We start from the raw sequence: 57,671 nt of genomic DNA, 5'->3' as shown, positions 1-57,671 counted from the left end.
CGCGGTGACCACGACCTCCGCGAAGATCGGCTCGAACGCCTCCAGAACGCCCCGGACGTCCTTGTCCGCGCTGGTGCCGACCACGCCGATCAGGCGGCTGAAGCCGAAGGACTCGGTGACCGCCTCGGCGGTGGCGGCCGCGCCGGCCGGGTTGTGCGCCGCGTCCAGGACCACGGTGGGGCTGCGGCGCACGACCTCCATCCGGCCCGGGGAGGTGACCGTGGCGAACGCCCGGCGCACCGTCTCCACGTCGAGCGGGCGGGCGTGTTCCGCGCCGATGCCGAAGAACGCCTCCACCGCGGCCAGCGCCACCGCCGCGTTGTGGGCCATGTGCGCGCCGTACAGCGGGAGGAAGACGTCCTCGTACTCGCCGCCCAGGCCGCGCAGCGTCAGGTGCTGGCCGCCGACCGCGACCTCGCGGGACACGACGCCGAACTCCATGCCCTCGCGGGCCACGGTGGCGTCCACCTCGACGGCCTTCTTCAGCAGCACCTGCGCCGCGTCCGCCGGCTGCTGGGCCAGGATGACGGTGGCGCCGGGCTTGATGATGCCGCCCTTCTCCTCCGCGATCTCGCCGGGCGTGGTGCCGAGGCGGTCGGTGTGGTCCAGGCTGATCGGGGTGACGACGGCGACCGAGCCGTCGATCACGTTGGTGGCGTCCCAGCTGCCGCCCATGCCGACCTCGACCACGGCGGCGTCGACGGGCGCGTCCGCGAAGGCCGCGTAGGCCATACCGGTGAGCACCTCGAAGAAGGACAGCCGGTACTCCTGCGCCGCGTCGACCATCTCGACGTACGGCTTGACGTCCCGGTAGGTCTCGACGAAGCGTTCCGCCTCGATCGGGGCGCCGTCCAGGCTGATCCGCTCGGTGATCGACTGCACGTGGGGGCTGGTGTAGCGGCCGGTGCGCAGGTCGAAGGCGTTCAGCAGGGCCTCGATCATGCGGGCGGTGCTGGTCTTGCCGTTGGTGCCGGTGACGTGGACGGAGGGGTAGGCGCGCTGCGGTTCGCCGAGTACGTCCATCAGGGCGGCGATGCGGGCGACCGACGGCTCCAGCTTCGTCTCGCCCCAGCGGGTGGACAGCTCCTGCTCGACCTCGCGCAGTGCCTGCGCCACCTCGGGGTCGAGCGGCCGGGCGGGTACGGGGTCGCCCTGCGGCGGGCCGGCCTGCGTGCGCAGGGTGCGGCTGCCGGCCTCGATCACCGCCAGGTCCGGGTCGCGGTGGGTCTCTTCGGCCACGATCTCTTCGAACTCGTCGAACGACTCGGACCGGGGGTCGCTGGGCTGCTGCTCACTCACGCCCCCAGTCTACGGAGCGGGGCCGCCGGGACCGCCGGGACCTTCGGCCCGGCCGGTTCGGGACTTTCGGCGCGAATCGCGGCCTGATCGTTATGCAAGCCTTGCGGCTGGGAGATAGGGGTACGAATGCCGCAGACCAGCAGCAGTACGACGGCGTCCAGCCGCGACATCGGGATGGACCTGGGGACGGCGAACACCCTGGTCTACGCACGGGGGCACGGCATCGTCCTGAACGAGCCGTCCGTGGTCGCGGTGAAGGCGGGTACGACGACGGCCCTGGCGGTCGGCGACGAGGCCAAGGCGACCCTGGGCCGGACGCCCGGTTCGATCACGGCGATACGGCCGCTGCGGGGCGGGGTGATCTGCGACTACGAGGCGGCGGAGGAGATGATCCGGCACTTCGTGCGCAAGGCCGTGCCGGGACGCCGGGCGCGCACCCGGATGGTGGTGTGCGTGCCGTCCGGGGTGACGCCGGTGGAGCGGCGGGCGATCGTGCACGCGTCCACCAGGGCCGGGGCCCGGTCGGTGCACCTGATCGAGGAGCCGATGGCGGCGGCGATCGGGGCGGGGCTGCCGGTGGCCGAGCCGCGCGGCTCCATGGTGGTGGACATCGGGGGCGGCACCACCGAGGTCGCGGTGATCTCGCTGGGCGGGATCGTCACGGCGCGGTCGCTGCGGGTGGGCGGGGACCGGCTGGACGCGGCGATCACGGACTTCGTGCGCGGGGAGCACGGGCTGCTGGTCGGCGAGCGCACGGCGGAGGACGTGAAGGTGGCCGTCGGCTCGGCCTGGCCGGTGCCGGACCGGCCCGAGCTGGAGACGCGGACCCACACCGTGCGCGGCCGGGAGCGGGTCGGCGGCATGCCGAGGACGCTGGAGCTGTCGGCGCCGGCCGTGCGGGCGGCGTTGGAGGAGCCGGTGGAGGCGGTGATCGCGGCGGTGCGGGCCACGCTGGAGGAGTGCCCGCCGGAGCTGTCCGGGGACGTGATGGAGCACGGCATCGTGCTGACGGGCGGCGGGGCGCTGCTGCCCGGGCTGGACCTGCGGATGGCGTCGGCGACGGGCATCCCGGTGTTCGTGGCGGACGCCCCGCTGGACTGCGTGGCACTGGGCTCGGGCAGGTGCGTCGAGGACCTCGACACGATGAGCCGCCTCCTGACCCCGGCCCGACCGTAGCCCCGCCCGGCGGACCGGGGCGGGGTGCCGGGGTCGAACGTCGGCGGGGCTAGTGGCGGGGCAGGGTTGCCTCGACGCGGTAGGCGGAGGCAGTCCGCGTGGTGGTCAGCGTGCCGCCGAGGCTGCGGACGCGTTCGGACATGCTGGCCGTCCCCGACCCCGCCGAGACCGGTGTCCGCGCCGTGCCGGAGGCGGACAGGCCGTTGCTGACGGCGATCCGCAGCCGTGGCCCCTCCGCGGCGATGCGGACGTCGACGGTCTGCCCCCGCGCGTGCTTGGCCGCGTTCGTGAGGCATTCCTGGACCACCCGGTACACCGCTGCCTGCCGCAGCGGCGACAGTTCGTGGACGTCGGGGTCCATGGCCAGCCGGACCGGCGAGCCGGCCCGGCCGCTCTCCTCGGCGAGTGCGGGCAGCCCGTCCACGCCGGGGGTGGCGGCCCGTTCGCCGCGCTGCACGATGATCTCGTTGAGCACCAGGTGGGCCCGGCGAGCGGTGTCGGCGAGTTCCTCGAAGTCCTTGGCGTGGGCGGTCTCGCGGGACCGGACGGACAGCACTTCGGAGCGGACGGTCAGCAGCGTCAGTTCGCGGCCGACGAAGTCGTGGACGTCGCGCGCGACGGCGGTGCGTTCCTGCTGGACGGCCTGGAGGACGGCGGACTCGGCGCGGCGGGCGTCGAGTTCCCGGACCAGGTCCTGGCGGTACGCGGCGATGCCGACGGCGGAGGCGAGGACGCCGATGGGAACGACCAGGCTGAGGAAGGAACTCAGGCTCTCGGCGCCGCCGGCCGCCCCGGGGCGTTCCAGCGGCCACCCCGGCACGGCGAACAGCAGCAGCGCGAAGAGGACGTAGCCGATGGTGGCGAGGACGCCGGCCGTCCGGCCCCGGTAGCGGCCGACCGAGTAGAGGGCGAACTGGACGAGGGTCAGTTCGTGCAGCCAGCCGATGAAGAGGAGGGCCACCGCGAGCGACAGCCACGGCAGCCGGCGGCGCAGGACCAGGGTGGCCGCGCCGGCGGCGAGGACGGCGGCGGCCAGCGGACCGTTGAGGGAGTTGTCGGCGGCGGCGAGGCCCGGCAGGTCCAGGGCCATCAGCGCGAGGCAGCTCAGCGCGGTCAGCACGTCGAGTGCGCGGGGCGACCCGGTCCAGCTGCCGGTGAGCCGGCGGCCGAGTGCCACGGCCCGCCGGTACGCCGGGGCGAGGGGCTGGGTGCGCATGCCCTCCATCATCCGTGGTCGGGGGCACGGACCGGGATCAAACGGGCACCGGGGGGTAGTGAGATTCGGCACTCGCAGTAGGGGCCGGAAGTCCCGGCCGGCCGGGACCTCCGTGCCCGGCCGACCGCGCCTGCCGCGCCTGCCGCGTGCTCCCCTCGGCTCCGGCGCCGCCGGTCAGCCGCTCGCCCGCTCCGCGCCGCGGAGCCCGCCCCTGCCCCACCGCGAACGCGGTGTTCGGCTCTCGCGAGACCCTCGTACCCGCTGCGCCGGATTCCGCACTGGCCGGCACCTTTGTCGATCTTTGCGGCTGTGTCCGTGCTCTCCCTGTGGAAGTTCGGTAATCGAACGTTCTGACAAATTCCTTAGGATGGTCACAGCCGACGGCCCTTGATCTGGCCGGCCGGGGGGAATTCACCGTCAAGGGCTCAAGGACTTCCACAGCATGACGACCGCTTCGACCACGCCTGCCTCGGCGCGCCCCGACACGGGCCGCCGACCCGCCGACACCGGGGCGGCCGCCCCGGCTCCGGGACGGCTCGGGGCGGTGGCCGCCCTGGCCTCCGCGGTGCTCTCGATGGCCGCGTACTGCGCCGGGCTCGCGGCGCACGGCACCTATCCGTTCGGCCCGGCGCCGCGCGCGGTCAACGACCTGCGCCACCAGTACGTGCCGTTCCACACCCATATGTGGGACCTCCAGCACGGCACCGCGCAGGGCGACCTGTTCTTCAACTGGCAGAGCGGCTACGGGGTCGGCTTCCTCGCCGATTTCCTCACCTATCTGACGAATCCTTTCTCCTGGGTGGCCGGCGTACTCCCCCGCGAACACGCCGAGTTCTCCACATTCCTGGTGAGCCTGCTGAGCATGGGGCTGGCGGCCGCCCTGATGACCGTCTTCCTGGGCCGGCTCCGCCCCGGCTCCCCCTGGCTGCGCGCCCTGCTGTCCGCCGGCTACGCGGTCTGCGGCTGGGGCGTGGTCGAGGGAACGGTGGTCCCGATGTGGACCTGGGGCCTGGTCGCCCTCCCGCTGCTCTGCATAGCCGCCGACTGGGCCCTGACCGGGCGCCGCTGGGTGCTCGGCAGCCTGGCCGTCGCCGTCTGCTGGTTCGGCAACTTCTACACCGCGGCCATGGCCACCATGGCCGCCGCGCTCGTCCTCGTCCTGCGCCTGCTGCTCGCCCGGACCGACTGGCGCACCCGGTTCCGGGTCCTGGGGCGCGCGTCCGCGATGACCGCCGCGGGAATGCTGCTGGCCGCCCCCGCGATCCTGGTGTGCGGGCTGGCCAACGCCCAGTCCCAGCCCACCGACCGGTTCGTGGTCAGCGTCGCCACGGAGCCGCTCACCTACCTGGCGATGCTCATACCGGGCACCCTGCCCAAGCACCCCGCCCCCAACGTCTTCGCCGGCGTCCTGGCCCTGCTGCTGGTGCTGACCCTCCCGTTCCAGTCCCGGGTCCGGCGCCGGGAACGGATCGGCTGGAGCGCGCTGCTGCTGCTCACCGCCGTCTCCTTCGTGATCACGCCGACGGCCAAGCTGTGGCAGGGCCTGACGCTCCCCCACGGCGCCCCGTTCCGCGAGTCCTTCGTCCTCAGCGGCATGATGGTGATGGCCGCCTGGATCTGCCTGGCCCACGCCCCCAAGCCGCGCGCGCTGCTCGGCGGCACCGCCCTGTTCGGCCTGCTGGTGCTCCTGACGTACGGGGAGCAGCCGGTCAACCGCTACGCCGGGACCATCGCCGTGGCCGGCGGCGCCTCCGTGGCCGCCTTGCTGCTGCTGTACGCGCGGGGCCTGCGCCGTCCCGCGCGGGTCACGGTCGTCGGCCTGCTCGCCGGGTCCGTCCTCGCCACCACCGTCTACGCCGTGTACGGCATCGCCGTCCTGCACGACCCCCGGCACCGCGGCCCGGCCCGCGCCCAGACCACGACCGAGCTCGCGGACAACGCCCACCGGCAGCTCGCCGCGCACGGCACCTGGCCGGCCACCCGCACCGACCCGGGGCCCGACGTCTTCGTGACGAACAACGACACGATGCTGGTCGGCGGCCAGGGCGGCGCCTACTACAGCAGCTACGTCACCGTGGAGACGGCGACCGGGCTGCGCGGCCTCGGGCTCGGCTACGCGATGGGCGGCCGCCACCTGTGGCCCGCCCGCGGCCCGGTCCTCCAGGCCCTGCTCGGCATCGGCGCCGTACTGGAACCGGCCGGCAAGGACGACGTCCGCGTCCGCACCCTGGGCGCACCGCCGCTGGTCACCGTACGGGCGCAGGGCAGCGACCAGCCGTACGGCGCCCCGGCCGGCACGGTGTGGGCCCGGCAGCAGGCCGCGCTCGGAGCCAGGGTCTACACGGTGCCCGAACTCGCCCACGCGGGCGGGCTCCCCGCGGAGCGGACCGGCACCGGCTTCGGGCTCCGCAAGGCCGAGGGCGACGGCGCCGACCAGTGGACCCGGTTCACCGCCCGCTGCGCGCCGGGCACCCGCGCCTTCATGTACGCGTCCGACCTGTACGGCGTGGCGCGCGCCGAGCGCGGCCCCAAGCAGGGCTTCCTCGGCGACCCGCCCGTGGTCAGCGCGGCCATGAAGGAGCTGGGCCCGGTGGGCCCGGACGGGCTGTTCCGCTTCGAGGTCCGGGCCGGGAAGGACGGCCAGGTGCTGCCGGCCCACGCGGTGGGCTGCCTGGACGAGGGCGCGCTGGAGAAGCGGGTGGCCGAGCTGGAGGACACCGGAGCGGTCTCGGTGCGGACCGGCGGGCACACGGTCACCGCCGAACTGCCGAAGGGCTCGACCGGCACGGCGGTCGTCGCCACGACCGCCCCGCAGGGCTGGCGGTGCTCCGTCGACGGCGGGCCGTCGCGGGAGCCGGTCTCCTACCAGGGGCTGCTGGGCGTCCCCCTCGGCGAGCGGGGCGCGGACGGCGTGTCCTGCACGTACACCCCGCCGGGGCTGAACGCGGGCCTGGCCGGGACCGGTCTGGGCGTAGTCCTGCTGGGCCTGGTCATGTTCTGGCCCTCGGCACGGCGCCGCGTGGCCGCCACCCGCAGCCTCCGCACCCGCTGACCCTCGGGCGCCCCGGGAACGGGCAGTGGCCCGGCGCCCGTGAACGGGTGCCGGGCCACTGGCCTGGAGCGGGGGTGTCCGGTTACGCGGACGGCAGGGCGCTCAGCTGGGACTGGATGCGGGCGATGTCCGCCTCCGCCTTGGCCAGCCGCCCCTTGATCTTGTCGACCACGTTGTCCGGCGCCTTCGCCAGGAACGCCTCGTTGCCGAGCTTGGCCTCCGCCTGCTGCTTCTCCTTCTCGGCCGCGCCGAGGTCCTTCGCCAGCCGCTTCCGCTCCGCCTCGACGTCGATCGTGCCGGACAGGTCCAGCGCGACCGTCGCCCCGGCCACCGGCAGGGTGGCGGTGGCGCTGAAGCCCTCGCCCTCCGGCTGGAGTCGGAGCAGCTGACGGATCGCGGCCTCGTGCGCGGCCAGCGGGGTGCCAGCCAGGTCGAGGCGGGCCGGGACCTTCTGGCCCGGCTGCAGGCCCTGGTCCGCGCGGAAGCGGCGGACCTCGGTGACGACGGCCTGCAGGTTCTCGATCTCGGCCTCGGCGGCGTCGTCCCGGAAACCGGAGTCCGTCGGCCACTCGGCGATCACGATGGACTCGCGCCCGGTGAGGGTGGTCCACAGCGTCTCGGTGACGAACGGGACGACCGGGTGCAGCAGCCGCATCAGCACGTCCAGGACCTCGCCGAGGACCCGGCCGGAGACCCTGGCGCCCTCGCCGCCCGCGAAGAACGTGGTCTTCGACAGCTCGACGTACCAGTCGAAGACCTCGTCCCACGCGAAGTGGTACAGCGCCTCGCTGAGCTTCGCGAACTGGAAGTCCTCGTAGTACGCGTCGACCTGCGCGACCGTCTTGTTCAGGCGGGACAGGATCCACCGGTCCGTGGCCGACAGCTGCTCGGCCGGCGGCAGCTCGCCCTCGACCGTGGCACCGTTCATCAGCGCGAAGCGCGTCGCGTTCCAGATCTTGTTGGCGAAGTTCCGGGACGCCTGGACCCAGTCCTCGCCGATCGGGACGTCCGTGCCCGGGTTGGCGCCCTTGGCCAGGGTGAAGCGGACGGCGTCGGAGCCGTACTTGTCCATCCAGTCCAGCGGGTCGACGACGTTGCCGAAGGACTTCGACATCTTCTTGCCGCGCTCGTCGCGGACCAGGCCGGTCAGGGCGATGGTCCGGAACGGAACCTCGCCGTCCATCGCGTACAGGCCGAACATCATCATCCGGGCGACCCAGAAGAAGATGATGTCGTGGCCGGTCAGCAGGACGTCGGTGGAGTAGAACTTCGCCAGGTCCGGGGTCTTCTCCGGCCAGCCGAGCGTGGAGAACGGCCACAGGCCGGAGGAGAACCAGGTGTCCAGGACGTCGGTGTCCTGGTGCCAGCCCTCACCCGCCGGCGGCTGCTCGTCGGGGCCGACGCAGACGATCTCGCCGTTCGGGCCGTACCAGATCGGGATCCGGTGGCCCCACCACAGCTGGCGCGAGATGCACCAGTCGTTCATGTTGTCGACCCAGTCGAAGTAGCGCTTCGACATGTCGGCCGGGTGGATCGCGACGCGGCCGTCGCGGACGGCGTCACCGGCGGCCTGCGCCAGCGGGCCGACCTTGACCCACCACTGCATCGACAGGCGCGGCTCGACGGTGGTCTTGCAGCGCGAGCAGTGGCCGACCGAGTGGAGGTACGGGCGCTTCTCGGCGACGATCCGGCCCTGCGAGCGCAGGGCGCCGACGACCGCCGAACGGGCCTCGTAACGGTCCAGGCCGAGGAAGGGGCCGTGGACGGTGATGACGCCGTGCTCGTCCATGATCGTCATGGAGGGCAGGTCGTGGCGCTGGCCGATGGCGAAGTCGTTCGGGTCGTGCGCCGGGGTCACCTTGACGGCACCGGTGCCGAACTCGGGGTCGACGTGCGTGTCGGCGACGACCGGGATGGTGCGGTCGGTCAGCGGCAGCTTGATCTGCTTGCCGATGAGGTGGCGGTACCGCTCGTCGTCCGGGTGGACGGCGACGGCGGTGTCACCGAGCATCGTCTCGGCCCGGGTCGTGGCGACGACCAGGGAGTCCTCGCCCTCGCCGTACTTGATGGAGACGAGCTCGCCGGCGTCCTCCTGGTACTCCACCTCGATGTCAGAGATGGCGGTCAGGCAGCGCGGGCACCAGTTGATGATGCGCTCGGCGCGGTAGATCAGCTCGTCGTCGTAGAGCTTCTTGAAGATGGTCTGGACGGCCTTGGACAGGCCCTCGTCCATGGTGAAGCGCTCGCGGGACCAGTCGACGCCGTCGCCGAGACGGCGCATCTGGCCGAGGATCTTGCCGCCGTACTCTTCCTTCCACTGCCAGACGCGGTCGACGAACTCCTCGCGCCCCAGGTCGTGGCGGGACTTGCCCTCCTCGGCGAGCTGCTGCTCGACCTTGTTCTGGGTGGCGATACCGGCGTGGTCCATACCGGGCAGCCACAGGGCCTCGTGACCCTGCATGCGCTTGCGGCGGGTCAGGGCGTCCATCAGCGTGTGCTGGAAGGCGTGGCCCAGGTGGAGGGAGCCGGTGACGTTCGGCGGCGGGATGACGATGGTGTACGCCGGCTTGTCGCTCTTGGCGTCGGCCGTGAAGTAACCGCGCTCTACCCAGCGCTCGTAGAGCTTCCCCTCTACCTCGGCCGGCGCGTACTGGGTCGGCAGTTCGGAGTTCGGGGTGCTGGGTGTCTGCGTGTTCTCGGTCACGGGCACAGTTTAGAGGCGTAACGGTCCGGTACTGAAACCGGTAATGAGGGGGCCCGGAGCCCGGGCCGTCAGCGGCTTCCGACAGGATGTGTGGAACGAATAAGCATCCTCTAGGGGGACGTCGACATGAGCTACAACCAGCCCGGCCCGTACGGGGGCCAGCCGCAGCAGCCGAACCCGTACGGCCAGCCCCAGCCGCAGCAGCCCAACCCGTACGGCCAGCCCCAGCCGCCGCAGGGCCAGCCCGGCTACGGCTACCCGCAGCAGCCGGGGGTCCCCCCGCAGGGCTACCCGCAGCAGCCGCCCGCGCCCCCGATGGGCCAGCCGTCGTACGGCTACCCCCAGCAGCCGGGCGGCGCCCCCTACGGCGCCCCGCAGCCGCCGAAGAAGTCGAAGGCGGGCGTCATCGTCCTGGCGGCGGTCGTCGCGGTCGCGGCGATCGGCGGCGGCGCGTGGTTCCTCCTGGGCGGCAGCGGCGGCGGCAACGGCGACGTCTCCGACTCCACCAAGGGCTACAAGATCGTTCCGCCGGCGTCGGTCGGCGAGTACCAGAAGGGCAAGAACGGCGCGGACAGCTTCACCGACAAGGAGAAGCAGGAAGCCGAGAAGGTCGGCATCAAGGACCCCGGACAGGAGACCCAGTCCTACCAGTCCGGCGACAAGTCCAACCCGCTCGCGATGAAGCAGCTGATGTTCTCGGGCACCTACGGCGAGATCGCGGACCCCGAGAAGACGCTCGACGGCTCCTTCGAGATCATGAAGGCGAGCGCCGCGAAGGACGACGACAACGAGGTCAACTGGGTCGGCAGCGCGGAGACGATGAAGCCGGCCGGCTTCTCGGGCGCCCTGATGAAGTGTCAGGACCTTCAGCTCAAGAGCAAGAAGCCCTCGGACAACCCGATGGCTCCGAAGGAGCTGAACCTGACCATGTGCATCTGGACGGACTACAGCACCATGGGCATGGTGCTGCCGATGGACATGGGCGCGATCATGACCAACAAGCCGGGCTTCACCAAGGACCAGGTCGCGGAGCTGGCCGCCAAGCTCTACAACACGTCCCGCGTCAAGAAGTAACCGGCGCGCGGCCGGCCGGCGGCAGCGGCCGGAGCAGTCCCTGACATGCGGAAGGGGCACCCCCCGTGGGGGGTGCCCCTTCCGCATGACCGTGCGTCGGCTACGCCGACTTCTCGTGCGGGCCCTGGTCCTTCGGGACGATGCGGGGGACCAGCGTCGGGTTGACGTTGGAGCGGACCACGTCCGCGGTGATGACCACGCGGGCCACGTCCTTGCGGGACGGGACCTCGTACATCACCGACATCAGCACCTCTTCCATGATGGCGCGCAGGCCCCGCGCGCCGGTCTGGCGCAGGATGGCCTGGTCGGCGATGGCCTCCAGCGCCTCGCGCTCGAAGTCCAGCTCGACGCCGTCGAGTTCGAAGAGACGCTGGTACTGCTTCACCAGCGCGTTGCGCGGCTCCACCAGGATCTGCAGCAGCGCTTCGCGGTCCAGGTTGTGGACCGAGGTGATGACGGGGAGCCGGCCGATGAACTCGGGGATCATCCCGAACTTCACCAGGTCCTCCGGCATGACCTCCTGGAACTGGTCGCTCGCCTCGATCTCCCGCTTGGAGCGGATCGTCGCGCCGAAGCCGATGCCCTTGGCACCCGCCCGCGACTCGATGATCTTCTCCAGGCCGGCGAACGCGCCGCCCACGATGAACAGCACGTTCGTCGTGTCGATCTGGATGAACTCCTGGTGCGGGTGCTTGCGGCCGCCCTGGGGCGGGACCGAGGCCGTCGTGCCCTCCAGGATCTTCAGCAGGGCCTGCTGGACGCCCTCGCCCGAGACGTCGCGGGTGATCGACGGGTTCTCGCTCTTACGGGCGACCTTGTCGATCTCGTCGATGTAGATGATCCCGGTCTCGGCCTTCTTGACGTCGTAGTCGGCCGCCTGGATCAGCTTGAGCAGGATGTTCTCGACGTCCTCGCCGACGTAACCCGCCTCCGTCAGCGCCGTCGCGTCGGCGATGGCGAAGGGGACGTTCAGCATCCGGGCCAGGGTCTGCGCCAGCAGCGTCTTGCCGGAGCCGGTCGGGCCCAGCAGCAGGATGTTGGACTTGGCCAGCTCGATGGCGTCGTCACGGCCCTGCGCGCCGCCGTTCTCGCCGGCCTGGACCCGCTTGTAGTGGTTGTACACCGCGACGGAGAGCGCCTTCTTCGCCGGCTCCTGGCCGACGACGTAGCTCTCCAGGAACTCGTAGATCTCGCGGGGCTTGGGGAGTTCCTCCCACCGCACCTCGCTCGTCTCCGCGAGCTCCTCTTCGATGATCTCGTTGCAGAGGTCGATGCACTCGTCGCAGATGTACACACCGGGCCCTGCGATGAGCTTCTTCACCTGCTTCTGGCTCTTCCCGCAGAACGAGCACTTGAGCAGGTCGCCGCCGTCACCGATGCGTGCCACGAGGTGCTTCCCCTTCGCCTGGGAGACGCCTGGTTCAGCGCTCCTGGTGCCTCATATCCGACGGTACCTTGCCGGGGCCCCCGTTCGGGGCCCCGTGCAGGTATCAGGCCGCGTTCATCTTCCGGGTGGAGATGATCTGGTCGATCAGGCCGTAGGCCAGCGCGTCCTCGGCCGTGAGGATCTTGTCGCGCTCGATGTCCTCGCGGATCTTCTCGATCGGGGTCGAGGAGTGCTTGGCCAGCATGGACTCCAGCTGGTCACGCATGCGCAGGATCTCGTTGGCCGCGATCTCCAGGTCGGAGAGCTGCTCGCGGCCGGTCCCGCCGGACGGCTGGTGGATGAGCACGCGGGCGTTCGGCAGGGCCATGCGCTTGCCGGGGGTGCCGGCGGCCAGCAGGACGGCGGCGGCGGACGCGGCCTGGCCCATGCACACCGTCTGGATGTCCGGCTTCACGAACTGCATGGTGTCGTAGATCGCCGTCAGCGCGGTGAAGGAACCACCGGGGCTGTTGATGTAGATCGAGATGTCCCGGTCCGGGTCCATCGACTCCAGGCACAGCAGCTGCGCCATGACGTCGTTGGCGGAGGCGTCGTCGATCTGGACGCCGAGGAAGATCACGCGCTCCTCGAAGAGCTTCGCGTACGGGTCGTACTCGCGCACGCCCTGCGAGGTGCGCTCGACGAAGCGCGGGACGACGTAGCGGTTGTCGACCGGCGCTCCGGTGTAGAGGCCGCTCGCGGAGAAGTTGTTCAGCATCTGGGTGTTCACCATCCTGGTGGCGTTCTGCGGGCTGGGGCTGCGGGTGCTGTCCGGCGTTCCGGCCGGATGTCAGGCCCCGGTACCGCCGCCGCCCGGGACGAGGGACGCGGCAGAGATGATCTCGTCGATCAGGCCGTAGTCCTTGGCCTCCTCCGCCGTGAACCAGCGGTCGCGGTCGCCGTCGCGGATGATCGCCTCGACCGTCTGGCCCGAGTGGTGCGCGGTGATCTCGGCCATCCGCTGCTTGGTCCGCAGCAGGTACTGCGCCTGGATCTTGATGTCCGACGCGGTGCCGCCGATGCCGGCGGAACCCTGGTGCATCAGGATGTCGGTGTTCGGGAGCGCGAAGCGCTTGCCCGACGTGCCACCGGTCAGCAGGAACTGGCCCATCGAGGCCGCCATGCCCATGCCGATGGTCACGACGTCGTTCGGGATGTACTGCATGGTGTCGTAGATCGCCATGCCCGCCGTCACCGAACCACCGGGGCTGTTGATGTACAGGTAGACGTCCTTCTCCGGGTCGGCCGCCAGGAGGAGGAGCTGCGCCGTGATCTTGTTGGCGATCTCGTCGTCGACCTGCTGGCCGAGGAAGATGATGCGTTCGCCGAGCAGCCGGTTGTAGACATGGTCGCCGAGGCCGCCACCGATGGACGGCTCACCCGCGGCGTAAGGCTTCAGATTCGTCACGTATCCACCTGCTCGTCTCCGACGGCTCACCCGCCGTCTCAGCGTCTTGTCCGGAGGGCAGTGCCCTCATAGTCATGGACCCTAACGCGCAGGTCGGACAACGCCATCCCGGTTCCGGAACTGTTCGCTCGGAGCGCAAGCTCCGCCCGACGGCCGCCGGGGATGCCGAAGGGCCCGGACGCATGCGCGTCCGGGCCCTTGCGTCGCAGCTCAGAGGCTTACGGGGGCGTGAGGGGCCTTACTTGGCCTCGGCCTCGTCGTCACCCTCGACAGCGGCCTCGACGACGTCGGCGGCCTGCTCGACCTCGTCCTCGTCGTCGGACAGGTCGACGACCTCACCGTTGGTGTCGGTGACCTTGGCGGCCTCGACGACGAGCGCGAGGGCCTTGCCGCGGGCGACCTCGCCGACGAGCATCGGGACCTGGCCGCCCTCGACGACGGCCTGGGCGAACTGGTCGGGGGACATGCCGGAGGAGGCCGCACGACGCATGAGGTGCTCGGTGAGCTCCTCCTGGTTGACGTTCAGCTTCTCCTTGTTGACCAGGGCGTCCAGCAGGAACTGGGTCTTGATGCCCTTGACCGCCTGCTCCTTGGTCTCGGCCTCGAACTCCTCGACCGTCTTGCCCTGGAACTCCAGGTACTTCTCCAGCGTCAGGCCCATCTGGCCGAGCTGGTGGTGCTCCAGGTTGTGCTTGCGGGTGTTGACCTCGTCCTCGAGCAGCTTCTCGGGGACCGGGATCTCCGCGAGCTCCAGGAACTTCTCCAGCACGCGCTCCTGGGCCTGGGTGGCCTGGTCGTACTGCTTCATGTTCTCGAGGCGCTTGCGGCTGTCCGCCTTCAGCTCCTCCAGGGTGTCGAACTCGCTCGCCAGCTGCGCGAACTCGTCGTCCAGGGCCGGGAGCTCCTTGGCGGCGACCTTGGAGACCTTGACGGTGACCTCGGCGTCCTTGCCCTCGGCGGAGCCGCCCTTCAGCTGCGAGGTGAAGGTGGCCTCGCCGCCGGCCTCGAGGCCCTTGACGGCCTCGTCGATGCCGTCGAGCAGCTCGCCGGAGCCGATGGTGTAGGAGACGTCCGAGGCGACGCCGTCGGGCAGCACCTCGCCGTCGACCTTGGCCTCGAGGTCGATGGTGACGACGTCACCGTCCTGCGCGGCGCGCTCGACGGTGTTGGTGGACGCGAAGCGGTTGCGCAGCTGCTCGACCGACTTCTCGACGTCCTCGTCGGTGACCTCGACCGCGTCGACCTCGACCTCGATGCCGGAGAAGTCCGGGATCTCGATCTCGGGGCGGACGTCGACCTCGGCGGTGAAGGCCAGCAGCTCGCCGTCCTTCAGCTCGGTGATGTCGACCTCCGGCTGGCCCAGGGGGTTCAGCTCGGCCTCGTTGACGGCCTCCGTGTAGAACTTCGGGAGGGCGTCGTTGACGGCCTCCTCCAGCACCGCACCGCGGCCGAAGCGCTGGTCGATGACCCGGGCCGGGATCTTGCCCTTGCGGAAGCCCTTGACCGTGACCTGCTGGTTGATCTTCTTGTACGCCGCGTCGAGGCTGTCCTTGAGCTCCTCGAAGGGCACCTCGACAGTGAGCCGAACCCGAGTCGGGTTCAGGGTCTCCACGGCGCTCTTCACGGTTCGGTCTCCTTGTGGCTGACTTCTGGGGTTCTGCCGACGCTGCGAATTCAGCGGTCCGGCGGATCGGGCCCGGCACATCAGACACACGGGCACGCAGCTTGCATAGTAACCGCAAGCGGGAAGCAGCCCACAACGCGATCTTCGTGGTGGCGGTGCTGGTGGTCGGGGTGGCCGGATTCGAACCGACGACCTTCCGCTCCCAAAGCGGACGCGCTACCAAGCTGCGCCACACCCCGTCGGTGCGACACGTAGGGTACATGCCCGCGGACGGTCCGACACGCAGGGTTTCCGACCTCGTCCGCTCTCCCGGCCGCGCTCCGGCGGGCTTGCCCGGATAGTGGTGTGCGATCCGCGGACCGGACCCGCTAGGATGCTGTCCGTGCCGCGGTCCTCGCGACCTGCGGCGCGCGCTGTGCGGGCGTAGCTCAATGGTAGAGCACTAGTCTTCCAAACTAGCTACGCGGGTTCGATTCCCGTCGCCCGCTCTGCAGTACCGAGGGCCAGGTCGTCAGACCTGGCCCTCGGTCGTTTCCCTGGTGCCGCCCGGGGACGTGGGGGCGGGCCGGCGGGCTCAGAGCTTGATGTTGGCGATGGTGGTCGCCAGGGACTCCAGGAACCGGTTGACGTCGTCCGAGACCGAGCTGGAGGCGAGGAAGAAGCCGAAGAGCGCGGCGACTATGGCGGGGCCGGGTTTGATGCTCTTGCTCCGGATCATGACCACGAGGATGACCCCCAGCAGAACCACCACTGACAGCGAAATGGCCACAACTGATCACACCTTCGGTCGTCCCCTGGTCGGCCCCGGGGGCACGGCCCGCGTACCCCCGTACGGACCATCGTGCCACCAACGGGCCCCGGGTATCCGCCCCGTGGTGAGGATTTCTCCCAACTGGCGTGGTTTCAGAGGCCCAGGAGGGAGCGGGCGCGGGCGTACTTGGCGGTCAGGCGGTCACGGGTGGGGGCGTCGAGGACGGCGAGACGGGCGGGGTCGGCGTTGTGGGCGAGGTCGGCTTCCTTGACCAGCAGGGCGCCGGGGGTGGCCAGGATGCGGGCGGTGTACTCCTCGAGGGGTTCGCCCGGGCGTTTGGTGAGGGCGAGGACCATGGCCTTGACCTCGTCCGGGAGGGCGGCGGTTTCCAGCCAGTCGGCGGACAGGGCGTCGTCCTCGACGGCGTCGTGCAGCCAGGCCGCGGCCTGCTGTTCCGGGCTGCCGCCACGGGCGCGTACGCCCTCGGCCACGGCCGCGAGGTGTTCGGCGTAGGGCCGGCCGGCCTTGTCGGTCTGGCCCTCGTGTGCCGCGCGGGCCAGAGACTCGATCTCGGTGAGGGTGAGGTGTCCGGGCATTCACAGTCCCTTCGCGGCGTGCCGGAGGGCGTCGGCGGCCCGTCGGACATCGGCTGGTGTCGTACGCCAGTTGGAGAACGCGGCGCGCAGGGCCGGGGTTCCCGCCAGGACGGTCGGCGTGACGAACACCTCTTCGGCGACGGCCTCGCGCAGGGCGGTGAGGCGGTCCGCGTCGGGCCGGTCGGCGAGGGTGAAGCAGACGACGTTCAGCCGGACGGGGGCGAGCAGCCGGAAGGCGGGGTCGGCGTCGAGCAGTTCGCCGAGGGCACGGGCGCAGGCGATGTCGCGTTCGACGATCTCGCGGTGGCCCGCGCGGCCGTAGGCGGTGAGGGTGAACCAGGTGGCGAGGGCGCGCAGGCGGTGGGAGTTCTCGGGGGTGAGGTGGACCAGGTCAGGGTCGGGGCCGAGGGGGCCGAGGTAGGCGGCGGCGTTGGCGAAGACCCTGGCCTGGAGGTCCTGGCGGCGGGTGAACAGGACCGCGCTGTCGTAGGGCACGTTCAGCCATTTGTGCAGGTCGACGCAGACGGAGTCGGCCAGGCCGAGGCCCGCCGTGAGGTGGGCGTGGTCCGGGGAGAGTCCGGCGAACGCGCCGAAGGCGGCGTCGGTGTGGAGCCAGAAGTCGTGCCGGTCCTTGAGCGCGGCGAGGGCCCGGAGGTCGTCGAAGTCGACGGTGTTGACGGTGCCGGCGTTGGCGACGACGACGGCGGGTCCGGGGGTGTCGGCGAGGGCGCGGCCGAGGGCGGCGGGGTCGACGGCCTCCCGGCCGGGCAGGGTGGGGACGGGGACGAGCGAGTTGCGGCCGAGGCCGAGTACGGCGAGGGCCTTGGCGATGGAGGAGTGCGGGGCGCCGGAGAGCACGCGTACGGGGCCCAGGGCGGCGGCGCCGTCCTCGGCCGGGGAGACGCCGAGGCGTTCGCCGAGCCACTCGCGGGCGACGGCCAGGCCGGTGGTGTTGGACATGGTGGCGCCGCTGACGAAGACGCCGGAGTGCTCGGCGGGGAGCCCGAAGAGCTCGCGGAGCCAGGCGGTGGTCTCGCGTTCGAGGTCCTGGCCCGCGGCGTCGAGGGCGGAGTTGGAGTTCTGGTCGTGGACGGCGGTCAGCCAGTCCCCGGCGAGGGCGGCGGGGGTGGCGCCGCCGGTGACGAAGCCGAGGTAGCGGGGGCCGGCGGAGGCGGAGAAGCGGGGGGCCCGGTCCTCGGCGAAGGAGCGCAGCGCGGCGGCGAGCCCGGTACCGCGGTCGGGGAGCGGCGGCCGCCCGGGGGCGGGCCGGGCCGGTGGTACGACCGGGCGGGCGTCGAGGCCGCCGAGCGTGCCGGTGGCGTGGCGGAGGGTCTGCGCGAGGAGCTCGGGCAACTGGTCGAGGTCGGCGGCGAGGCGCGGGTGCATGGTGCGCAGGCTAGGCGTCCGGGGCGGTGGCGCGGCCCGGCCAATCGAACGGAAGTGGCCGGTGGCCTCGGGGTCAGGCGGAACGGCGGATGAGGAGGAGGGCGCGGTCGTCGTTGACGTCCTTGGCGACCTTCTCGATGAGGTGCCAGGCCGCGCCGTCCCAGCCGGCGGCTACGTAGCGGTCGGCCTCGCCGGTGAGCCGGTCGATGCCCTCGCCGATCTCCCGGTCGGAGGTCTCGACCAGGCCGTCGGTGAACAGCATGAGGACGTCGCCGGGCCGCAGGCTGCCGCGGGTGGGCTCGAACTCGGCGCCGTCGTAGACGCCGAGCAGCGGGCCGGAGCCGGCCTTCTCCTCCCAGCGGCCGGTGCCGGCGGACAGCTGGAGGGCGGGGAGGTGGCCGGCGGAGAGGAGTTCGTAGTCGCCGGTGTGCAGGTCGAGGACGAGGTGGACGGAGGTGGCGAAGCCCTCGTCCCAGTCCTGGCGGAGCAGGTAGCCGTTGGCGGCGGGCAGGAAGCCCTCCGGGGGCAGGGAGCCGAGGAGGCCGCCGAAGGCGCCGGAGAGGAGCAGGGCGCGGGATCCGGCGTCCATGCCCTTGCCGGAGACGTCGGTGAGCACGACTTCCAGGGTGCGGCCGCCGGGGCCGGTGCGGGCGGCGACGACGAAGTCGCCGGAGAAGGACTGGCCGCCGGCCGGGCGGAGGGCCATCTCGCGGTGCCAGCCGCGCGGCAGGGCGGGCAGTTTGCTCTGGACCCGGATGCGTTCGCGGAGGTCGAAGAGCATGGTGCCGCCGCGCCGCCAGGGCACGCCGACCCGGCTGCGGAACTGGGCGATGACCAGTCCGAAGAACCCGCAGGCGGCGACGACGAGCACGGTGCCGGGGGTGACCCGGGCGGGGCCCTGGGTGTACGGGCCGAGGACGAGGGCCTCGACGATCAGGGCGGATGCGGAGGCGGCGTACAGGGCGAGCAGGCTGGCGGGGCGCAGCAGCAGGCCGCCGGCGACGATGGGCAGGACGAGGGCGGCGGGCGAGAACCAGACCGGGAGCATCAGGGTGCCGAAGGTCATGGCGGGGACGGTCAGGAGGAGTCCGGCGAAGGCGAGCCAGTCGGAGGCGTCGCCGCGGAAGTAGTCCACGGCGGATTTGCGCAGGGCGGTGCGGGCCCGGTGCGAACTCTTCCGCATCCGGGCCGCGAGGGTCTCCATCCGAGCTCCGGCCATTGTTCCGGGACCCTATCCATCCTCCCTGTGCGCGCGCAGGGGTACCCCCTGACCGGGCGCCGGAAATCCGGTCGACCGGATGGGACCGCCCTGATAGGGATGGGCCCATGACGCTGGAGATGCGGGTTTTGCGACCTGATGAGTGGGATGTCTGGTACGAGCAACTCGAGCTCGCGTTCGGCGGGGTGGCGGAGTCCGCCGAGGAGCGGACGCTGTACCGGTCGCTGACCGAGCCCGAGCGCTCGCTGGGGGTCTGGGACGGCGAGGAGTGCGTCGGTTCGGCCGGCGCCTTCTCCTTCCGGGTGTCCGTGCCGGGCGGCGCCCTGGTGCCGGCGGCGGGGGTGACCATGGTGGGCGTCGCCCCCACGCACCGCCGCCGGGGCGTGCTGACCTCGCTGATGCGGCGCCAGCTGGACGACGTCCGGGCGGCGGGTGAGCCGCTCGCCGTGCTGACGGCTTCGGAGCCGGCGATCTACGGGCGGTTCGGCTACGGCATCGCCTGCCACGCCCTGCGGGTGGACGTCGACACCTCCCGGGTCGGCCTGCGGGTGCCGCCGGGCGCGGACGGGGTGCGGTTGCGGCTGGTCGACCCGGAGCGGGCGCTGGCCGCCTGCGAGAAGGTGTACGCCGAGCTGGTGCCGGCCCGGCCGGGGATGATCGCCCGGCAGCCGGGCTGGGAGCGGCTGGCGCTGCTGGACCCGGCCCAGGGCCGCGGCGGGGCCTCGCCGCTGAAGTGCGTGCTCGCGGAGGGGCCGGACGGGGAGCCGCGGGGTTACGTCCGCTACCGGTTCCGGCCCGAGTGGGACACCACGGGGTCGGACGGTGTGGTGGAGGTGCAGGACCTGGACGCGCTGGACCCCGCGGCGTACGGCGCGCTGTGGCGTTACGTCTTCGAGCTCGACCTGGCGCGGCACGTACGTGCGTACCGGCGGCCGGTGGACGACGCGCTGCTGCACCTGGTGACCGACGCCCGGCGGACGCGGCCGCAGACCCGGGACACGATGCACGTGCGGCTGGTGGACCTGCCGGCGGCGCTGACCGCGCGGGCGTACGGCTCGCCGGTGGACGTGGTGTTCGAGGTGGCGGACGCGTTCTGCCCCTGGAACGCGGGGCGTTGGCGGCTCACCGGCGGTGCGGCGGGCGCGGTGTGCGTCCGTACGGAGGACCCGGCGGAGCTGGAGCTGTCGGTGAAGGAGCTGGGCGCGGCCTATCCGGGGGGCGTCACGCTGACCTCGCTGGCGGCCGCGGGCCTGGTCACGGAGGTCCGGCCGGGCGCGCTGGCGGCGGCCTCCCGGGCCTTCGCGGGCGACGTGGCCCCGTGGCTGCCGCACGGCTTCTAGGCCGGGGCCGGGCGGGGCGCGCGAGCGGGGTCCCGTTCAGGAGGGCTGGCAGCCGGGGCACCAGAACAGGTTGCGGGCGGCGAGGTCCGCGGTGCGGATCGCGCTGCCGCAGACGTGGCACGGCAGGTTCGCGCGGCGGTAGACGTACACCTCGCCGCCGTGGTCGTCCACGCGGGGCGGCCGGCCCATGACCTCGGGCATGTGCTCGGGCCGGACGGTGTCGATCCGGTTGTTGCGGACGCCCTCGCGCATGAGCTCCGCCAGGTCGGTCCACATGGCGTCCCACTCGGCGCGGGTCAGGTCGCGGCCGAGCCGGTAGGGGTCGACGTGGTGCCGGAAGAGGACCTCGGCGCGGTAGACGTTGCCGACGCCGGCGACCACCTTCTGGTCCATGAGCAGGGCGGCGATGGTGGTGCGGCTGCGCGAGATCCGGGCCCAGGCCCGGTCGGGGTCGTCGCCGGCGCGCAGCGGGTCCGGGCCGAGCCGCCCGTGTATCAGCTTCTTCTCGGCGCCGGTGACCAGTTCGCAGGCGGTGGGGCCGCGCAGGTCGGCGTAGTGGCCTTCGTTGGCCAGCCGGAGCCGGACGGTGTCCGTGGCGGGCGGCGCGGGGGCGGGGCCGAACCCGTACTTCCCGAAGAGGCCGAGGTGGATGTGGATCCAGTCCTCGCCGGGGGTGTCGAAGCCGAGGAAGAGGTGCTTGCCGTGCGCCTCGGCTCCGGCGAGGTCGCGGCCGTCGAGCAGTGCCGCGCTCTCGGCGAACCGGCCCTGGGGGCTGCTCACCCGTACCGCGCGGGCGGCGAACCGCTCGGTGTGGTCCTGGGCGAGGCGGTGGATCGTATGCCCCTCGGGCACGGCACTGCTCCTGTACGTACGGGTCCGGGCGGCGGGGTCAGCCCTGCTGCGGGTGGTGCGCCGGGATCGGGGGCAGCTCGCCGGTGGTCTCGTAGGCGGAGAGCATGTCGATGCGGCGGGTGTGGCGCTCCTCGCCGGAGTAAGGGGTCGCCAGGAAGGCCTCGACGAAGGAGGTGGCGTCCTCGGTGCTGTGCATCCGGCCGCCGACGGAGATCACGTTGGCGTTGTTGTGCTCGCGGCCGAGCTTGGCGGTCTCCACGCTCCAGGCGAGGACGGCGCGGACGCCCTTGACCTTGTTGGCGGCGATCTGCTCGCCGTTGCCGGAGCCGCCGATCACGATGCCGAGGCCGTCCGGGTCGGCCGCGGTCTTCTCCGCGGCGCGCAGGCAGAACGGCGGGTAGTCGTCCACCGCGTCGTAGATGTGGGGCCCGCAGTCGACGGGCTCGTGGCCGTTGTTCTTGAGCCAGTCCACGAGGTGGTTCTTGAGCTCAAAGCCGGCATGGTCGGATCCGAGGTACACGCGCATGCCACGAGTGTGGCACGTGGGGTGCCGCGTACCCGTGAGGGGGTGTCGCGTAAGTCACGTCGGAAGCTCAAGTAATCCCAAAGTGTGCAGTTCAGGGCGGGATGCGGCTTCCGGGACCAAGGTCCCGGACGTTCGCCCCACGGCAACGATCCGGATTCGGGTCTTCCGCCCTCCGTTCATTCCGGGTTTGAATGCCGGAGCTCGAAACCCGAGAACCTAAGGATTCGTCCATGAGCTCCACGACGACCCTTCAGAAGGCAGGCGGCCCCACCGGTGACCCCGGTGCTCCCCAGTCTTCCGACGGTCTGAAGGCCGGTCTCAAGAACCGCCACCTGTCCATGATCGCCATCGGCGGTGTCATCGGGGCGGGACTCTTCGTCGGCTCCGGTGGCGGCATCGCCAAGGCCGGCCCCGCCATCCTGATCTCGTACGCCCTCGTCGGCGCGATGGTCGTCTTCGTGATGCGGATGCTGGGCGAGATGGCCGCCGCCAGCCCCAACTCCGGATCCTTCTCGGCCTACGCCGACCGGGCGCTGGGCCGCTGGGCCGGCTTCTCCATCGGCTGGCTGTACTGGTTCTTCTGGGTCGTCGTGCTGGCCGTGGAGGCCACCGCCGGTGCGGTCATCCTGGAGGGCTGGGTCCCGGCCGTCCCGCAGTGGGCCTGGGCCCTGATCGTGATGGCCGTCCTGACCGTCACCAACCTCGGCTCGGTCGCCTCGTACGGCGAGTTCGAGTTCTGGTTCGCCGGCATCAAGGTCGTCGCCATCGGCGCGTTCGTCGTGATCGGCATGCTGGCCGTGTTCGGCGTGCTGCCGGGCTCCGACAACCCGGGCGCGGGCTTCGCGCACCTGACCGACACCGGCGGCTTCTTCCCGAACGGCTACGGCGCGGTCCTCACCGGTGTCCTGATGGTCGTCTTCTCCTTCATGGGCAGCGAGATCGTCACCCTGGCGGCCGGCGAGTCCGAGAACCCGCGCAAGGCGGTCACCCAGGCCACCAACTCCGTCATCTGGCGGATCGGCGTCTTCTACCTCGGCTCGATCTTCGTGGTGCTGACCCTGCTGCCGTGGAACGACAAGTCGATCACCGAGAAGGGCTCGTACGTCGCCGCCCTGGACTCGATCGGCATCCCGCACTCCGGCACGATCATGGAGGTCATCGTCCTGACCGCCGTGCTGTCCTGCCTGAACTCCGGCCTCTACACCGCCTCCCGCATGGCCTTCTCGCTCGGCGAGCGCGGTGACGCCCCGAAGGCGTTCGCCAAGGTCAACGCCAGGGGCGTGCCGGTCGCGGCCATCCTGGGCTCCACGGTCTTCGGCTTCGTCGCGGTCGTCTTCAACTACACCAACCCGGAGACGGTCTTCAGCTTCCTGCTGAACTCCTCCGGCGCCATCGCCCTCTTCGTGTGGCTGGTGATCTGCTTCACCCAGCTGAAGATGCGCGGGATCCTGCTCCGCGAGGCCCCGGAGAAGCTGACCGTCAAGATGTGGCTGTTCCCGTGGCTGACCTGGGCGACCGCCGCCCTGATCATGTTCGTGATCGGCTACATGTTCGTGGACGACGCCAACCGCGAGGTGGTCAGCCTGTCCACCCTGGTGGCCGGCCTGGTCGTGCTCGTCGGCGTGGTCCTCGACGCCCGCCGCAAGCGCGCGCTCCGGGGCTGACCCCGCCGCCGCGCCACGCGCGTACGAACGCCGGAGCCCGGCCCGCCTGTGACGGCGGGCCGGGCTCCGGCGCGTACGGGGACGGTCTGCCGCGGCGGTCGGCCGGGGCGGCCGGGCGGTCAGCCGCGCGGCGGGGCGGCCGGGCGTGGCGGCCGGGGCGGGCGGTCAGCCGCGGCGGCCGGCCAGCTTCCAGGCGGCCGGCAGGGCGCCCATCGCGAGGGCGGCCTTGACGGCGTCGCCGATCAGGAACGGGGTGAGGCCGGCGGCCACGGCCGCGCCGAGGGACATGCCGGTGGCGGCCATCAGGTACGGGACGCCGACGGCGTAGATGACCGCCGATCCGACGACCATGGTGCCGGCGGTACGGAGCACCGAACGGTCGGCGCCGCGCCGGGCGAGGGCGCCGACGACGGTCGCCGCCAGCAGCATGCCGAGCACGTAGCCGAACGAGGCGCCGAACGCGCCGGAGGTGCCGCCGGCGAACCACGGCACCCCGGCGGCACCGGCCGCCGCGTACAGGGCCAGCGCCAGGAAGCCGAGGCGGGCGCCGAAGGCCGTGCCCACCAGCAGGGCGGCGAAGGTCTGGCCGGTCACCGGGACCGGTGAGCCCGGGACCGGCACGGAGATCTGCGCGGCCAGGCCGGTCAGCGCGGTACCGCCGGCCACCAGGGCGATGTCGCGGACGCGGCTCGCGGGCAGGAGGTCGGCCAGGACCAGACCGGGACGGGTGACGACGGAAGCAGTGCTCATGAGGGGCTCCGCGGTGGGATCGGGACGGTTGGGGACAGGGTGACGCTACGCGCGGCGGCCGCCCGGTCACAGCGCGTCCCGGGACAAAGCCGTGGCGGCGGGCTTCGTGGGGAATGCACAAAGAGCTTCCCTCGCGGCGGCGCCGTGACGCCCGGAGTGATGCGAATCACGCAGGGCTTTGGTTGTGGCGCGTCCTTTTTGCGTGGCCGAGCGGGACTCGGGGACACTGTCGGGATGTCACAAGCACCACTGCCGGAACTCACCGAGGAACCCCTCGGCCACGGCCTCAAGCAGCGCCACCTGACCATGCTCGGTCTCGGCGGCGTCATCGGCGCCGGACTCTTCGTGGGGTCCGGGGCGGGCATCGCCCTCGCCGGCCCCGGCATCGTCCTCTCCTATCTCTTCGCGGGCGCGCTCGCGATGCTGGTGATGCGGATGCTCGGCGAGATGTCCGCCGCGCTGCCCGCGTCCGGGTCCTTCTCGGTGCACGCGGAGCGGGCGCTGGGGCGTTGGGCCGGGTTCTCGGTGGGCTGGCTGTACTGGTTCCTGCTGGTGGTCGTGCTCGCGGTGGAGGCGACGGGCGCGGCGACCATCGCGAACGGCTGGGTGCCGGGGGTTCCGCAGTGGGCCTGGGTGCTGATCTTCATGGTGGTCTTCACCGCGACGAACCTGGCCGCGGTGCGGAACTTCGGCGAGTTCGAGTTCTGGTTCGCCGCGCTCAAGGTGGGCGCGATCGTGCTGTTCCTCGTCCTGTCGACGCTGGCCGTCTTCGGCCTGCTGCCGGACACCGACCCGGTGGGCCTGACGAACCTGACCGGTCAGGGCGGCTTCCTGCCCAACGGCTGGGCGGGGGTCATCTCCGGCGTGCTGGCGGTGGTCTTCGCCTTCGGCGGCCTGGAGGTCGTCACCATCGCCGCGGCCGAGTCCGACGACCCGGCGCGGTCGGTGTCGCGGGCGGTGCGCAGCGCGGTCTGGCGGATCCTGCTCTTCTACATCGGCTCGATGCTGGTGATCGTCACGCTGCTGCCGTGGACGGCGATGGAGCCGGGCGTGAGCCCGTACGTGGCGGTGCTCGACTCGATCGGGATCCCGGCGGCCGGGCAGATCATGAACATCGTGGTGTTCGTGGCGCTGCTGTCGGCGCTCAACGCGAACCTGTACGGGTCCTCGCGGATGGTGTTCTCGCTGGCCGAGCGGGGCGAGGCGCCGAAGGCGCTGCTGGCGGTGTCCGAGGGCGGGGTGCCGCGGCGCGCGGTGTTCGCCTCGGTCGCGTTCGGGTTCGGGTCGGTGGTGCTGAACCTGCTGTGGCCCGACACGGTGTTCCTTTACATGCTGAACGCGGTGGGCGCGGTGCTGCTGTTCGTGTGGGCGCTGATCGCGGTGTCGCAGCTGAAGCTGCGGCGGCGGATCGAGCGGGACATGCCGGAGCGGCTGATCCTGCGGATGTGGGCGTTCCCGTACCTGACGTGGGCGGCGCTGGCGGGGATGGCGGCGGTGCTGGTGCTGATGCTGTTCGACGACGGGGCGCGGCCGCAGCTGCTGTGGTCCGGCGGGGCGGCACTGGTCGTCCTGGCCGTGGCCGCCCTCCGCGAACGCCGCGCCCCGACGACCCACCGCCCCTGACCGGGGCGGGGCGCGGCCCAGCCCTGCGCGGCCCCGGCGGGCGCGGCCCGTGCTGCGCGGGTCCCGGCGGGCGCGGCCCGGCAAACCCGGTGCCGGACGGGGAAATCCAGCCTCGCCGGCGATTGAGGCGTGGGGGTCCCCCCGGACGGAGTCTGGGGGAGGGTGTGGGGCAGCGCCCCACGTGTTCGGCCGAAGCCCGGTCGGGCCCGCTCAAACGCCGCTCGGGCTTGAAAGCCCGCACCCCGGCTGCGGCCGCTCGTGGGGGTTCATCGCGGTGTCGCAGTCCGTGCTGCGCCGCCGGACCGAGCGGGAGGCGCCCGAGCGGCTGGTCGTCCGGATGTGGCGTTTCCCGTACCTGACCTGGGTGGCCCTGGCGGGCGTCGTGGGCGTGCTGGTGCTGATGGCGTGGGACGCCGACACCCGGGTGCAGGTGGTCTTCACGGGCGGGCTGACCGCCGCGCTGGCCCTCGCCGGGTACGCGGTGCAGCGGCGGCCGGCGGCCGCCGAGTAGGCCCGGCTCCCCGACTCCGACCCCCGGTGGGCCCGTGCGTCCGCACGGGCCCACCGGCGTCCCGGGGGTAGGTAACCCTTACGTGTGACACGGAATAGATACTGCTAGCGTGCAGTTGCGCATTGATTGCAATAAGCAGTTGGCACGCTGAGGGGACCGGATCACACGCATGGCCATCTACACGCTTCCCGAGCTTCCGTACGAGTACTCGGCTCTCGAGCCGGTGATCAACCCGCAGATCATCGAGCTGCACCACGACAAGCACCACGCGGCCTACGTCACGGGCGCCAACAACACCCTGGAGCAGCTGGAGGAGGCGCGCGAGAAGGAGAACTGGGGCGCCCTGAACGGCCTGGAGAAGAACCTCGCGTTCCACCTCTCCGGCCACATCCTGCACAGCATCTACTGGCACAACATGGCCAGCCCGAAGACCGGCGAGGGCGGCGGCGAGCCGACCGCCGCCGACGGCGTGGGCGAGCTGGCGGACGCGATCACCGAGTCCTTCGGTTCGTTCGCCAAGTTCAAGAAGCAGCTGACCTTCGCCTCCTCCGCCACCCAGGGCTCCGGCTGGGGCGTGCTCGCGTACGAGCCGGTCAGCGGCCGTCTGGTCGTCGAGCAGGTCTACGACCACCAGGGCAACGTGGGCGTCGCCAGCACCCCGATCCTGGTCTTCGACGCCTGGGAGCACGCCTTCTACCTGCAGTACAAGAACCAGAAGGTGGACTTCATCGAGGCGATGTGGAACGTCGTCAACTGGCAGGACGTGGCGAAGCGCTACGCCGACGCCAAGGCGAACACCCCGCTGCTGATCCCCGTCAAGGGCTGATCGGCACCCCCGAGCCTCCCCCGGCACCGCCGGGAGATGCCCCCAGCCTCGTGATCGTCTTCTCAACCTTCACCGGCTGGTGTGTAACGGAAGGCCCCCGCGAGGACGTGACTCGCGGGGGCCTTCCGCCGTGCGTACGCCTGCCGCCGCCGTCGCCACGGGCGCCGGCGGCCGTGCCGGTCAGTCGAACTGCGGCTCCGCGGTACGGGTCCGCTTGATCTCGAAGAAGCCCGGGGTGGAGGCCACCAGCAGGGTGCCGTCCCACAGCCGGGCGGCGGCCTCGCCGCGCGGGGTGGGCGTGACGACGGGCCCGAAGAAGGCGACCTCGCCGTCGGCGCCGGGCACGGAGATGACCGGGGTGCCGACCTCCTGGCCGACGCGCCGGATGCCGTCGTTGTGGGAGGCGCGCAGCAGGTGGTCGTACTCGTCGGAGTCGGCGAAGTCGATCAGCTCGGCCGGCAGGCCCGCGTCGGCCAGGGCACCGGCGATGGCCTCGCGGGTCGGGCCCTCGCCCTTGTTGTGGAAGCGGGTGCCGAGCGCGGTGTACAGCTTGCCCACGGCCTCGTCGCCGTGCTTCTGCTGGGCCGCCGTCACCACGCGCACCGGGGCGAAGCCCTTGGGGCCGAGCAGCTCCCGGTAGACCTCGGGCAGCTCCTCCAGGCGGTCCTCGTTCAGGACGGCCAGGCTCATCACGTGCCAGCGGACCTCGACGTCGCGGACCTTCTCCACCTCCAGCATCCACCGGGAGGTCATCCAGGCCCAGGGGCAGAGCGGGTCGAACCAGAAGTCGACGGGGGTCTTCGCACGCGCCTCGGTGTCGGGCATGTCACTCCTCTTGCTCATGGGGCCGGTGGTGTTCCACCTGGCCAACCGGCCGGAAGTACGTGGCATTCCCGTGGGAGGATTCGATCCGAAGAAGGCGAGATCGCACGAAGGAGTGCCTGTGCCCGGTGAGAACCTGACCCGCGACGAGGCCCGCGAGCGGGCCGAGCTGCTGTCCGTCGACGGGTACGAGGTGGTCCTCGACCTGAGGTCCGCGGTGGACGAGGCCGAGCCGGCCGACGGCCCGCGCACCTTCCGTTCGGTGACCACCATCCGCTTCCGGGCGGCCGCGCCGGGCGTCTCCACCTTCGCCGACCTGCTCGCCCCCTCGGTGAACGCGGTCACCCTCAACGGGCGGGAGCTCGACCCGGCGGCCGTCTTCGACGGGACCCGGATCGCCCTGGAGGGCCTGGAATCCCGGAACGTCCTGGTGGTGGACGCGAACTGCGCGTACAGCAGGACCGGTGAGGGCATGCACCGCTTCGTCGACCCCGAGGACGGCGAGGTCTACCTCTACACCCAGTACGAGCCCGCCGACGCGCGCCGGGTGTACGCCAACTTCGAGCAGCCCGACCTGAAGGCGCCCTACCGGTTCACCGTGACCGCGCCCGAGGGCTGGCAGGTGTGGAGCAACGGCGCGGAGGAGTCGCGGGAGGGCGGGGTCTGGCGGTTCGCGGAGACCGCGCCCATCTCGACGTACATCACGTGCGTGGTGGCCGGGCCGTACCACTACGTCACCGACACCTACACCCGCGGGGACCTGACCATCCCGCTGGGCGCGATGTGCCGGAAGGGGCTGGCGAAGCACTTCGACGCGGACGACGTCTTCCTCGTCACCAAGCAGGGATTCGACTTCTTCCACGAGAACTTCGACTTCCCCTACCCCTTCGGGAAGTACGACCAGGCCTTCGTCCCCGAGTACAACCTCGGGGCGATGGAGAACCCGGGCATGGTGACCTTCCGCGAGGAGTACATCTTCCGCGGGAAGGTGACGCGGGCGTCCTACGAGCGGCGCTGCAACACGATCCTGCACGAGATGGCGCACATGTGGTTCGGCGACCTGGTCACCATGAAGTGGTGGGACGACCTGTGGCTGAAGGAGTCCTTCGCGGACTTCATGGGCTCCTTCTCGCAGGTCGAGGCCACCCGCTTCGACCAGGCGTGGGTGACCTTCGCCAACAACCGGAAGGCGTGGGCGTACCGGGCCGACCAGCTGCCGTCCACCCACCCGATCACGGCCGACATCCGTGACCTGGAGGACGCCAAGCTGAACTTCGACGGCATCACGTACGCCAAGGGCGCGGCGGTGCTGAAGCAGCTGGTCGCCTACGTCGGGCGGGAGGCCTTCCTGGAGGGCGCGCGCCGCTACTTCAAGGCGAACGCCTACGGCAACACCACGCTGGACGACCTGCTGTCGGTGCTCGGCGAGGTGTCCGGGCGGGACATGGCCGAGTGGTCGCGGGCCTGGCTGCAGACGGCCGGGGTGAACGCGCTGACCCCGGAGGTCGCGTACGACGCGGCCGGGCGGATCGCGGAGCTGGCCGTCGTCCAGGAGGGCGAGGAGCTGCGGCCGCACCGCATCGGAGTCGGCCTGTACCGGCTGGAGACGGACGGCTCGCTGGTCCGGTACGCGCGGGTGGAGGCGGACGTCGCGGGCCCGCGCACGGTCGTCGCCGAGCTCGCCGGGTCCTCGCGGCCGGACCTGGTGCTGGTCAACGACGAGGACCTGACGTACTGCAAGATCCGCTTCGACGAGCAGTCGCTGGCGACGCTGCGGCGGCACCTGGGGTCGGTCCGCGACCCGCTGGCGCGGGCGCTGTGCTGGTCGGCGCTGTGGAACCTCACCCGGGACGGGCTGATGCCGGCCCGCGACTTCCTGTCCCTGGTCCTGGCGTTCGCCGGGCGGGAATCGGACGTGGGCGTGCTCCAGATGCTGCACGCGCAGGCGCTCGGGGCGATCACCCACTACGCGGCGCCGGCGTGGCGGGAGCAGGGCGGGCGGGAGCTGGCCGCGGGCGCGCTGCACGAGCTGCGGCTGGCCGACCCGGGCTCCGAACACCAGCTGACGTGGGCGCGGTTCTTCGCGGCGAGCGCCTCCAGCGAGGGCGACTTCCAGCTGCTGCTGGGGCTTCTCGACGGGACGGCCCGGATCGACGGGCTGGAGGTCGACCAGGAGCTGCGCTGGGACTTCCTGCTGCCGCTGGCCGCGCACGGCGCGGTGGACGAGGCCGTCCTGGCGGCGGAACTCGCCCGTGACGACACGGCGTCGGGCAAGCGGCACCACGTGCGGTGCATGGCGGCGCGGCCGTCGGCGGCGGTGAAGGACCAGGCGTGGGCGGCGGTGGTCGAGTCCGACGCGCTGTCCAACGCGCTGGTGGAGGCGACGATCGCGGGCATGCAGCAGCCTTCGCAGCGGGCGCTGCTGGCGCCGTACGCCGAGCCGTACTTCGCCGTGCTGGAGCGGGTCTGGGCGGACCGGTCGATCCAGATCGGCATGGACGTGGTCCGCGGGCTGTTCCCGTCCCTCCAGGACTCGGAGGCGACGCTGGCGGCGGCGGACGCGTGGCTCGCGGAGCGGGCGGGGGCGGCGCCGGCGCTTCGGCGGCTGGTCCTGGAGTCCCGCGACGACCTGGCCCGCGCCCTCCGCGCCCAGTCCCGCGACGCGGCCGCGGCGACTCCGGCGTAACGCCGGCCCCGGGCCCGCCCCGCCCGGGCGGACCCCGGCGAACCTGCGGGACTCCGCCACCGGCGGGTCCCGCTCAAACGCCGCTCGGGCTTGAAAGCGCCGCCCCACCCAGCCTCGCCGGCGTTTGAGGCGTGGGGGTCCCCCCGGACGGAGTCTGGGGGAGGGTGTGGGGCGGCGCCGCACGTGGCCGGGCGGAGCGCCCGCCGGGCCCGCTCAGGCGCCGCTCGGGCTGGAAGGGCGGCCAGGGCACGGCAGCATCGGCGCGGCGGGGTATCGGTTGTCGAACGGGCGTACTTTAGTGCGGGGTTGTCCCGGTTTGGTCGCGGGCGTGTAACACGGGTTAGCGGGGCCCCGCCCTCCGGGAATCCCAGCGGCATGAACCACAACACCCCCCTCCCCCTCCGGCACCTCGCCGGCACCGGCAGCCGTCCCCGCGTCATGACCCTCGCCCAGCTCCGCGAGCACGGCGTGACCGCGGCCGACGCCGCCGAGCGGCCCTGGCAGCAGATCCTGCCCGGGGTGTTCCTGCTCCACTCCGGCCCCGCGACCAGCGAGGAGCGGCTGCACGCCGTGCTGCTGTACGCGGGCGGCCGCCGTGGCGGGGAGGCCATGATCACCGGGCTGGCGGCACTCGCGCTGTACCGGTTCAGCTCCGCTCCCCCGCTGCTCGCCCTCCAGCACCTCGACGTGCTCGTGCCGGCCACCCGCCGGCTCCGCTCCGCCGGCTGCGCCCGGCTCGTGCGCACCGCGGTGCCGCCGCGCCCCGCCGAGGTGACGGGTCTCCCCGTCGCTCCCGTCGCCCGGGCCGTCGCGGACGCGGTGGCCCAGCTGTCCGACGACGCCGGCACCGCACGCCGGCTGCTCGGCGAGGCGGTGCGCGGCGGCCACTGCGAACCCGCCGCGCTGGTGCGGGAGCTGACGGTGGCGCGGCTGCTGAACCGACCGCACGTCGTGGACGCCGTCGAGTCGCTGCTGGCGGAGGGCCGGGCCCTCGCCGAGGACCGGCTGTACGACATGGTGCGCCGGTTCCAGCTGCCCGAGCCGTGCTGGAACGTGGACCTGCGGATCCCGGGCGGTCCGCACCTCGGCGGGGTGGACGCGTACTGGCCGGACCACGCCGTGGCGGTCGAGCTGGACACCCGTGCCCCGCGGCAGGGCGAGGACGAGCAGTGGGCGGAGTACGCCCGCAAGCGCGAGGCGCTGGAGCGGCTCGGGGTGACGGTCGTGCACGTCACCCCGCGCAAGCTGCGCGACCACGCCGAGCAGCAGGCCGCGGTCGTCCGGACCGCCCTGACGGCGTCCGGCGACCGGGACCCGGCCGCCTACGTGGTGGTGCTGCCCCGGTGAGCGGCCACGGGAGGGTTGGCCGGGGAGTATTCCGGCGGGGTCCACACGATCCGCCCGGCGGGCAGGCTCTCGACCACGGACTCCACGGTGAAGGTGACCGTACGTCCGCCGTCCGCCCCGAACCCGGTCCGTGCCCGCCCGCTGAGCTGGATCACCGCCCCGGTCTCCCAGTCGGGGACGAGGAGTCCGGCGCGCGGGTCGGCCGCGAGGTTGCCGAGCGTGAGGAACATGCCGTTGCCCGGGTAGTCCGGCCAGGCCAGTTCGTGCGGGGACCGCACCCGCACGAAGCCGGGGCCGCCGCCGCGGTGGCTGGCGTCCACCCCGTCCTCGGCGGTGGTGGCGACGAAGAACGTGTCCGCGGCGCGGAGCGCGTCCTGCTGGGCCGGGGTGAGGGAGTCGCCGCGCAGCAGTACGCCGGGTCCTTCCGGCAGCGCCTGGAGCGGATGGCGTTTCTGCAGGTACTTCGGGCAGTTGGCGAATACCTGCTCTGCCTCGACGGCGAAACCGCCGGGGACCGGTTCCAGCGTGCCGTTCAGGCGCATGCGGCGGCGGGTGCGCGGGTCGAGGGCGATCGTGCCGACCGGGGTGCCGGCCCGGCCGAGCGCTCCGGACAGCGGGTCCCCGGCCGCGGGGCCGCCGTTGACCGTGATGCGGCGGGCGCCGTCCGCCCGTACGAAGCCGGGCGCGCCGGTCAGCAGTGACGCCCACAGCCGGCCCCGCGCGTCGGCGGCGCCGACGACGAGGAACGGCTGCAGGGCCAGGAAGGCGGCGGCGACGTCCTTGACGACGGGGCCGATGGAGCGGCCGACGTGGTCGGCGAGCTCGCGGACCCCGACGCGGTCCTGCACGGCCCGGGTGCCCGGGTGGTAGGCGCGGATCATGCCGGGCCTCCCTTCCGATCTCGAAGAAGCCGCAGGTGGGAGCGGCCTCGACGGGTGAGGGCGCGCCTTCGGCGCCGGTGGGGACGGAGATCTCCAGGCGGATCCCGTCGGGGTCGTGGAAGAAGATGCCGCCGGAGGCGGCCCCCTCCCCGTGGGCCACGATCCCGTCGTAGGCGAAGTCGACGCCCAGCCCGCGCAGCCGGGTCTCGTACGCGCGGACCTCGTCGATGTCCGCGGCCGCGAGCGCCAGGTGGTGGAGTCCGGCCGCGGCGGGCGCGAAGCCGCTGGAGGCCTGTTCCCACAGGGTGAGGACGAGCTCGCCGCCCTGGCCGAGGAGGGCGAAGCGCCGGCCTTCCTCCTTGCCCTCGGCGAGGAGTTCGTACCCGAGCGCGTCCCGGTAGAAGCCGGTCGAGCGGGCCAGGTCGGTGACGTTCAGGCCTACGTGGGTGGTGCGCAGCGTGCTGATGGCGGCCGTCATGGCGGTCCCTCTCCCTCAAGGTCCTCAAGGTTTCTAACCTTCTAAATTGAAGTTAGGGGTTAGAAGATCGGATGTCAACCGGTCACGTACGCTTGAGGGGTTAGTTCGACGACCGGAGGCGCCACGATGACCGCGACCGACCCCCGTCCGCTGACCGGGGAACCGGTGGCGGTGGACCTGCTGAACACCCGCTGGATGTCCGAGGGCGAGCCGGTGGACCTCTTCGCCGGGGCGGGCCTCGGCCTGACCCGGGTACAGGGGCTGGAGATCTGGCTGCGCGGCACCGGCCTGCACGCCGAGCGGGGGTTCCGGGCCGACGCCGCGACCCTGGTCCACCTGCTGACCGCCCGCGAGGCGCTGGCCCGGGTGGTGGCCGACCCGGCCGATCCGGGTGCCCTCGCGCTGGTCGACGCCGTACTGGAGCACGGCCGGATCCGCGCCACGCTGACCGCCGCCGGCCCCGGGGAACGGGCCGAGTTCGCCGACCCGGCGTGGGGGCCGGCCTGGACCGCGGCCCGCAACTACCTGGACCTGCTGCGTTCGGGGCCGGACCGGATCCGCAAGTGCGCCTCCGACAGCTGTGTGCTGCACTTCCTGGACGTCTCGCGCAACGGCACCCGGCGCTGGTGCTCGATGGAGCGCTGCGGGAACCGCGCGAAGGCGTCGCGGCACTACGCGCGCACGCGCGAGCGCTGATCGGACGGAAGTTGTCACACCTCGGTCGGGAAGGGGCGACGACCTGACGGGCGACCGAGGCCGGAAAGTCAACAAACCGATTCTTCGACCGCTTGGGTTCGTACCGGCATGTCCCGGTACGGCCCCGCTGGCGCATACCCCGCGCTGGCGAGTGTCCGCCAGGTCCGGTCCGGATCCTTGGCAACCCTCCCCAAACAGCAGTCCCTTGCGCAAAGCTGACCGGTCATCCGGCACCGAAATCCGGACCGTTTCTTTCACATACAGGGATGCTGATGACCCTCGAATCCCCCGGCTCCATACCCGGGGCCAGACGCGTGGCCCGCGTCGCGGCCGCGGCCGGCCTGGTGGCCGCCCTCGCGGCCTCCGGCGCCGTGCCCGCGTTCGCGGCCGGCAGCGCCGATGACCCCGGCACGATCGCACCGCCCGTCAAGTCCGCCGACCAGAAGCTTGGTTCGGCCGACGTCGAGCTGCTCCAGGAGGCCGAGGCCAAGGGCGACAAGACCGTCACCGTGATGGTCGCCACCGCCCCCGGCCAGACCGAGCAGGTGGCCCAGCAGCTCGACGCCGTCCAGGGCGGCTCGGTGGGGCAGACGTACGACAAGCTCGGCTACGTCCGCGCCACGCTGCCGACGGCCAGGGCGGAGGCGGCCCTGAAGGCCGCCGCGAAGCTGTCCTCCGTGCACGGCATCGACCTGCGGCACGAGATCCAGCTCCCGGAGCCCCGTCCGGACGCCGACCGCAAGGCCGGCAAGACCCAGCGCACGGCCGAGGGGACCTACCCGGCGCCGGGCAAGGACACCCCCGCGAAGAACCCGTACAACCCGTCCTTCGAGACCGGCGCGGTGGACTTCGTCAAGAACAACCCGCAGGCCGACGGCCGCGGCGTCACCATCGGCGTCCTGGACTCCGGCGTCGACCTCGGCCACCCGGCGCTCCAGACCACCACCACCGGCGAGCGCAAGATCGTCGACTGGGTCACGGCGACCGACCCGATCACCGACTCCGACGGGACCTGGCGCGCCCAGATCACCCCGGTCACCCCCAGCGGCGGCTCCTTCACCGCGGGCGGGCAGAGCTGGAAGGCCCCGGAGGGCAACTTCCAGTGGAGCCGGTTCAGCGAGTCGATCACCGCCAACGGTGACATGAAGGGCGACGTCAACCGGGACGGCGACACCACCGACCGGTTCGGCATGCTCTACGACCCGGCCGCCGGCACCGTCCGCGTCGACACCGACCAGGATGGCGACTTCACCGACAACGACCCGATGAAGCCGTACAAGGACGGCTACCAGGTCGGGTACTTCGGCACGGACGACCCGGCGACCGAGGTCGCCGAGCGGATCCCGTTCGTGATCGAGATCCGCAAGGACGTCGCGATGGACCCGCTGGGCGGCGACTGGGTCGGCAAGAAGGCCGACTTCGTCAACGTCGGCATCATCGAGTCCGAGCACGGCACCCACGTGGCCGGCATCACGGCCGCCAACAGCCTGTTCGGCGGCAAGATGAACGGTGCCGCCCCCGGCGCCAAGCTGGTCTCCTCGCGCGCCTGCTCCTGGTCCGGCGGCTGCACCAACGTCGCGCTGACCGAGGGCATGATCGACCTCGTCGTCAACCGTGGCGTGGACATCGTCAACATGTCCATCGGCGGCCTGCCGGCCCTGAACGACGGCAACAACGCGCGCGCCGAGCTCTACACCCGCCTGATCGACACCTACGGCGTCCAGCTGGTCATCTCGGCCGGCAACTCCGGCCCGGGCCTCAACACCATCGGCGACCCCTCGCTCGCCGACAAGGTCATCAGCGTCGGCGCCTCGGTCTCCAAGGAGACCTGGGCCGCCAACTACGGCTCCGGCGTGGCCAAGAAGTACGAGATGTTCAACTTCTCCTCGCGCGGCCCGCGCGAGGACGGCGGCATGACGCCGACCCTGGCCGCCCCCGGTGCCTCGATCAACACGATCCAGACCTGGCTGCCGGGCGCCCCGGTCGCCGAGGCCGGCTACCAGCTCCCGGCCGGCTACGGCATGCTCCAGGGCACCTCGATGGCCTCGCCGCAGGCGGCGGGCGCCTCGGCCCTGCTGATCTCGGCCGCCAAGCAGCACGGTGTGGCGCTCACCCCGGCCGCCCTGCGCACCGCGCTGACCAGCACCGCCAAGAAGATCGCGGGCTCCCCCGCGCACGCCCAGGGCGCCGGCCTGATGGACGTGGGCGCCGCCTGGGAGTCGATCCAGCGCGGCCCGAAGTCCAACGACTTCACCGTCAAGGCGCCGGTCGACACCGCGATCGACCAGTTCCTGAAGACCCCGGGCTTCGGCACCGGCCTGTACGACCGCGAGGGCGGCCTGAAGGTCGGCCAGAAGAAGGTCTACGACGTCGTCGTCACCCGCACCACCGGCGTGAAGTACGGCACCCGGCACAACCTGAGCTGGCGCAACGACGACGGCACCTTCAAGGTCCTCGGCGGCTACGACTACGTCACCCTGCCGCTGAACAAGCCCGTCACCATCAAGGTCGAGGCCAGGGCCACGACGGCCGGCGTGCACAGCGGCATCCTCCAGCTCGACGACGAGACCACCGAGGGGATCGACAAGCAGATCCTCACCACCGTGGTCGCGTCCGCGCAGCTCGCCAAGCCCTCGTACTCCGTCGCGCACACCGGCACGGTGCAGCGCAACAGCCACGTCTCGTACTTCGTGACCGTCCCCGAGGGCGCCAAGTCCCTCGAGGTCGCCCTCGGCGGCCTGGCGGCCGGCAGCCAGACCCGGTTCGTCGCGATCCACCCGTACGGCGTGCCGGTGGACCCGACCTCCACGGTCAACTGCTACCCGAACTACGAGAACCCGGCGAACACCTGCCGTCCCGACCTGCGCTCGTACGAGAACCCGCAGCCGGGCGTCTGGGAGATCGAGGTCGAGTCGCGCCGCACCTCGCCGCTGCTCGACAACCCCTACAAGCTGGACGTGTCCGTCCTCGGCGGCACCTTCGACCCCGCGGTCAAGGTCCTCCCCGAGGTCAAGCAGGGCACCCCGGCCCCGGTGACCTGGACCGTGAAGAACGACTTCGCGGGCATCGCCGGCGGCAAGCTGAAGGGCGGCCCGCTCGGCTCCGCGAAGGTCGCCAAGCCCACCATCGCCGCCGGTGAGACGCACACCACCACCGTCACCCTCGGCGAGGGCGTCTCCCGTCTGGACGTGGCCATCGGCAACGTCTCCGACGCGGGCGCCGACCTGGACCTCGACGTCTACAAGGACGGCGTGAAGGTCGGCTCCTCGGCCGACGGCGACTCGGAGGAGTCCGTCAGCCTGGTCAACCCGGGCCCGGGCACCTACACCATCGAGGTGTTCGGCTACGCGATCCCGGCCGGCACCACCACGTACGACTACCGCGACGTGTACTTCTCCTCCGCCCTGGGCTCGGTCCAGGTGGACGAGTCGGCCGCGGTCAACCTCGCCAGCGGCGCCTCGGCGCAGGTCTCGGCGAACGTCCTGGTGAACGCGGCGGCCCCGGAGGGCCGGCAGTTCTTCGGCCAGGTCCAGCTGCTGAACGCCCGCGGTACCGCGGCCGGCACCGGCAGCGTGCAGATCGAGAAGGTCACCCCGTAGCGGTGTGACGCAGTGACGCTCTGACGGAGGGGCCGGCGCCCGGTTTCGGGTGCCGGCCCCTTCCGTCCGGTCACTTCCCGAGCGTGCCCAGGTCCTGGGCGTAGGTGCCGACGGCGTGGGCGATGACGTCGACGTTGGTGTCGAAGGCCCGGTGGTCGAGGTTGTCCAGGTCGTCGCCGGCCCCGTGGTAGTTCGGGTCGTACGCGACGCCGGCCCGGCCGCCGTAACGCCTCGCCTGCTCCTCGGTCTTGATGCCCTCGGCGCCGGTGAAGGTGCCGCCGGCCGGGATGCCGCTCGCGATGAACGGCCCGTAGTCGGAACGGCCGTCGAAGTCGCTGCCCTCGTGGGGCTTGCCCTTCCGGTCCAGGAAGCCGTTGATCAGGGCTTCGATGTGCGCGGAGCCGGCCGGTCCGGCACCCGCCCCGGTGCGGTCGGAGTCGTCGCCGTCGTAGACGAACTGCGCCGGGTTCGGCGAGGCGATCATGTCGAAGTTGAGGTAGAGGGCGATGTCCCGCTTCTGCTGCGCGGACAGCTTCGAGACGTAGTGCTCGGAACCGAGCAGGCCCAGCTCCTCGCCCGACCACCAGGTGAAGCGGACCTTGTTGGCGATCTGCTTGCCCCTGGCCCTGCCCGGCTTGTTGACCGGAGCCGCCTCGGCGAGCTCCAGCGCCGTCTCCAGCAGGCCGGCCGAGCCGGAGCCGTTGTCGTTGATGCCCGGGCCCTCCTTGACGGAGTCCAGGTGGGCCCCGACCGTCACCACCCGGTCCGCGCGGCCCGCCCGGGTCTCGGCGATCACGTTGCGGGTGGTGCGCTTGACGTGCCGCTGGTCGAGGTCCAGGCGCACTCGGACCTCGCCCCGGGCCGCGGCCGCGGCCAGTGCCTCGCCGTCGTCCAGGGAGATGCCCGCGCTGGGGATCAGGCCCTCGGCGGGCGAACCGAAGCCGCCCCGGACCGGGGTGGTGCCGCTGTGGTTGTAGACGATCACGCCGAGCGCGCCGGCCGCGTGCGCCGCGTTCTGCTTCTCCACGAAGGTGCAGGCGCCCCGCTTGACGAGGGCGATCCTGCCGGTGAACGCGGTCCCCGCGTAGTCGGCGGCGTCGCAGCCGGGGGTGTCGTCCACCCGGGCGGCGGCGACCGGCGCGGTCAGGCCGCCGGCCGGGGTGCTCCTGGTGAAGGTGAAGGCGGCGGTGGGCAGCTCGCGGGCGGCGGCGCCGTCAGCGCCGAGGACGGTGGTCCGCTCGGTCTTCGTCACCGCCTCGTGGATGTCGAACTCCTGGTAGGTGACCCGGTAACCGGCCTTCTTCAGGGTGTCGTGGACGTACGCGGCGGAGGCGTCGTAGCCGGGGGTGCCGGCCGCGCGGTTGCCGCCGTTGGCGTCGGCTATCCGCTGGAAGGCCGCGAGGTGGCGGTAGGCGCCGCGGCCGGAGGTCTCCGCCACCAGCCGCTCGGCGAGCCTGCCGGGCCCCCGGTCGTGGGGGTGGTGGGCGGTCGCCGGTGCGGCGAGCAGTACGGGTGCCAGGGCGGCCGCGGCGGTGGCGGCGGCGAGGGCTGCGGTGGTCCGGCGGCGGTGGGCGCGCACAGGTTTCTCCCCCAGGAAGGTCGTTCGCTCACAGGAAGGCGTGTCCGGATACCGGATGCGCCGGAACGGACCGTAACCGGCGCCCACCGGACAAAACGCCTGTTCGACGGCCGTGCAACAGAGCCGCCACGTGATCGTCACAGTGGACCGCAGGCCCGTGACCCGTCCGCCCTGCGGACACCACGCGCAATAGATTGGACAAGCGGGCCGGGGTCGCACGCATGATGGAGCAGGCTTGAACGAGCTGTACGCACCAGAAGGAGTCACCGTGAGGGTCGGAATCGTCGGAGCCACCGGACAGGTAGGCGGCGTGATGCGCCGCATCCTCGCCGAGCGGAAGTTCCCGGTGGAGGAGCTGCGCCTGTTCGCCTCGGCCCGGTCGGCCGGCTCCACCGTGGAGTGGGAGGGCCGGGAGATCACGATCGAGGACGCGTCGACCGCCGACTACACCGGCCTCGACATCGTCCTGTTCTCCGCCGGCGGCGCCACCTCCAAGGCCCTCGCCGAGAAGGTCGCCTCCCAGGGCGCCGTGGTGATCGACAACTCCTCCGCCTGGCGCCGTGACCCCGAGGTCCCGCTGGTGGTCTCCGAGGTCAACCCGCACGCGATCAAGGACCGCCCCAAGGGCATCATCGCCAACCCGAACTGCACCACCATGGCCGCCATGCCGGTGCTGCGCCCGCTCCACGAGGAGGCCGGGCTGGTCGCCATGGTCGCCACCACCTACCAGGCCGTCTCCGGCTCCGGCCTGGCCGGTGTCGCGGAGCTGAAGACCCAGGCCTGCGCCGTCTCCGAGGCCGCCGACCAGCTCACCTTCGACGGCGAGGCCGTCGAGTTCCCCGAGCCCGGCGTCTACAAGCGCCCCATCGCCTACAACGTGGTCCCGCTCGCCGGCTCCGTCGTGGACGACGGCTCCTTCGAGACCGACGAGGAGCAGAAGCTCCGCAACGAGTCCCGCAAGATCCTGGAGATCCCGGAGCTCAAGGTCTCCGGCACCTGCGTGCGCGTGCCGGTCTTCTCCGGCCACTCCCTCCAGGTCAACGCCCGCTTCGAGCGCCCGATCAGCGTCGAGCGCGCGTACGAGCTGCTGAAGGACGCCCCGGGCGTCGAGCTCTCGGAGATCCCGACCCCGCTCCAGGCGGCCGGCAAGGACGCCTCGTACGTCGGCCGCATCCGCGCCGACGAGACCGTCGAGCACGGCCTCGCGCTGTTCCTCTCCAACGACAACCTGCGCAAGGGCGCCGCGCTGAACGCGGTGCAGATCGCCGAGCTGGTGGCCGAGGAGCTCCGGCAGGGCTGAGCCCGCGGACGCGCCGGCACGGCCGAGGGGCGGCACCCGTTGCGGGTGCCGCCCCTCGGCGCGTCCCGGCGGTCCCGCGCCCCGGGCCGGGACCTCCGGCGGGTGCGGCGCGCCCCGCCGTGTTCGCCCGTGGATTACTCCGGCGCGGGGCGGGGGTCCGCGTGGAAGGATGGCCCGGCAACGTCACCATCGAAGGAGATGAACGCGTGCCTGGCACGAACCTGACCCGTGAAGAGGCTCAGCAGCGGGCGAAGCTGCTCACCGTCGACTCGTACGAGATCGAGCTCGATCTCAGCGGAGCGCAGGAGGGCGGCACCTACCCCTCCGTGACCACCGTGCGCTTCGACTGTGCCGAGGCGGGGGCCGAGACCTTCATCGACCTGGTCGCGCCGACCGTTCACGAGGTCGTCCTCAACGGCAAGTCGCTGGACGTGGCCGCGGTGTTCCGGGACGCCCGGATCGCGCTGCCGCACCTCCAGGCCGGTGGCAACGAGCTCAGGGTGGTCGCGGACTGCGCGTACACCAACACCGGTGAGGGCCTGCACCGCTTCGTCGACCCGGTCGACCAGCAGGCCTACCTGTACACCCAGTTCGAGGTTCCCGACGCCCGCCGGGTGTTCGCCTCCTTCGAGCAGCCGGACCTCAAGGCCACGTTCCGGTTCACCGTGAAGGCCCCGCAGGGCTGGACCGTGATCTCCAACAGCCCCACGCCGGAGCCGAAGGACGACGTCTGGGCCTTCGAGCCGACGCCGCGGATCTCCACGTACATCACCGCGCTGATCGTCGGCCCGTACCACGCGGTGCACAGCACGTACGAGGGTCCCGGGGGGCAGACCGTCCCCCTGGGCATCTACTGCCGGCCCTCGCTCGCCGAGTTCCTCGACGCGGACGCGATCTTCGAGGTCACCCGTCAGGGCTTCGACTGGTTCCAGGAGAAGTTCGACTACGCCTACCCCTTCGCCAAGTACGACCAGCTGTTCGTGCCGGAGTTCAACGCGGGCGCCATGGAGAACGCGGGCGCGGTCACCATCCGCGACCAGTACGTCTTCCGGTCGAAGGTGACGGACGCGGCGTACGAGGTGCGCGCCGAGACGATCCTCCACGAGCTGGCCCACATGTGGTTCGGCGACCTGGTCACCATGGAGTGGTGGAACGACCTCTGGCTGAACGAGTCCTTCGCGACCTACACGTCGATCGCCTGCCAGGCGTACCACCCCGAGTCGAAGTGGCCGCACTCGTGGACCACCTTCGCCAACTCCATGAAGACCTGGGCGTACCGGCAGGACCAGCTGCCGTCCACCCACCCGATCATGGCGGAGATCCGCGACCTGGACGACGTCCTGGTCAACTTCGACGGCATCACGTACGCCAAGGGCGCGTCGGTGCTGAAGCAGCTCGTCGCCTACGTCGGCATGGACGCCTTCTTCAAGGGCGTGCAGGCGTACTTCAAGGCGCACGCCTTCGGCAACACGCGGCTGAGCGACCTGCTCGGCGCGCTGGAGGAGACCTCCGGCCGTGACCTGGCCGCCTGGTCGAAGGCGTGGCTGGAGACGGCGGGCATCAACGTCCTCCGCCCGGAGATCGAGACCGACGAGCAGGGGAAGATCACCTCCTTCCGGATCCGCCAGGAGGCCCCGGCGCTGCCGGCCGGCGCGAAGGGGGAGCCGGTGCTGCGGCCGCACCGCATCGCGGTCGGCTTCTACTCGCTGGACGCGTCGAGCGGCAAGCTGCTGCGCGAGCGGCGGGTCGAGCTGGACGTCGCGGCGGCCGGGCTGACCGAGGTCCCGGAGCTGGTGGGGCACGAGCGCCCGGACGTGGTGCTGCTCAACGACGACGACCTGTCGTACGCCAAGGTCCGCCTGGACGAGCACTCGCTCGCGAAGGTGACCGCGCACCTCGGCGACTTCGAGGCCTCGCTGCCGCGGGCGCTGTGCTGGGCCTCGGCCTGGGACATGACCCGGGACGGCGAGCTGGCCACCCGCGACTACCTGTCCCTCGTCCTCTCCGGCATCGGCAAGGAGTCCGACATCGGCGTGGTGCAGTCGCTGCACCGGCAGGTGAAGCTGGCGCTCGACCTGTACGCCGACCCGGCGTGGCGGGAGACCGGCCTGGCGAAGTGGACCGGCGCGACGCTGGAGCACCTGCGTGCGGCCGAGCCCGGCAGCGACCACCAGCTGGCGTGGGCGCGCGCGTTCGCGGCCACCGCACGTACGGAGGCCCAGCTGGACTTCCTGGCGGCGCTGCTGGCCGGCACCGAGTCGGTGGACGGCCTGGTCGTGGACACCGAGCTCCGCTGGGCGTTCCTGGAGCGGCTGGCGGCGACCGGCCGGGCCGACGAGGCGGAGATCGCGGCGGAGCTGGAGCGGGACAAGACCGCGGCCGGCGAGCGGCACGCGGCCACGGCGCGCGCGGCGCGGCCGACGGCCGAGGCGAAGGCCGCGGCCTGGGCCTCGGTGATCGACTCGGGGGACCTGCCGAACGCGGTGCAGGAGGCCGTGATCGGCGGCTTCGTCCAGACGGACCAGCGTGAGCTGCTCGCCCCTTACGCGGACCGCTACTTCGCGGTCCTGAAGGACGTCTGGGACTCCCGGAGCCATGAGATCGCCCAGCAGATCGCGGTCGGGCTGTACCCGTCGCTGCAGGTCTCCGCGGAGACCCTCGCGGCGACGGACGCGTGGCTGGCCTCGGCGGAGCCGAACGCGGCGCTGCGGCGGCTGGTGTCGGAGTCCCGGGCGGGCGTCGAGCGAGCCCTGAAGGCCCAGTCCGCGGACGCCGCGGCCTCCTGACCCCTGCCGGCCCGCCGTGTGGGCAGTCGTGCCGCTGGGGCGGCACGGGTGGGCACACGGCACGACGGCCCGCACCGGCCGCGCAGCGTGCTCCCCGCGCCCCCGGCCCCGCCCGGCCGCGGAACCGCGGTCGGGCCGAAGCCGGCGTACAGGCCCCCGCCCGGCACGGGCCTCCGGGCGGGGTGCGGCTGGGCGGGGGTGCGGCCGGTGGGCGGGGGTGCCCGCACCGCGGGGCGGGACTTACGCGTCGGGGCCGATCGGCATCAGGAGGGAGTACGCGTGCTCCGTGTCGATGCGCCGGATCCCGACCGGCGCCGTCGCCGCCCCCAGCTCCAGCACCACCCGCTCCGCGCCCCCCGCGCCGAGCGCCTCCAGCAGGAACTCCCGGTTGACGGCCACGCCGTCCGTGCCCAGCTCCACCCCTCCCCCGGCCGTCACCTCGAGCACGCTGACCTCGGGGCCGGCCAGCACCGCCGCCCGGAAGGCGGGCACCTCCACGACCGCGCGCCGGCCCGCGGGCAGCCGGACCAGGCGCCGGTAGTCGGGGAAGTCCAGGTCGAGGCACTGGCCGGCCGTCTCCCCCTCACCCGTGTCCAGGGCGACCCGGCCGCCGTCCACGGTGAGGGACACCGTGTCCGTGCCGGTCAGCAGGGCCCGCATCGCGTCGGCGATCTGCGCGGGCACGACGGCCTGGGCGCGGGGCCCGGCGGGACCGGTGGTGGGGACCCGCGCCAGGGCCATCCGGTAGCGGTCGGTGGCCACCAGGTGCAGCGCGTCGTCCTCGAAGTCGAAGAGGACGCCGCGGAGCACCGGCAGTTCCGGATCCCCGCCGACCGCGAAGCGGACCGAGTCGAGTGCGGCGGCCAGTTCCGCCGCGGGAACGGAGGCCCGGGCGTGGGCGGTACGGAGCGAGGTCATGGGTTTCTCCCTGCGTTCGAGGAGCGATCGGACGGTGGAGAACTCGCCGCGGGCCCGGTCCAGGCCCCTTTCGAGGCGCCGCAGGTGTGCCGTGAGCAGCCGGCCGACCAGGTCCGTGTCGGCACCGGCCCAGCCGGCCAGGGTCAGCCGGACGTCGGCCAGCGGCATGCCGGCGCTGCGCAGCCGGGCCAGCAGGCGGGCCTCCTCCAGCTGTTCGGGCCCGTACCAGCGGTAGCCGCTCACCGGGTCCACCCAGGCCGGGACGAGCACGCCGGCCCGGTCGTAGAACCGCAGGGCGCTCACCCCCAGGCCGCTCTCGCGGGCCAGCTCACCGATACTGCGCATCTCGCTCTCCACGCCCGTCACCCTGTGCCCTGCACCAGGTCGAGGGTCAAGCGCCGGCCGACGGCGCCGGTGCCGCCGCCTCGCGGAGGGACGCCAGGACGCGCGCGACCGCGGGGGCGGAGTCGGCGCCGCGGCGGGTGGCGGCGATGACGTGGCGGGTCGGCCGGTCGTGCGGGAGCGGGCGGATCGTGACGCCGGTCGCGCGGGTCGCCGCCATGCGCGGGATCAGGGCCACGCCCAGGCCCGCTTCCACGAGCGCCAGGATGGCCGTCCAGCCGGCCGCCGAGTGCGCTTGTTCCGGCACGAAGCCGGCGGCCTCGCACGCCGTGCGGGTGATCTCCGACCAGGGTCCGGAGCCGCCGTAGATCCACGGTTCCGAGGAGAGGTCGGCCAGCCGCAGGGTCGGGGCGGTGGCCAGCGGGTGGTCCGGGGGCAGGGCTACGTCCAGCGGGTCGGCCAGCAGCGGGATCCGGGTGAAGCGCGGGTCCCGGGCGGTGGGCGCGTGGGCCGCCAGCGAGAGCGCGAGGTCCACGTCGCCCGCGGACAGCAGTTCGTACGCCTCGCCCGCGTCGGTCTCCCGGATCCGGACCGACACCCCGGGGTGGGTGAGCCTCAGGGCGACCACGGCCGGCACGACGAGCGCGGGGACCGCGGTGGAGAACGCGCCGACCCGGACCTCCCCGGCCTCCCCGGCGAGGTAGCCGGCGAGGGCCGCGTCGGCCCGTTCCAGTTGGGCGAAGACCGCTTCGGCGTGGCGGAGGACCAGGTGCGCCGCGTCGGTGAGCCGGACCCGGCGGCCCTGTGCCTCCAGCAGCGGGACGCCGAGCTGCCTGGCCAGGTTGGTCAGCTGCTGCGAGACGGCCGAGGGCGTCATGTGCAGCGCCTCGGCCGTCGCCGTCACCGTTCCCCGCTCGCTGAGCGTGCGCAGGATCCGGAGCTTCTTGATGTCCCATTCGGTGGTCGGACCGGTCATGGGAGGAACCTACCGGCGGGCTCCGAGCGCGACCCCGCCGAGGATCAGCACCATGCACAGGAGCTGGACGGGGCCGGTCCGCTCGCCGAGCAGCGGGAAGGAGAGCAGGGCCACGCAGACGGGCTGGAGGTAGTAGACGACTCCCGCCCGGGCCGCGCCGATCATCGTGACGGCCTTGTTCCAGGCGAAGAACGCGAGGGCGGAGGAGAGGACGCCGACGTACAGCAGCGGGCCGACGGTGCCGGTGGAGATCTCGAAGCCGCCCTGGACGGTGACGGAGACCGCGTAGGCGGGGGCCAGCATCAGCGCGCCGAGGACGAACGTGGTGAGCAGGAAGGTGAGGCCGGAGATCTCGGCGGGTTTGCGCCTGAGCAGCGCGCTGTAGGAGGCGAAGGACAGGGCGGCGCCGAACATCCACAGGTCGCCGGCGGCGAAGTCGACGGTGGGCGAGCCCTTGCCGACGAGCAGGAGCACACCGAAGGCGGCCAGCAGCATCCCGAAGGTGCGGACCGCGCCGAGCCGTTCGCCGCCGAGGCGGGCGAAGACCGCCATGACGACCGGCGAAGCAGCCATGATCATGCCCATGTTGGAGGCGGAGGTGGTCAGTCCTGCCTGGTGGACCAGGGTGTTGTACAGCGCGATGCCGAAGAACGAGGCGAGGGTGACGTAACCGAGGTGGCGGCGGATCAGGTGCCGCTGCCGCCAGGCCTCGCGGGCGGCGATCGGTGCGACGGCGAGGATCGCGATGATCCAGCGCCAGAAGACGGCCTGGACGGGCGGGACGGTGTCGGCCATGCCGCGGGTGGCGACGAAGCTGCCGGACCAGACGACCGTGGCCACCAGGGCGAGGAGGACGCCGAGGCCGACGGCGCCCTTCCCCCGCTGTGCGGTGGCGGTGCTCGGCTGCTGCGGAGCTGCGGTGCGGGCACGGTCCAGGACGGCCACGGCTGTCTCCCCCTCGGGTGGAAGGTGTCGGTGTGTCGGTGTGTCGGTGGACCTACCGTCGCACCCGGCCATCCGTCAGGTCCATCGAAAACTTTCGATGGGTTTGTTCAGCCTTACTGAAAGATCCTGCCACCGGCCCGGGTGCGGCGGCGCCCGCGGGCCTGGCTGCCGCCAGCTGGCCGGCCACGGTGGCACCGAAGGCGATCGCCATGCCCACGAGCTGTACCGGCGTGAGGGCCTGGCCCAGCGCCGCCCAGCCGATGACGGCCGCCGTGAGCGGCGAGAGGGGGCCGAGCAGGGTGACCGAGGTGGCGGACAGCCGGCCGATGCCGCGGAACCAGAGCCAGTACGCGGCGCCGGTGTTGAGCAGCATCATGTAGCCGTAACCGAGGTAGGCGCGGCCGTCGAGCGCGGGCGGCGCGCCCTCCAGCAGGGCGGCGACCGGGAGGATCAGCAGCCCGCCCGCGGTGAGCTGCCAGCCCGTCAGGGCCAGCGGGCCCACTCCCTCCGGGCGGCCCCACTTCTTGGTCATCACGGTGCCCGCGGCCATCGAGGCGGAGGAGGCGACGCCGGCCAGTACGCCGACCAGGTCGAGCGCGGCACCGGCCTTCAGCACCACCATGCTGACCCCGAAGGCCGCGGCGATGCCGGCGAGCCAGGCGCGGGTGCCGGCCCGCTCGCCCAGGACCACTGCGGCGAGCCCGATGACGAGCAGCGGACCGAAGGAGCCGAGGACCGCCGCGAGGCCGCCCGGCAGCCGGTAGGCGGCGAGGAACAGCAGCGGGAAGAAGGCCCCGATGTTCAGCGCGCCCAGCACGGCGGACTTCCACCACCACGCGCCCTTGGGCAGGGTGCGGGCGGCGGCGACCAGGAGCAGCCCGGCGGGCAGGGCCCGCATCACCCCGGTGAACAGGGGCCGGTCGGGCGGCAGGAGCTCGGTGGTGACGTAGTAGGTGGAGCCCCAGGAGACGGGGGCGAGGGCGGTCAGGGCGACGGTGGCGATGCGCTTCACGGTGTGACTCCCCGGTGTGGTGAGGACGTTCAGCGAGTGGCGGCGGAGGCCGGGGCGGGGGTGGCGGCCGGCTCGGGGGCCGGCTCGGCGGTCGGCTCGGCGGCGGATCCGGTGGCCGGCTCCGGGGCCGGCGGCTCGGCGTGCACCGCCCCGGCGGGCAGGTGCCGCTCCAGTCGGACCAGCGCCAGGGCGGCCCCGAGCGCGGCGACGGCCAGCAGCGCCCAGGGGAGGCGTCCGTCGACCGCGAGCAGGGCGGTGAACAGGGAGGGGGCGAGGGCCGTGGCCAGCGAGTAGGAGAGCTGGTAGGTGGCCAGGTAGCGGCCGCGCACCCGCTCCGGGGCCGCGGACACCGACAGGGCGCCGCCGGAGGGGCTGTGGATCAGTTCGCCGAGGGTGTAGACGACGACGATGGCGAGCAGGGCGATCAGCAGGCCGGTCTGCCCGGGCCGGAACGTGCCGAGGACGACCTGTCCGGTGAAGGCGGCGGCGAAGAGCAGCAGGCCGAGGGCGGCCGAGCGGGTGCGGCGGGCGCCGGAGCGGCGGACCCGGCCGGCGACGAGCACACCGACGCCGGCGCACAGGGCGGTGTTGACGGTGAAGGCGGCGCCCGTCAGCGACTCGGGGCCGCGCAGCCAGGTGGCGATGTAGAGCGGGAAGAGCACGGACAGGGCCGCGTAGCCGAGCGCGGCGAGGAAGTTCGCGGCCGTCAGGCCCAGGAAGGGCCGGTCGCGCAGCACCATCCGGTAGCCGGCCGGAGGCCTCTTGGCGGAGGTGGCGGCCTCGTCGCGGACCGGCCGGACGCGGCCGACGAGCAGTCCGGCGAGGGCGAAGGCCAGGGCGTTGCCCCACGCGGTGTGGTCGAAGGCGGCGTTGCCCCAGAGCGCGAGCACCGCGGAGACCAGCAGGGCGCCGGCGCCCATGCCCGCGTTCTGCAGGGCCCGCAGGGAGGCCTGGAGCCGGTCCCGGGCGGCGCCGTGGGCGACCTCGCCGATCAGGGCCTGCTGGACCACGGGGAAGGACCGGTCGGCGAGGGCGGTGACGGTGGCGACCGCGGCGAAGGCGGCCAGGCTCTCGGCGAAGGGGTACAGGGCGAAGCCGAGGGCGCGGACGGCGTACAGGGCGAGGTTGACCCGCTTGGCGCCGAACCGGTCCACGGCCGAGCCCGCCAGCGGCATGAAGGCCAGGCCGGCGAGGCCGGTGACGGTCAGGACCAGACCGACGACCGCGAAGGACAGGCCGGTCACGTGGTGGAAGAAGACGAGGGTGAACGGGATGTACATGCCGATCCCGATCGCGCTGATGCCGACCCCGGTGAGGAGCTGCCGCTCCCCCGCGACCCGTTCGCCGTCGTGCTTCTTCATGTTCCCCCCAGAAGTAGATTGCTAGGAAGTAGCTTACCGCTAAGCTACTTTCCGTCAAGCAACTTTCTTGCAAGCCGTCTTCCACGATCGGATACTGCGCTCATGGACACCTCGAAGCCGGCCGCAGGGACCGGCACCGACCCCGGCCCGGACGCCGTCGACGCGATCACCGCGCAGTGGAACGCCGTACGGCCGGAACTGGACGTCACCGCGATGGGCGTCTTCGGCCGCATCTACCGGATCAGCCGCGGCATGGGCGAGGAGATGGACCGGGTCTACGCCCGCTTCGGCATCTCGCGCGGCGAGTTCGACGTCATCGCCACACTGCGCCGCTCGGGCGCGCCGTACACGCTGTCGCCGCGGCGGCTCGCGGACACGATGATGATCACCACGGGCGGGATGACCGGGCGCCTGGACAAGCTGGAGAAGGCGGGCCTGCTCAGTCGCAGCCCCGATCCGAACGACCGGCGGGGACTCCAGGTCACCATCACCGACAAGGGCCTCGAACTGATCGACGAGGCGGTGGTGGCCGGCCTGCGCGCCCAACAGGCGGCCCTGGCCGGCTTCGGCGAGGAGGAGACCGAGCTCCTCACGCACCTGCTGCGCAGGCTGCTCGCCGGGATGTGAGGGTACGCCGAGGGGCCGGCCCGCGCGGTATCACCGCACCGGCCGGCCCACCCGGCGGAGAACTACTTGGCTTCCTGCTTGCGCGACTTGTCGCCCACCATCACCAGACCGGCGATGACCAGGAACAGGACGATCGGCAGCGCCACGAACAGGCCGAGCGTCTCCGCGATGCTCAGACCGGCACCCGGGTCGTCGCCGTCGTCACGCGTCAGCGCGAGCGCGGGAGACGTCATCAGCAGCATCATCAGCGTCGTACCGGCCGAGACGGCGCCGGCGCGCAGAGCGTTCTTCTTGTCCACGGTGCAAACGTAGCGAACACCTAAACGACCCGCGCGCCCGGGGGTGCCGTACGGGGATCCGCCCCCTCGCGGACCGCCCTGAACAGGGCCTCGGCCCTCGGGGACGCCAGCAGCCGCTCCAGCGGCACCGGTCGCCCCGCCCCGTCCGCCACGGGCAGCCGCCAGTTCGGGTACTGGTCCCAGGTGCCCGGCAGGTTCTGCGGCCGCCGGTCGCCCACCGCGTCGGGCAGCCACACCCCGACCAGCCGGGCCGGGGTGCGCAGCAGGAAGGCGTACAGGGCCTTGACGGCCTCCTCCTCGGTCTTGGTGTCCAGGCCCAGCGCGGCCAGCACGCCCAGCCACTCGGCGGTGTCGGAGGCGTCCTCGGCGCGCTCCTGCGCGGCCGGGCGGGTCAGCAGGCCCAGCCGGTCCCGCAGTTCCACGTGCTCCCCCGCCAGCTTGGCGGCGGACGGCGGCAGGTCGTGGGTGGTGGCGGTGGCCAGGCAGTCCGCCCGCCAGTGGGCCGGGTCCAGGGGGCGTCCGTCGCCCTCCCAGTCCCGCTCGAACCACAGCACGGAGGTGCCCAGCACTCCGCGCCGGGCCAGCGCCCGCCGGACCCGGGGCTCCACCGTGCCCAGGTCCTCGCCGACCACCAGGGCGCCCGCCCGGTGCGCCTCCAGCACCAGGACGGCCAGCATCGCCTCGCCGTCGTAGGACACGTAGGTGCCCTGGGCCGCGGGGGTGTCCTCGGGGATCCACCAGAGCCGGAACAGGCCCATCACGTGGTCGATGCGGAGCGCGCCCGCGTACCGGAACACCGAGCGCAGCAGATCCCGGTAGGGCGCGTAACCGTCCTCCGCCAGCCGGTCCGGACGCCACGGGGGGAGCCCCCAGTCCTGGCCGCGCGCGTTGAACGCGTCGGGCGGCGCGCCGACCGTGGTCCGTGCCGCGTAGTGGCCGGCGGCGGTGTGCGTGTCGGAGCCCTCGGGGTGCACCCCGACGGCGAGGTCGTGGACGATGCCGACGGCCATGCCCGCCGCGCGGGCGGCCTCCTGGGCTGCGGTCAGCTGCCCCACCGTCAGCCAGACCAGCCAGCGGTGGAAGTCGGTGCGCAGGGCCGGGTCCTCCCCGGCGTGCTCGGCGCACCAGGCGGCGTGCGCGTCCAGCGCGGGGCCCTGGGCGGTGCGGAACTCCCGGTAGGCGGCCTCCCGCTCCGCGTCGCGGGGCACCCGGTAGAGGAGTTCCAGGGCGGCCAGCTTCAGCGCCCACACCGCGTCCCGGTCGATCAGGGCGCCCTTCTCCAGCACCTGCCGGGTCAACCTCGCGCCCTGTCCGGCGAGGTCGGCCAGTGCGTCCCGCTCGGGGCAGGCGGCGTACTCGGGGAGGTCGGTGACCCGCAGGTGGACCGGGTCCGGATAGCGGCGGGTGGCCGGCCGGTACGGGGACGGGTCGGTGGGGGTGCCGGGGACCGCCGCGTGCAGCGGGTTGACCTGGATGAAGCCGGCGCCGTGGGTGCCTCCGGCCCAGCGCGCCAGCTCGGCGAGGTCGCCCAGGTCGCCCATGCCCCAGGAGCCGGCGGACAGCAGCGAGTAGAGCTGCACCAGCAGGCCGTACGCGCGCTCCGGCGCGGCCGGGGCCCGGTCGGGGGCCGCGATCAGGGTGGCCGTGCCGGTGCGGCCGTCCGGGGTCTCGGCGCGGACCCGGTGCACTCCGTACGGCAGTCCGGGACCCCAGGGCCGCTCGGGGCCACCGTCCTCCGGGCGTACGCGGACCCGGCTGCCCGGCGGCAGCGCGGCGAGCGCGGCCGGGTCGGGGTCGCCCGCCCAGTGCACCAGGGTGGGCGGCAGCAGCCGGGCCGCGGCCTCCCGTTCGGCCTCCGCCCGGGACTCCCGCGCGGTCTGGGGGGTACCCGCGGGCACCCCGAGCCGGCCGAGCACCTCCCGGACGGTCCGCTCCGGCACCTGGACGGTGACGTCCTCGGCCGGCTGGTAGGAGGTCGCGACGCCGTACAGGGCGGCGAGCCGGGCCAGGTCGTCCATGTCGGGTCCTCAGTCGCCCGCGGCGGTGGCGGGCGTGGTCGGTTCGCTCGTCAGCGGGGCCTCGTCGGTGAGCGGGGGCTCGCTGGTCAGCGGGGCGTGGGCGGTGTCGGCGAGGGGCGGCTCGCTGGTGAGCGGGCCGGGTCCCTGGTGGGGCGGGCGGGTGAGGGGCGGTGCGGTTACGTGTCTGGAACGGGCGCGGACGGCCATCGGTCACTCCTCGGGCAGCTGCGGGTGTGCGGAGCCGCGCCCGGGGGCGGACGCGGTGCGGTGCGCGGGCGGTGCGCGGGCGGTGCGTGCGGCGCGTGCGGTGCCGGGCCGTGCGGTGCGGTGCGGGAACACCGCAGCCCTACCCAGCGCACCGGCGCGCATTCCTGGGGCATAACGGTCACAACGTTCACCTGCATTGACACTTGAGCCGCACTGGTGGTGGGCTCGGGCTCATTCGTACGAGCGGGGGGACTGACTCGGAACGAGGAGACAGCGTGCAGCGCAGGGGCAGCAAGCGGGCCACGGCCGTGGCGGTGGCGGTACTCGGCACCCTCCTCGGCGGGGCCGTAACCGGGTCCCCGGCGGCCTCCGCCGACCCCGCCCCGCCGGCCTCCGCGCCCGACTCCCCGACCGCTGCGGGCGCGGCCGCCGTGCCCGCCGTCTGGCCCCGCCCGCAGTCGATGACGGCCGATCAGGCCCGTGAACTCGCCCTCGACGCCGAGGCCGTGCTGGTCGTCCCGCCGGCCGGGGCGGACCCGTACGCCGTCGAGGTGGTCCGCACCGCGCTGCGCGAGGCCGGCGTGCGCGCCCTGCGCGAGCAGGCGACCGGCGTGCCGCTGCCGGCGCGCGGCACGGTCGTCCGGGTCGGCGGCCCGGAAGCGGAGGCGGCCCTGGCGGCGCTGGGCGCGGCCCCCGCCGGGGACCTGCCGGCCGGCGGTTACCGGGTGGCGGTGGGGCGGACCGGGGGCCGGGACACCGTGGCGCTGGCCGGCACCGGCGAGGACGGCCTGTTCCACGCCGCCCAGACCCTGCGGCAACTCCTGGCGGGCGCGCGGGGGAAGGTGCCCGGGGTGCTGGTCCGGGACTGGCCGGCGGCGGCGGTCCGTGGCATCACCGAGGGGTTCTACGGCGAGCCGTGGACGCGCGAGCAGCGGCTGGCCCAGCTGGACTTCATGGGCCGGACCAAGCAGAACCGCTTCCTGCTGGCCCCGGGCGACGACGTGTTCCGGCAGGCCCGCTGGCGGGAGGCTTACCCGGCCGCGCAGCAGGAGGACTTCCGGGCGCTGGCCGCACGGGCCGCCGCGAACCGGGTGACGCTGGCCTGGGCGGTGTCGCCGGGGCAGTCGATGTGCCTGTCCTCCGCCGCCGACCGGAAGGCGCTGCTGGACAAGCTGGAGGGGATGTGGGAGCTGGGCTTCCGCGCGTTCCAGTTGCAGTTCCAGGACGTCAGCTACTCGGAGTGGGGTTGCCCGGAGGACCGTGAGCGGTACGGGCGGGGCCCGGAGGCGGCGGCCCGGGCCCACGCGGAGGTCGCGGCCGGGCTGGCGCAGGAGCTGGCCCGGCGGCACCCGGGCGCGGCACCGCTGTCGCTGATGCCGACCGAGTACTACCAGGAGGGCGCGACGCCGTACCGGACGGCGCTGGCGGCCGCGCTGGACGACCGGGTCGAGGTCGCCTGGACGGGTGTCGGGGTGGTGCCGCGCACCATCACGGGGCAGGAACTCGTGGGCGCGCGGGCCGCCTTCGGGCATCACCCGGTGCTGACGATGGACAACTACCCGGTCAACGACTGGGAGCCGAACCGGATCTACCTCGGCGCGTACACCGGCCGTGAACCGGCCGTGGCCAACGGTTCGGCGGGGTTGCTGGCCAACGCGGCCCAGCAGGGTTCGCTGTCGCGGATCCCGCTGTTCACGGCCGCCGATTACGCCTGGAACCCGCGGGGGTACCGGGCCGGGGAGTCCTGGCAGGCGGCGGTCGCCGAGCTGGCGGGCGGGGACGGGCAGGCCCGGGAGGCGCTGACGGCACTGGCCGGGAACACCGCGTCCTCGGGGCTGGGGCAGCAGGAGTCGGCGTACCTGAAGCCGCTGGTGGACGAGTTCTGGCGGGCCCGGGGCTCGGCGGACCGGGCGGCGGCCGACCGCGCCGCGGACCGGCTGCGGGCGGCGTTCACGGTGATGCGGCACGCCCGGGAGCGGCTGGCCGGCCCGGCGGACGGGACCCTCGTGGAGGAGGGCGGCCCCTGGCTGGACCGGCTGGCCCGGTACGGGGCGGCCGGTGAGCTGGCGGTGGACGTGCTGCGGGCACAGGCGCGGGGTGACGGCGCGGCCGCCTGGCGGGCGCAGCTCGCCCTCGCCGGGGCGCGCGGGGCGGCCGCCGGGCCGGGCGCGGTGGTCGGCAAGGGCGTGCTGGAGCCGTTCCTGGACCGGGCGGTGGCGGAGGCGGACGCCTGGACGGGTGCGGGCCGGCCGGCGCCGGGCCGGGTCACGGCCGCCGAGGGCTCGTGGACGGTCCGGCTGGAGCAGCCGCGTCCGGTGTCGGCGGTCACGGTGATGACGGAGCCGCTGAGCCCGCAGGTCCGGGGTGCCTTCGTGGAGGCGCACGTGCCGGGCCAGGGCTGGCGCAGGCTCGGCGAGGCGGCGGGTTCCGGCTGGACCCAGGCGGACGGGACCGGGCTGCGGGCGGACGCGGTCCGGCTGGTCTGGGCCGGGGAGGCGCCCGTGGTGCGCGGCGTGGTGCCGTGGTTCGCGGACGGCCCGCAGGCCCGGTTCGAGCTGGGCGGCGGCGGCCGCGCGGACGCGGAGATCGGCGGCGGCCCGCAGCAGGTGGCCGCCGAGCTGGCCGGACTGCGGCCGGGCGAGGTCAAGGCCCCGCTGTCGGCGCGGCCGCCGCACGGCATCGAGGTGAGGCTGCCGGGCGAGGCGACGCTGCCGCGGGGCACGGCGGTGGAGGTGCCAGTGGAGGTCGTGGTTCCGGCCGGCACGCCGGCCGGGGTGTACGAGGTCCCGGTCAGCTTCGGCGGGGAGTCGCGCACGCTGACGGTGCGGGCCTTCCCGCGGACCGGCGGCCCGGACCTGCTGGCCGCCGGGGCGAAGGCCACGTCCTCGGGGGACGAGACGCCCGCGTTCCCGGCCTCGGCCGCGCTGGACGGCGTACCGACGACCCGCTGGTCCTCGCCCGCCGAGGACGGGGCGTGGTGGCAGGCGGAGCTGGCGGCACCGGCCCGGCTGGGGCAGGTGGTGCTGGAGTGGCAGGACGCGCACCCGTCGGCGTACCGGGTGCTGACGTCGGCGGACGGGGTCGCGTGGCGGACCTCGGCCACGGTCTCGGCGGCGCCGGGCGGGCGGGAGGTGGTCCGCATGGACGCGCCGGACACCCGCTACGTCCGGGTGGTGTGCGACACCCGCGCGACGGCGTACGGCTGCTCCCTGTGGTCGGCCCGGGCGTACGCGGTCACGCCGTAACGGGGGGCCGCCCGGCCCGGGCCGCGCGCCCCGGCGGCGCCGTACCCGCACAGACCGCCACCGGCCCGCACCACCAGCCCCTCCGGCGATCGAGGAGCGGGGTGCGGGACGGGGGCGCGCGTGCCTCCGTGGCGGGTCAGCTGGCGGCGCCGATGCGGTCCAGCGCGTCGTCCGCCCCGTACGGCTGCAGGTACGGCATCCAGCGCGGATCCCGGTGCCCGGTGCCGATGATCCGCCAGGCCAGGCCCGACGGCGGAGCCGGCTGGTGCCGCAGGCGCCAGCCGAGGTCGACCAGGTGCCGGTCGGCCTTGACGTGGTTGCAGCGGCGGCACGCGGCGACGACGTTGTCCCAGACGTGCTGCCCGCCGCGGCTGCGCGGAATGACGTGGTCGACGCTGGTCGCGACGCCGCCGCAGTACATGCAGCGGCCGCCGTCCCGGGCGAACAGCGCGCGGCGGGTGAGAGGAACGGGCCCCCGGTAGGGGACCCGCACGAAACGCTTGAGCCGGACCACGCTGGGAGCGGGGACGGCCCGGGTCGCGCTGTGCATGAAGGCGCCGGATTCCTCCAGGGAGACGGCCTTGTTCTCCAGGACGAGGACGAGCGCGCGGCGGAGCGGTACGACGCCGAGGGGCTCGTACGACGCGTTGAGGACCAGGACGTGTGGCACGCGGATGCCTCCTTGTACGCCGGCGGCGCGTGGCTCGCGCCGGGACGATCTGCTCTCAGTCTCTCCTCACGGCTGGTCGATGCGCCACCACGCGCCCGTAACGGGTCGGAGGTGTTTTCGACCACACCCCCTTCATCCCCGGGTGAGCCTCGTCTCTCCCTCGAACATGGCAGCGGGCCGGTTCCTTGGCCCCGTTAGTGTGGATGGTCTGCCCGTCCGACCGTCCCCGGGCAGGCCGCTACACCTGGAGGTTCCCGTCGTGCCCTGGCCCGCCGCCACCCTGTTCCCGCTGGCAGCCGACGTTCCGGACGCGCCCACCTCGGTCAAGGAGGCCCAGGAGAGCGTCACCAACGCCGCGAGCTTCATAGAGGAGAACTGGGCCGACTGGCTGGCCGTCGGCCTGAAGATCCTGCTGATCATCGTGATCGCGGGAGTGATCCGTTCGGTGGTCCGCAAGGCGCTGACCAAGCTGATAAACCGCATGAACAGCAGCGCCGAGGCCGTGGAGGGCACCGCCCTGGGCGGTCTGCTGGTCAACGCGGAGCGGCGCCGCCAGCGGTCGGAGGCGATCGGCTCGGTGCTCCGCTCCGTGGCCTCGTTCGTGATCCTCGGCACGGCGGCCCTGATGGTCCTGGCCGCCCTGAAGATCGACCTGGCTCCGCTGCTGGCCAGCGCGGGTGTGGCCGGCGTGGCGATCGGTTTCGGCGCGCGGAACCTGGTCACGGACTTCCTGTCCGGCGTCTTCATGATCATGGAGGACCAGTACGGCGTCGGTGACAAGATCGACGCGGGGGTGGCCTCGGGCGAGGTCATCGAGGTCGGCCTGCGGGTGACCAAGCTGCGCGGGGACAACGGCGAGATCTGGTACGTCCGCAACGGCGAGATCAAGCGGATCGGCAACCTCAGTCAGGGCTGGGCCACCGCCATGGTCGACGTCCAGGTCCGGCCGACCGAGGACCTGAAGCGGATCAAGGAGATCATCCAGGGCGTCGCCGACACCATGGCGAAGGAGGACCCCTGGGACGAGCACCTGTGGGGTCCGGTGGAGATCCTGGGCCTGAGCGAGGTGCTGCTCGCCTCGATGACCGTCAGCGTCTCCGCCAAGACCATGCCGGGCAAGCAGTTCGCGGTGCAGCGCGAGCTGCGCTGGCGGATCAAGGAGGCCTTCGACGCGGCGGGCATCCGCATCGTCGGCGGGCTGCCGGCCGACGACGAGGACGCCGGCCCGGCCGCGGACCCGGCGGCCGCGGTGGCCCCGCCCTCCGCGCTGGCCAACCCGGCCTCGCCGCAGTCGCTCGCCACGGCTCCGATCCCGCCGGCGCAGCCCGTCCGGATGACCAAGCAGTAGGGCCGGCCCCCCTTTCGGCCCGGTGCCCCGCGGACCCACGGTCCGCGGGGCACCGTCGTACGCGCGCACGGCCGGACGGGTGCACGGCCGGACGGGTGCACGGCCGTTGACACGGCGGCGCGCGGGGCCGAACCTGAACAGACAGGAAACCTAACTGTCGGTCGCCGACGGAAGGGAACGCCGCCGTGCCCGGACCGAGCCCCGCTCACGGAACGCCGGGAACGCCCGGTGCGCCCGGCACGCCGGGTCTGCTGCGCGCCATCAACGACCGCGCCGCCCTGGAGCTGCTGCTGGAGCACGGGCCGCTGTCCCGGGCGGCGATCGGCCGGATGACGGGCCTTTCCAAGCCCACCTCCTCCCAGCTGCTGGCCCGGCTGGAGGCCGCGGGCCTGGTCCGGGTGACCGGCACGTCGGGCGGCGGCCCGGGCCCCGGCGCCCAGCTGTACGGCCTGGATCCCGCTGCCGGGTACGTCGCGGGACTGGACGTCACGCCGGGCGGGATCCGG

Annotated in this window: 43 protein-coding genes, 2 tRNA genes and 2 pseudogenes (2 of these 47 only partly in view); 19 read left to right on the top strand and 28 right to left on the bottom strand. The window is 72.8% G+C overall.

Annotated elements, in window-relative coordinates; translation table 11 throughout:
* On the bottom strand, positions 1-1,299 hold the 5' portion of the coding sequence (locus ACFY61_RS06455; protein ID WP_389467712.1) for a bifunctional folylpolyglutamate synthase/dihydrofolate synthase. 219 nt of this gene lie to the left of the window's left edge; the window shows 1,299 of its 1,518 coding nt (coding positions 1-1,299); the start codon lies at positions 1,297-1,299; the stop codon falls past the left edge of the window.
* A 126-nt stretch (positions 1,300-1,425) separates the two neighbouring features.
* Here ACFY61_RS06455 and ACFY61_RS06450 point away from each other — a divergent pair, with 126 nt between their 5' ends.
* Positions 1,426-2,475, top strand: a complete 1,050-nt coding sequence (locus ACFY61_RS06450) for a rod shape-determining protein (RefSeq protein ID WP_389467711.1) — start codon at positions 1,426-1,428, stop codon at positions 2,473-2,475.
* A gap of 49 nt (positions 2,476-2,524) precedes the next feature.
* Here ACFY61_RS06450 and ACFY61_RS06445 read toward each other — a convergent pair whose 3' ends face one another.
* Positions 2,525-3,691 (bottom strand): sensor histidine kinase, encoded by a 1,167-nt coding sequence (locus ACFY61_RS06445; RefSeq protein ID WP_389467708.1) that lies wholly within the window; start codon positions 3,689-3,691, stop codon positions 2,525-2,527.
* Positions 3,692-4,133: 442 nt separating this feature from the next.
* Here ACFY61_RS06445 and ACFY61_RS06440 point away from each other — a divergent pair, with 442 nt between their 5' ends.
* Positions 4,134-6,743 carry a YfhO family protein gene (locus ACFY61_RS06440; RefSeq protein ID WP_389467706.1) on the top strand — a complete coding sequence of 870 codons (2,610 nt, stop codon included), beginning with the start codon at positions 4,134-4,136 and terminating at the stop codon, positions 6,741-6,743.
* Positions 6,744-6,825: 82 nt separating this feature from the next.
* Here ACFY61_RS06440 and ACFY61_RS06435 read toward each other — a convergent pair whose 3' ends face one another.
* Entirely contained in the window at positions 6,826-9,447 is a 2,622-nt protein-coding gene (locus ACFY61_RS06435; protein ID WP_389467703.1) for a valine--tRNA ligase, read from the bottom strand.
* Between the two features lie 126 nt (positions 9,448-9,573).
* Here ACFY61_RS06435 and ACFY61_RS06430 point away from each other — a divergent pair, with 126 nt between their 5' ends.
* Positions 9,574-10,521, top strand: a complete 948-nt coding sequence (locus tag ACFY61_RS06430) for a hypothetical protein (RefSeq protein WP_389467700.1) — start codon at positions 9,574-9,576, stop codon at positions 10,519-10,521.
* Between the two features lie 100 nt (positions 10,522-10,621).
* On the opposite strand, the gene clpX is transcribed toward ACFY61_RS06430, so the two are convergent.
* From clpX to ACFY61_RS06405, 5 genes are all read right to left on the bottom strand, one after another.
* Positions 10,622-11,908: an ATP-dependent Clp protease ATP-binding subunit ClpX gene (gene clpX / locus ACFY61_RS06425; RefSeq protein ID WP_007264060.1), complete on the bottom strand. Its 1,287-nt coding sequence runs from the start codon at positions 11,906-11,908 to the stop codon at positions 10,622-10,624.
* A 103-nt stretch (positions 11,909-12,011) separates the two neighbouring features.
* Entirely contained in the window at positions 12,012-12,680 is a 669-nt protein-coding gene (locus ACFY61_RS06420; protein ID WP_389467697.1) for an ATP-dependent Clp protease proteolytic subunit, read from the bottom strand.
* Between the two features lie 57 nt (positions 12,681-12,737).
* The gene (locus ACFY61_RS06415) at positions 12,738-13,355 is read right to left on the bottom strand and encodes an ATP-dependent Clp protease proteolytic subunit (protein WP_389467694.1); all 618 of its coding nucleotides are present in this window, start codon (positions 13,353-13,355) and stop codon (positions 12,738-12,740) included.
* Positions 13,356-13,593: 238 nt separating this feature from the next.
* Positions 13,594-14,979, bottom strand: a complete 1,386-nt coding sequence (gene tig, locus ACFY61_RS06410) for a trigger factor (protein WP_389467692.1) — start codon at positions 14,977-14,979, stop codon at positions 13,594-13,596.
* 162 nt (positions 14,980-15,141) lie between these two features.
* Positions 15,142-15,218, bottom strand: a tRNA-Pro gene (locus ACFY61_RS06405).
* Between the two features lie 178 nt (positions 15,219-15,396).
* Between ACFY61_RS06405 and ACFY61_RS06400 the strand changes: the two genes are divergently transcribed.
* Positions 15,397-15,467 (top strand) — tRNA-Gly (locus ACFY61_RS06400).
* 86 nt (positions 15,468-15,553) lie between these two features.
* On the opposite strand, the gene ACFY61_RS06395 is transcribed toward ACFY61_RS06400, so the two are convergent.
* The 4 genes from ACFY61_RS06395 to ACFY61_RS06380 form a co-directional block, all read right to left on the bottom strand.
* Positions 15,554-15,748: a hypothetical protein gene (locus ACFY61_RS06395; protein ID WP_389467689.1), complete on the bottom strand. Its 195-nt coding sequence runs from the start codon at positions 15,746-15,748 to the stop codon at positions 15,554-15,556.
* 134 nt (positions 15,749-15,882) lie between these two features.
* Entirely contained in the window at positions 15,883-16,326 is a 444-nt protein-coding gene (locus ACFY61_RS06390; protein WP_389467687.1) for an HD domain-containing protein, read from the bottom strand.
* Positions 16,327-17,712 (bottom strand): pyridoxal phosphate-dependent decarboxylase family protein, encoded by a 1,386-nt coding sequence (locus ACFY61_RS06385; RefSeq protein ID WP_389467684.1) that lies wholly within the window; start codon positions 17,710-17,712, stop codon positions 16,327-16,329. It lies immediately after the preceding gene.
* Positions 17,713-17,785: 73 nt separating this feature from the next.
* The gene (locus ACFY61_RS06380) at positions 17,786-18,916 is read right to left on the bottom strand and encodes a PP2C family protein-serine/threonine phosphatase (protein WP_389467682.1); all 1,131 of its coding nucleotides are present in this window, start codon (positions 18,914-18,916) and stop codon (positions 17,786-17,788) included.
* 122 nt (positions 18,917-19,038) lie between these two features.
* On the opposite strand from ACFY61_RS06380, the gene ACFY61_RS06375 reads away from it, so the two are divergent.
* A complete protein-coding gene (locus tag ACFY61_RS06375; protein WP_389467679.1) occupies positions 19,039-20,271 on the top strand; it encodes a GNAT family N-acetyltransferase in 1,233 nt (410 codons plus the stop codon).
* Positions 20,272-20,307: 36 nt separating this feature from the next.
* Here ACFY61_RS06375 and ACFY61_RS06370 read toward each other — a convergent pair whose 3' ends face one another.
* Together ACFY61_RS06370 and ACFY61_RS06365 are read right to left on the bottom strand one after the other, a co-directional pair.
* Positions 20,308-21,123: an Fpg/Nei family DNA glycosylase gene (locus ACFY61_RS06370; protein ID WP_389467677.1), complete on the bottom strand. Its 816-nt coding sequence runs from the start codon at positions 21,121-21,123 to the stop codon at positions 20,308-20,310.
* Between the two features lie 37 nt (positions 21,124-21,160).
* The gene (locus ACFY61_RS06365; protein ID WP_389467674.1) at positions 21,161-21,649 is read right to left on the bottom strand and encodes a ribose-5-phosphate isomerase; all 489 of its coding nucleotides are present in this window, start codon (positions 21,647-21,649) and stop codon (positions 21,161-21,163) included.
* A gap of 230 nt (positions 21,650-21,879) precedes the next feature.
* Here ACFY61_RS06365 and ACFY61_RS06360 point away from each other — a divergent pair, with 230 nt between their 5' ends.
* Positions 21,880-23,313, top strand: coding sequence for an amino acid permease (locus tag ACFY61_RS06360; protein ID WP_389467671.1), 1,434 nt, complete (start codon positions 21,880-21,882; stop codon positions 23,311-23,313).
* Between the two features lie 165 nt (positions 23,314-23,478).
* Here the strand turns inward: ACFY61_RS06360 and ACFY61_RS06355 are convergent, their stop codons facing one another.
* On the bottom strand, positions 23,479-24,063 hold the full coding sequence (locus ACFY61_RS06355) for a biotin transporter BioY (protein WP_389467669.1): 585 nt from the start codon (positions 24,061-24,063) through the stop codon (positions 23,479-23,481).
* Between the two features lie 234 nt (positions 24,064-24,297).
* Between ACFY61_RS06355 and ACFY61_RS06350 the strand changes: the two genes are divergently transcribed.
* The 3 genes and pseudogenes from ACFY61_RS06350 (at position 24,298) to ACFY61_RS06340 (ending at position 27,023) form a co-directional block, all read left to right on the top strand.
* Complete coding sequence (locus ACFY61_RS06350; RefSeq protein WP_389467668.1) at positions 24,298-25,686, top strand: amino acid permease; 1,389 nt, start codon at positions 24,298-24,300, stop codon at positions 25,684-25,686.
* Positions 25,687-25,945: 259 nt separating this feature from the next.
* Positions 25,946-26,197, top strand: a pseudogene (locus ACFY61_RS06345) (amino acid transporter); the annotation flags it as partial.
* Between the two features lie 169 nt (positions 26,198-26,366).
* Positions 26,367-27,023: a superoxide dismutase gene (locus ACFY61_RS06340; protein WP_389467665.1), complete on the top strand. Its 657-nt coding sequence runs from the start codon at positions 26,367-26,369 to the stop codon at positions 27,021-27,023.
* A 180-nt stretch (positions 27,024-27,203) separates the two neighbouring features.
* Here the strand turns inward: ACFY61_RS06340 and ACFY61_RS06335 are convergent, their stop codons facing one another.
* Complete coding sequence (locus ACFY61_RS06335; RefSeq protein WP_389467663.1) at positions 27,204-27,866, bottom strand: DsbA family protein; 663 nt, start codon at positions 27,864-27,866, stop codon at positions 27,204-27,206.
* A gap of 100 nt (positions 27,867-27,966) precedes the next feature.
* On the opposite strand from ACFY61_RS06335, the gene pepN (ACFY61_RS06330) reads away from it, so the two are divergent.
* Together pepN (ACFY61_RS06330) and ACFY61_RS06325 are read left to right on the top strand one after the other, a co-directional pair.
* Positions 27,967-30,531 carry an aminopeptidase N gene (gene pepN, locus ACFY61_RS06330; RefSeq protein WP_389467660.1) on the top strand — a complete coding sequence of 855 codons (2,565 nt, stop codon included), beginning with the start codon at positions 27,967-27,969 and terminating at the stop codon, positions 30,529-30,531.
* Positions 30,532-30,906: 375 nt separating this feature from the next.
* The gene (locus ACFY61_RS06325) at positions 30,907-31,878 is read left to right on the top strand and encodes a hypothetical protein (RefSeq protein ID WP_389467658.1); all 972 of its coding nucleotides are present in this window, start codon (positions 30,907-30,909) and stop codon (positions 31,876-31,878) included.
* Here the strand turns inward: ACFY61_RS06325 and ACFY61_RS06320 are convergent.
* On the bottom strand, positions 31,854-32,759 hold the full coding sequence (locus tag ACFY61_RS06320; protein ID WP_389467655.1) for a pyridoxamine 5'-phosphate oxidase family protein: 906 nt from the start codon (positions 32,757-32,759) through the stop codon (positions 31,854-31,856). The genes ACFY61_RS06325 and ACFY61_RS06320 overlap by 25 nt on opposite strands.
* Before the next feature lie 22 nt (positions 32,760-32,781).
* Positions 32,782-33,237 (bottom strand): annotated as a pseudogene (locus tag ACFY61_RS06315) (VOC family protein); the annotation flags it as partial.
* 126 nt (positions 33,238-33,363) lie between these two features.
* On the opposite strand from ACFY61_RS06315, the gene ACFY61_RS06310 reads away from it, so the two are divergent.
* Together ACFY61_RS06310 and ACFY61_RS06305 are read left to right on the top strand one after the other, a co-directional pair.
* Complete coding sequence (locus ACFY61_RS06310; RefSeq protein ID WP_389467654.1) at positions 33,364-33,933, top strand: CGNR zinc finger domain-containing protein; 570 nt, start codon at positions 33,364-33,366, stop codon at positions 33,931-33,933.
* A gap of 272 nt (positions 33,934-34,205) precedes the next feature.
* Complete coding sequence (locus ACFY61_RS06305) at positions 34,206-37,532, top strand: S8 family serine peptidase (RefSeq protein WP_389467652.1); 3,327 nt, start codon at positions 34,206-34,208, stop codon at positions 37,530-37,532.
* 70 nt (positions 37,533-37,602) lie between these two features.
* Here ACFY61_RS06305 and ACFY61_RS06300 read toward each other — a convergent pair whose 3' ends face one another.
* On the bottom strand, positions 37,603-39,111 hold the full coding sequence (locus ACFY61_RS06300) for a M28 family peptidase (RefSeq protein WP_389467649.1): 1,509 nt from the start codon (positions 39,109-39,111) through the stop codon (positions 37,603-37,605).
* A 268-nt stretch (positions 39,112-39,379) separates the two neighbouring features.
* On the opposite strand from ACFY61_RS06300, the gene ACFY61_RS06295 reads away from it, so the two are divergent.
* The gene (locus ACFY61_RS06295) at positions 39,380-40,411 is read left to right on the top strand and encodes an aspartate-semialdehyde dehydrogenase (protein ID WP_389467647.1); all 1,032 of its coding nucleotides are present in this window, start codon (positions 39,380-39,382) and stop codon (positions 40,409-40,411) included.
* Between the two features lie 206 nt (positions 40,412-40,617).
* Positions 40,618-43,197, top strand: coding sequence for an aminopeptidase N (pepN, locus tag ACFY61_RS06290; RefSeq protein ID WP_389467645.1), 2,580 nt, complete (start codon positions 40,618-40,620; stop codon positions 43,195-43,197).
* Between the two features lie 240 nt (positions 43,198-43,437).
* Here the strand turns inward: pepN (ACFY61_RS06290) and ACFY61_RS06285 are convergent, their stop codons facing one another.
* Genes ACFY61_RS06285 through ACFY61_RS06265 form a run of 5 tightly spaced genes read right to left on the bottom strand, consistent with a single transcriptional unit; the run spans position 43,438 to position 48,751 of the window.
* Entirely contained in the window at positions 43,438-44,460 is a 1,023-nt protein-coding gene (locus ACFY61_RS06285; RefSeq protein ID WP_389467643.1) for a MerR family transcriptional regulator, read from the bottom strand.
* Between the two features lie 46 nt (positions 44,461-44,506).
* Entirely contained in the window at positions 44,507-45,433 is a 927-nt protein-coding gene (locus tag ACFY61_RS06280; protein WP_389467640.1) for a LysR family transcriptional regulator, read from the bottom strand.
* Positions 45,434-45,442: 9 nt separating this feature from the next.
* Positions 45,443-46,378, bottom strand: a complete 936-nt coding sequence (locus ACFY61_RS06275; protein ID WP_389467637.1) for a DMT family transporter — start codon at positions 46,376-46,378, stop codon at positions 45,443-45,445.
* Positions 46,379-46,430: 52 nt separating this feature from the next.
* Entirely contained in the window at positions 46,431-47,390 is a 960-nt protein-coding gene (locus ACFY61_RS06270) for an EamA family transporter (RefSeq protein WP_389467635.1), read from the bottom strand.
* A gap of 29 nt (positions 47,391-47,419) precedes the next feature.
* Positions 47,420-48,751 carry an MFS transporter gene (locus ACFY61_RS06265; protein ID WP_389467633.1) on the bottom strand — a complete coding sequence of 444 codons (1,332 nt, stop codon included), beginning with the start codon at positions 48,749-48,751 and terminating at the stop codon, positions 47,420-47,422.
* Positions 48,752-48,853: 102 nt separating this feature from the next.
* Here ACFY61_RS06265 and ACFY61_RS06260 point away from each other — a divergent pair, with 102 nt between their 5' ends.
* On the top strand, positions 48,854-49,378 hold the full coding sequence (locus tag ACFY61_RS06260) for a MarR family winged helix-turn-helix transcriptional regulator (protein ID WP_389467630.1): 525 nt from the start codon (positions 48,854-48,856) through the stop codon (positions 49,376-49,378).
* Positions 49,379-49,440: 62 nt separating this feature from the next.
* Here ACFY61_RS06260 and ACFY61_RS06255 read toward each other — a convergent pair whose 3' ends face one another.
* Genes ACFY61_RS06255 through ACFY61_RS06245 form a run of 3 tightly spaced genes read right to left on the bottom strand, consistent with a single transcriptional unit; the run spans position 49,441 to position 51,902 of the window.
* Positions 49,441-49,677, bottom strand: coding sequence for a hypothetical protein (locus tag ACFY61_RS06255; RefSeq protein ID WP_389467627.1), 237 nt, complete (start codon positions 49,675-49,677; stop codon positions 49,441-49,443).
* A gap of 20 nt (positions 49,678-49,697) precedes the next feature.
* Positions 49,698-51,695, bottom strand: a complete 1,998-nt coding sequence (locus ACFY61_RS06250) for a 4-alpha-glucanotransferase (RefSeq protein WP_389467625.1) — start codon at positions 51,693-51,695, stop codon at positions 49,698-49,700.
* A 9-nt stretch (positions 51,696-51,704) separates the two neighbouring features.
* Positions 51,705-51,902, bottom strand: coding sequence for a hypothetical protein (locus ACFY61_RS06245; RefSeq protein WP_389467622.1), 198 nt, complete (start codon positions 51,900-51,902; stop codon positions 51,705-51,707).
* Between the two features lie 275 nt (positions 51,903-52,177).
* On the opposite strand from ACFY61_RS06245, the gene ACFY61_RS06240 reads away from it, so the two are divergent.
* The gene (locus tag ACFY61_RS06240; RefSeq protein ID WP_389467619.1) at positions 52,178-55,147 is read left to right on the top strand and encodes a beta-N-acetylglucosaminidase domain-containing protein; all 2,970 of its coding nucleotides are present in this window, start codon (positions 52,178-52,180) and stop codon (positions 55,145-55,147) included.
* Positions 55,148-55,283: 136 nt separating this feature from the next.
* Here the strand turns inward: ACFY61_RS06240 and ACFY61_RS06235 are convergent, their stop codons facing one another.
* A complete protein-coding gene (locus ACFY61_RS06235) occupies positions 55,284-55,817 on the bottom strand; it encodes an HNH endonuclease (protein WP_389467616.1) in 534 nt (177 codons plus the stop codon).
* Positions 55,818-56,076: 259 nt separating this feature from the next.
* Here ACFY61_RS06235 and ACFY61_RS06230 point away from each other — a divergent pair, with 259 nt between their 5' ends.
* The gene (locus ACFY61_RS06230; protein ID WP_389467613.1) at positions 56,077-57,165 is read left to right on the top strand and encodes a mechanosensitive ion channel family protein; all 1,089 of its coding nucleotides are present in this window, start codon (positions 56,077-56,079) and stop codon (positions 57,163-57,165) included.
* Between the two features lie 185 nt (positions 57,166-57,350).
* A protein-coding gene (locus ACFY61_RS06225) for an ROK family protein (protein WP_389467610.1) crosses the window boundary here: on the top strand, positions 57,351-57,671 show its 5' portion. Its footprint extends 990 nt past the window's final position; the window shows 321 of its 1,311 coding nt (coding positions 1-321); its start codon is at positions 57,351-57,353; the stop codon falls past the right edge of the window.

Origin of the sequence: Streptomyces sp. NPDC012888 (assembly GCF_042900645.1) — a bacterium.
In the GTDB taxonomy this organism is placed as follows: Bacteria; Actinomycetota; Actinomycetes; order Streptomycetales; family Streptomycetaceae; genus Streptomyces.
This window is presented reverse-complemented; position numbering and strand designations above follow the sequence as displayed.

Coding starts and splice junctions, on each gene's coding strand:
- ACFY61_RS06450 (WP_389467711.1), top strand. CDS start 1,426: ATGCCGCAGACCAGCAGCAGTACGACGGCGTCCAGCCGCGACATCGGG.
- ACFY61_RS06445 (WP_389467708.1), bottom strand. CDS start 3,691: ATGCGCACCCAGCCCCTCGCCCCGGCGTACCGGCGGGCCGTGGCACTC.
- ACFY61_RS06440 (WP_389467706.1), top strand. CDS start 4,134: ATGACGACCGCTTCGACCACGCCTGCCTCGGCGCGCCCCGACACGGGC.
- ACFY61_RS06430 (WP_389467700.1), top strand. CDS start 9,574: ATGAGCTACAACCAGCCCGGCCCGTACGGGGGCCAGCCGCAGCAGCCG.
- ACFY61_RS06420 (WP_389467697.1), bottom strand. CDS start 12,680: ATGGTGAACACCCAGATGCTGAACAACTTCTCCGCGAGCGGCCTCTAC.
- ACFY61_RS06390 (WP_389467687.1), bottom strand. CDS start 16,326: ATGCCCGGACACCTCACCCTCACCGAGATCGAGTCTCTGGCCCGCGCG.
- ACFY61_RS06385 (WP_389467684.1), bottom strand. CDS start 17,712: ATGCACCCGCGCCTCGCCGCCGACCTCGACCAGTTGCCCGAGCTCCTC.
- ACFY61_RS06380 (WP_389467682.1), bottom strand. CDS start 18,916: ATGGAGACCCTCGCGGCCCGGATGCGGAAGAGTTCGCACCGGGCCCGC.
- ACFY61_RS06375 (WP_389467679.1), top strand. CDS start 19,039: ATGACGCTGGAGATGCGGGTTTTGCGACCTGATGAGTGGGATGTCTGG.
- ACFY61_RS06365 (WP_389467674.1), bottom strand. CDS start 21,649: ATGCGCGTGTACCTCGGATCCGACCATGCCGGCTTTGAGCTCAAGAAC.
- ACFY61_RS06360 (WP_389467671.1), top strand. CDS start 21,880: ATGAGCTCCACGACGACCCTTCAGAAGGCAGGCGGCCCCACCGGTGAC.
- ACFY61_RS06355 (WP_389467669.1), bottom strand. CDS start 24,063: ATGAGCACTGCTTCCGTCGTCACCCGTCCCGGTCTGGTCCTGGCCGAC.
- ACFY61_RS06350 (WP_389467668.1), top strand. CDS start 24,298: ATGTCACAAGCACCACTGCCGGAACTCACCGAGGAACCCCTCGGCCAC.
- ACFY61_RS06340 (WP_389467665.1), top strand. CDS start 26,367: ATGGCCATCTACACGCTTCCCGAGCTTCCGTACGAGTACTCGGCTCTC.
- ACFY61_RS06335 (WP_389467663.1), bottom strand. CDS start 27,866: ATGAGCAAGAGGAGTGACATGCCCGACACCGAGGCGCGTGCGAAGACC.
- ACFY61_RS06325 (WP_389467658.1), top strand. CDS start 30,907: ATGAACCACAACACCCCCCTCCCCCTCCGGCACCTCGCCGGCACCGGC.
- ACFY61_RS06320 (WP_389467655.1), bottom strand. CDS start 32,759: ATGATCCGCGCCTACCACCCGGGCACCCGGGCCGTGCAGGACCGCGTC.
- ACFY61_RS06310 (WP_389467654.1), top strand. CDS start 33,364: ATGACCGCGACCGACCCCCGTCCGCTGACCGGGGAACCGGTGGCGGTG.
- ACFY61_RS06305 (WP_389467652.1), top strand. CDS start 34,206: ATGACCCTCGAATCCCCCGGCTCCATACCCGGGGCCAGACGCGTGGCC.
- ACFY61_RS06285 (WP_389467643.1), bottom strand. CDS start 44,460: ATGCGCAGTATCGGTGAGCTGGCCCGCGAGAGCGGCCTGGGGGTGAGC.
- ACFY61_RS06280 (WP_389467640.1), bottom strand. CDS start 45,433: ATGACCGGTCCGACCACCGAATGGGACATCAAGAAGCTCCGGATCCTG.
- ACFY61_RS06265 (WP_389467633.1), bottom strand. CDS start 48,751: ATGAAGAAGCACGACGGCGAACGGGTCGCGGGGGAGCGGCAGCTCCTC.
- ACFY61_RS06260 (WP_389467630.1), top strand. CDS start 48,854: ATGGACACCTCGAAGCCGGCCGCAGGGACCGGCACCGACCCCGGCCCG.
- ACFY61_RS06250 (WP_389467625.1), bottom strand. CDS start 51,695: ATGGACGACCTGGCCCGGCTCGCCGCCCTGTACGGCGTCGCGACCTCC.
- ACFY61_RS06245 (WP_389467622.1), bottom strand. CDS start 51,902: ATGGCCGTCCGCGCCCGTTCCAGACACGTAACCGCACCGCCCCTCACC.